The 57,671-nt window shown below is 39.8% G+C and carries 50 protein-coding genes (1 of these 50 running past the window's edge); 16 read left to right on the top strand and 34 right to left on the bottom strand.

The window, feature by feature from the left end; genetic code table 11:
- Positions 1-278: 278 nt before the first annotated feature.
- The 3 genes from J2746_RS11445 to J2746_RS11455 all read right to left on the bottom strand — a co-directional run bounded on the left by J2746_RS11445 (position 279) and on the right by J2746_RS11455 (position 2,129).
- Entirely contained in the window at positions 279-452 is a 174-nt protein-coding gene (locus J2746_RS11445) for a hypothetical protein (protein WP_209620883.1), read from the bottom strand.
- A gap of 132 nt (positions 453-584) precedes the next feature.
- Positions 585-821, bottom strand: coding sequence for a peptidyl-tRNA hydrolase (locus J2746_RS11450; protein WP_209621051.1), 237 nt, complete (start codon positions 819-821; stop codon positions 585-587).
- Positions 822-830: 9 nt separating this feature from the next.
- Positions 831-2,129, bottom strand: a complete 1,299-nt coding sequence (locus J2746_RS11455) for an ATP-binding protein (protein ID WP_209620886.1) — start codon at positions 2,127-2,129, stop codon at positions 831-833.
- Positions 2,130-2,201: 72 nt separating this feature from the next.
- On the opposite strand from J2746_RS11455, the gene J2746_RS11460 reads away from it, so the two are divergent.
- Positions 2,202-2,966, top strand: coding sequence for a hypothetical protein (locus tag J2746_RS11460; RefSeq protein WP_483414101.1), 765 nt, complete (start codon positions 2,202-2,204; stop codon positions 2,964-2,966).
- 525 nt (positions 2,967-3,491) lie between these two features.
- Positions 3,492-4,808, top strand: a complete 1,317-nt coding sequence (locus J2746_RS11465; protein WP_209620894.1) for a Fic family protein — start codon at positions 3,492-3,494, stop codon at positions 4,806-4,808.
- A gap of 212 nt (positions 4,809-5,020) precedes the next feature.
- On the opposite strand, the gene pth2 is transcribed toward J2746_RS11465, so the two are convergent.
- From pth2 to J2746_RS11500, 7 genes are all read right to left on the bottom strand, one after another.
- On the bottom strand, positions 5,021-5,398 hold the full coding sequence (gene pth2 / locus J2746_RS11470) for an aminoacyl-tRNA hydrolase (RefSeq protein ID WP_209620910.1): 378 nt from the start codon (positions 5,396-5,398) through the stop codon (positions 5,021-5,023).
- Between the two features lie 15 nt (positions 5,399-5,413).
- A complete protein-coding gene (locus J2746_RS11475) occupies positions 5,414-6,523 on the bottom strand; it encodes a DNA topoisomerase IV subunit A (protein WP_209620913.1) in 1,110 nt (369 codons plus the stop codon).
- Between the two features lie 5 nt (positions 6,524-6,528).
- On the bottom strand, positions 6,529-8,394 hold the full coding sequence (locus J2746_RS11480; RefSeq protein ID WP_209620916.1) for a DNA topoisomerase VI subunit B: 1,866 nt from the start codon (positions 8,392-8,394) through the stop codon (positions 6,529-6,531).
- Between the two features lie 637 nt (positions 8,395-9,031).
- Entirely contained in the window at positions 9,032-9,286 is a 255-nt protein-coding gene (locus J2746_RS11485; protein WP_425342652.1) for a zinc ribbon domain-containing protein, read from the bottom strand.
- Between the two features lie 105 nt (positions 9,287-9,391).
- On the bottom strand, positions 9,392-11,110 hold the full coding sequence (locus J2746_RS11490) for a thiamine pyrophosphate-binding protein (RefSeq protein ID WP_209620919.1): 1,719 nt from the start codon (positions 11,108-11,110) through the stop codon (positions 9,392-9,394).
- Between the two features lie 369 nt (positions 11,111-11,479).
- Positions 11,480-12,814 (bottom strand): RNA-guided endonuclease InsQ/TnpB family protein, encoded by a 1,335-nt coding sequence (locus tag J2746_RS11495; protein ID WP_209620922.1) that lies wholly within the window; start codon positions 12,812-12,814, stop codon positions 11,480-11,482.
- A gap of 316 nt (positions 12,815-13,130) precedes the next feature.
- On the bottom strand, positions 13,131-14,393 hold the full coding sequence (locus J2746_RS11500; protein ID WP_209620924.1) for an RNA-guided endonuclease TnpB family protein: 1,263 nt from the start codon (positions 14,391-14,393) through the stop codon (positions 13,131-13,133).
- A 139-nt stretch (positions 14,394-14,532) separates the two neighbouring features.
- Here J2746_RS11500 and J2746_RS15015 point away from each other — a divergent pair, with 139 nt between their 5' ends.
- The 3 genes from J2746_RS15015 to J2746_RS11510 all read left to right on the top strand — a co-directional run bounded on the left by J2746_RS15015 (position 14,533) and on the right by J2746_RS11510 (position 16,610).
- The gene (locus tag J2746_RS15015) at positions 14,533-14,691 is read left to right on the top strand and encodes a hypothetical protein (RefSeq protein WP_425342653.1); all 159 of its coding nucleotides are present in this window, start codon (positions 14,533-14,535) and stop codon (positions 14,689-14,691) included.
- A gap of 177 nt (positions 14,692-14,868) precedes the next feature.
- Complete coding sequence (locus J2746_RS11505) at positions 14,869-15,342, top strand: MarR family winged helix-turn-helix transcriptional regulator (RefSeq protein WP_209620927.1); 474 nt, start codon at positions 14,869-14,871, stop codon at positions 15,340-15,342.
- On the top strand, positions 15,312-16,610 hold the full coding sequence (locus J2746_RS11510; protein WP_209620930.1) for an MFS transporter: 1,299 nt from the start codon (positions 15,312-15,314) through the stop codon (positions 16,608-16,610). Before J2746_RS11505 ends, J2746_RS11510 begins: the two co-directional genes overlap by 31 nt.
- Positions 16,611-16,660: 50 nt before the next feature.
- Here J2746_RS11510 and J2746_RS11515 read toward each other — a convergent pair whose 3' ends face one another.
- Genes J2746_RS11515 through J2746_RS11525 form a run of 3 tightly spaced genes read right to left on the bottom strand, consistent with a single transcriptional unit; the run spans position 16,661 to position 19,801 of the window.
- Positions 16,661-17,347, bottom strand: coding sequence for an ABC transporter ATP-binding protein (locus J2746_RS11515; protein WP_209620933.1), 687 nt, complete (start codon positions 17,345-17,347; stop codon positions 16,661-16,663).
- A 1-nt stretch (position 17,348) separates the two neighbouring features.
- A complete protein-coding gene (locus J2746_RS11520; protein ID WP_209620936.1) occupies positions 17,349-18,560 on the bottom strand; it encodes an ABC transporter permease in 1,212 nt (403 codons plus the stop codon).
- A gap of 11 nt (positions 18,561-18,571) precedes the next feature.
- Positions 18,572-19,801 carry a COG1361 S-layer family protein gene (locus J2746_RS11525; protein ID WP_209620939.1) on the bottom strand — a complete coding sequence of 410 codons (1,230 nt, stop codon included), beginning with the start codon at positions 19,799-19,801 and terminating at the stop codon, positions 18,572-18,574.
- Between the two features lie 454 nt (positions 19,802-20,255).
- On the opposite strand from J2746_RS11525, the gene J2746_RS11530 reads away from it, so the two are divergent.
- Positions 20,256-21,254: an NAD(P)/FAD-dependent oxidoreductase gene (locus J2746_RS11530; protein WP_209620942.1), complete on the top strand. Its 999-nt coding sequence runs from the start codon at positions 20,256-20,258 to the stop codon at positions 21,252-21,254.
- Positions 21,255-21,258: 4 nt separating this feature from the next.
- Here the strand turns inward: J2746_RS11530 and J2746_RS11535 are convergent, their stop codons facing one another.
- The 5 genes from J2746_RS11535 to J2746_RS11555 all read right to left on the bottom strand — a co-directional run bounded on the left by J2746_RS11535 (position 21,259) and on the right by J2746_RS11555 (position 28,210).
- A complete protein-coding gene (locus tag J2746_RS11535) occupies positions 21,259-22,005 on the bottom strand; it encodes a formylglycine-generating enzyme family protein (protein WP_209620945.1) in 747 nt (248 codons plus the stop codon).
- 60 nt (positions 22,006-22,065) lie between these two features.
- Positions 22,066-24,546, bottom strand: a complete 2,481-nt coding sequence (locus J2746_RS11540; RefSeq protein ID WP_245250124.1) for a GAF domain-containing protein — start codon at positions 24,544-24,546, stop codon at positions 22,066-22,068.
- Positions 24,547-24,648: 102 nt separating this feature from the next.
- A complete protein-coding gene (locus tag J2746_RS11545) occupies positions 24,649-26,292 on the bottom strand; it encodes a methylamine methyltransferase corrinoid protein reductive activase (protein WP_209620948.1) in 1,644 nt (547 codons plus the stop codon).
- A gap of 676 nt (positions 26,293-26,968) precedes the next feature.
- Entirely contained in the window at positions 26,969-27,751 is a 783-nt protein-coding gene (locus tag J2746_RS11550) for a helix-turn-helix transcriptional regulator (RefSeq protein ID WP_209620956.1), read from the bottom strand.
- 117 nt (positions 27,752-27,868) lie between these two features.
- Positions 27,869-28,210, bottom strand: a complete 342-nt coding sequence (locus J2746_RS11555; protein ID WP_209620959.1) for a hypothetical protein — start codon at positions 28,208-28,210, stop codon at positions 27,869-27,871.
- 328 nt (positions 28,211-28,538) lie between these two features.
- On the opposite strand from J2746_RS11555, the gene J2746_RS11560 reads away from it, so the two are divergent.
- From J2746_RS11560 to J2746_RS11595, 8 genes are all read left to right on the top strand, one after another.
- Positions 28,539-30,692 carry an oxidoreductase gene (locus J2746_RS11560; RefSeq protein WP_245250125.1) on the top strand — a complete coding sequence of 718 codons (2,154 nt, stop codon included), beginning with the start codon at positions 28,539-28,541 and terminating at the stop codon, positions 30,690-30,692.
- Between the two features lie 348 nt (positions 30,693-31,040).
- Positions 31,041-31,706: a corrinoid protein gene (locus J2746_RS11565; RefSeq protein ID WP_209620962.1), complete on the top strand. Its 666-nt coding sequence runs from the start codon at positions 31,041-31,043 to the stop codon at positions 31,704-31,706.
- Between the two features lie 338 nt (positions 31,707-32,044).
- On the top strand, positions 32,045-33,064 hold the full coding sequence (mtbA, locus tag J2746_RS11570) for a methylcobamide:CoM methyltransferase MtbA (RefSeq protein WP_209620965.1): 1,020 nt from the start codon (positions 32,045-32,047) through the stop codon (positions 33,062-33,064).
- A gap of 244 nt (positions 33,065-33,308) precedes the next feature.
- Positions 33,309-34,169 (top strand): hypothetical protein, encoded by an 861-nt coding sequence (locus J2746_RS11575; RefSeq protein WP_245250126.1) that lies wholly within the window; start codon positions 33,309-33,311, stop codon positions 34,167-34,169.
- A gap of 21 nt (positions 34,170-34,190) precedes the next feature.
- Complete coding sequence (locus J2746_RS11580; protein WP_342451841.1) at positions 34,191-35,609, top strand: aldehyde dehydrogenase family protein; 1,419 nt, start codon at positions 34,191-34,193, stop codon at positions 35,607-35,609.
- A 2-nt stretch (positions 35,610-35,611) separates the two neighbouring features.
- Positions 35,612-36,502 (top strand): SDR family NAD(P)-dependent oxidoreductase, encoded by an 891-nt coding sequence (locus tag J2746_RS11585; protein ID WP_245250127.1) that lies wholly within the window; start codon positions 35,612-35,614, stop codon positions 36,500-36,502.
- Positions 36,503-36,521: 19 nt separating this feature from the next.
- Positions 36,522-37,319, top strand: coding sequence for a DUF5714 domain-containing protein (locus tag J2746_RS11590; RefSeq protein WP_245250128.1), 798 nt, complete (start codon positions 36,522-36,524; stop codon positions 37,317-37,319).
- 316 nt (positions 37,320-37,635) lie between these two features.
- On the top strand, positions 37,636-37,989 hold the full coding sequence (locus tag J2746_RS11595) for a hypothetical protein (RefSeq protein ID WP_209620971.1): 354 nt from the start codon (positions 37,636-37,638) through the stop codon (positions 37,987-37,989).
- 195 nt (positions 37,990-38,184) lie between these two features.
- Here J2746_RS11595 and J2746_RS11600 read toward each other — a convergent pair whose 3' ends face one another.
- The 5 genes from J2746_RS11600 to J2746_RS11620 all read right to left on the bottom strand — a co-directional run bounded on the left by J2746_RS11600 (position 38,185) and on the right by J2746_RS11620 (position 43,350).
- On the bottom strand, positions 38,185-39,069 hold the full coding sequence (locus tag J2746_RS11600) for a restriction endonuclease (protein ID WP_209620974.1): 885 nt from the start codon (positions 39,067-39,069) through the stop codon (positions 38,185-38,187).
- A 77-nt stretch (positions 39,070-39,146) separates the two neighbouring features.
- A complete protein-coding gene (locus J2746_RS11605; protein ID WP_209621070.1) occupies positions 39,147-39,479 on the bottom strand; it encodes a CRISPR-associated protein Cas1 in 333 nt (110 codons plus the stop codon).
- Positions 39,480-39,615: 136 nt separating this feature from the next.
- The gene (locus J2746_RS11610; RefSeq protein ID WP_209620977.1) at positions 39,616-40,479 is read right to left on the bottom strand and encodes an HD domain-containing protein; all 864 of its coding nucleotides are present in this window, start codon (positions 40,477-40,479) and stop codon (positions 39,616-39,618) included.
- 403 nt (positions 40,480-40,882) lie between these two features.
- On the bottom strand, positions 40,883-42,739 hold the full coding sequence (locus tag J2746_RS11615; RefSeq protein WP_209620994.1) for a monovalent cation:proton antiporter-2 (CPA2) family protein: 1,857 nt from the start codon (positions 42,737-42,739) through the stop codon (positions 40,883-40,885).
- 2 nt (positions 42,740-42,741) lie between these two features.
- Positions 42,742-43,350 carry an NAD(P)H-dependent oxidoreductase gene (locus J2746_RS11620; RefSeq protein ID WP_209620997.1) on the bottom strand — a complete coding sequence of 203 codons (609 nt, stop codon included), beginning with the start codon at positions 43,348-43,350 and terminating at the stop codon, positions 42,742-42,744.
- Positions 43,351-43,687: 337 nt separating this feature from the next.
- On the opposite strand from J2746_RS11620, the gene hcp reads away from it, so the two are divergent.
- Positions 43,688-45,307: a hydroxylamine reductase gene (gene hcp / locus J2746_RS11625; RefSeq protein WP_209621000.1), complete on the top strand. Its 1,620-nt coding sequence runs from the start codon at positions 43,688-43,690 to the stop codon at positions 45,305-45,307.
- A 142-nt stretch (positions 45,308-45,449) separates the two neighbouring features.
- Here the strand turns inward: hcp and J2746_RS11630 are convergent, their stop codons facing one another.
- The 11 genes from J2746_RS11630 to fen form a co-directional block, all read right to left on the bottom strand.
- Positions 45,450-46,214, bottom strand: a complete 765-nt coding sequence (locus J2746_RS11630) for an ABC transporter ATP-binding protein (protein WP_342451842.1) — start codon at positions 46,212-46,214, stop codon at positions 45,450-45,452.
- Positions 46,211-47,005 carry an ABC transporter permease gene (locus J2746_RS11635; RefSeq protein WP_209621003.1) on the bottom strand — a complete coding sequence of 265 codons (795 nt, stop codon included), beginning with the start codon at positions 47,003-47,005 and terminating at the stop codon, positions 46,211-46,213. Before J2746_RS11635 ends, J2746_RS11630 begins: the two co-directional genes overlap by 4 nt.
- Positions 46,998-47,978, bottom strand: coding sequence for an ABC transporter substrate-binding protein (locus J2746_RS11640; protein ID WP_209621006.1), 981 nt, complete (start codon positions 47,976-47,978; stop codon positions 46,998-47,000). The genes J2746_RS11635 and J2746_RS11640 overlap by 8 nt, the downstream gene beginning before the upstream one ends.
- Entirely contained in the window at positions 47,966-49,021 is a 1,056-nt protein-coding gene (locus J2746_RS11645; RefSeq protein ID WP_209621027.1) for a radical SAM protein, read from the bottom strand. The genes J2746_RS11640 and J2746_RS11645 overlap by 13 nt, the downstream gene beginning before the upstream one ends.
- Before the next feature lie 2 nt (positions 49,022-49,023).
- On the bottom strand, positions 49,024-50,160 hold the full coding sequence (locus J2746_RS11650) for a phenylacetate--CoA ligase family protein (RefSeq protein ID WP_209621030.1): 1,137 nt from the start codon (positions 50,158-50,160) through the stop codon (positions 49,024-49,026).
- Positions 50,161-50,258: 98 nt separating this feature from the next.
- Positions 50,259-51,722 carry a radical SAM protein gene (locus J2746_RS11655; RefSeq protein ID WP_209621033.1) on the bottom strand — a complete coding sequence of 488 codons (1,464 nt, stop codon included), beginning with the start codon at positions 51,720-51,722 and terminating at the stop codon, positions 50,259-50,261.
- 51 nt (positions 51,723-51,773) lie between these two features.
- The gene (locus J2746_RS11660) at positions 51,774-52,232 is read right to left on the bottom strand and encodes a DUF7479 domain-containing protein (RefSeq protein ID WP_209621035.1); all 459 of its coding nucleotides are present in this window, start codon (positions 52,230-52,232) and stop codon (positions 51,774-51,776) included.
- Between the two features lie 46 nt (positions 52,233-52,278).
- Positions 52,279-53,391, bottom strand: a complete 1,113-nt coding sequence (locus tag J2746_RS11665; RefSeq protein ID WP_209621038.1) for a uroporphyrinogen decarboxylase family protein — start codon at positions 53,389-53,391, stop codon at positions 52,279-52,281.
- A 367-nt stretch (positions 53,392-53,758) separates the two neighbouring features.
- Entirely contained in the window at positions 53,759-55,021 is a 1,263-nt protein-coding gene (locus tag J2746_RS11670) for an RNA-guided endonuclease TnpB family protein (RefSeq protein WP_209621041.1), read from the bottom strand.
- Positions 55,022-55,228: 207 nt separating this feature from the next.
- Positions 55,229-56,011 carry a helix-turn-helix transcriptional regulator gene (locus J2746_RS11675; protein WP_209621043.1) on the bottom strand — a complete coding sequence of 261 codons (783 nt, stop codon included), beginning with the start codon at positions 56,009-56,011 and terminating at the stop codon, positions 55,229-55,231.
- Between the two features lie 443 nt (positions 56,012-56,454).
- Entirely contained in the window at positions 56,455-57,480 is a 1,026-nt protein-coding gene (gene fen / locus J2746_RS11680) for a flap endonuclease-1 (RefSeq protein ID WP_209621046.1), read from the bottom strand.
- 184 nt (positions 57,481-57,664) lie between these two features.
- Between fen and ppsA the strand changes: the two genes are divergently transcribed.
- On the top strand, positions 57,665-57,671 hold the start of the coding sequence (gene ppsA / locus J2746_RS11685; protein WP_209621049.1) for a phosphoenolpyruvate synthase. Its footprint extends 2,402 nt past the window's final position; 7 of the gene's 2,409 nt are visible here — the first part of the coding sequence; the start codon lies at positions 57,665-57,667; its stop codon lies beyond the right edge, outside the window.

Consider the following 57,671-nt stretch of genomic DNA (forward strand, 5'->3'; position numbering starts at 1 on the left):
AATCATTCCCAACAGAATGATAACGAAATGAGACTTACACTCGTAGGAAGCTCCTTCCTCGACAGCCGAAGGCTGGCAGGGAGGAGGAGTTCACCATATTCCATAGTGAAAGAATGAGATAGAAAAACAAGCATTGTTAGAGATTAGAAAATCATTTCCATATTGCACAAGTGTTGCATTATACATTTCAACGCCTCCAATAAGAACGGATCTTTGAGATCATTCCGGAGAAATGAAAAAACAGGAGATTCCAAAGGCCCTAGTAAAACATTAAGCGTTCATTCATCCAGGATCAGCTCTGGAGATGAGAACTTATTTTTTATTTTGCTGATAGTGTTTTGTAAGAATGATCTTTCAGGTTTGCAATCGTTTGGATCCACACCGAGTTTATCAGCCCAGTTCAGTATTTCAGGGAACATAAGACTCTTCTTTTCTAAAGAAGTGTGTGTCATAGGCATTGCCAACCCTTTTAGAGAAAAAAGTATGATAAGAATCAATAGTCTCTTCTGCATAACTAAAACAACACAACTATCCTGCCAAAGGCGGCACATCCCATAACAATTACCGCAAACAGAATTAACTGCTCATGAGAATAAACTCAGTTTCTTTGTTAATTTATCGATGTCTTCACTTTTCATAGGAAAGAAACCCAATGCTGTAATTGTCCCTGGTTCGACTTCTGTCCTTCCAGCATCGCGTATAAGTTCACAGATATATCCTTCATCAATGGCTTTGTCTCTGAAATTCAATAATTTGGTTCGATTCTTGATCTTCAGAACAACTTTCTTTTGTTGTTTTCCATCATCGAACCATTCTTTAATATCATCATTTCAAAGACTGGAAGTCTCTTCTTCAAGTAACCATTTCCATACAGGTTTGATCAAAATCTTCCTTCCATCTATCTCAATCATATCTGAAATATCCCTTGTGAGTATGAGTCCTTCCTGCAGGTCATGAGCTTTCATTGCTTCAAGTAATCCTTCAAGCTCACGTTTTCTGTTATCAGGGTTCAACTCTTTTGTAACCTGGATGGCACCGGTTATCCTTTGCTTCGTCTTTATCAGGAAATCACATTCATACGTTCCTTTGTGATAATATACTTCACTCTGTCTTCTCACAAGTTCTATGAACACCAGGTTCTCAAGCAGCCTGCCATAGTTCTCTGAGAACCTGAATGATACAGCATTTATCATACCTGTATCAAGGCAGTAGATCTTCTTTGGGTTTGCAAGTTGTTTCCTGAGAGAATAATCGAACTTATTGATGGAATATAAAAGATATGAGTCCTCTGCATAACCCAGGTACTCTTTAACAGTGTCTGCCGATATTTCAAGGGCATTTGCCATGCTGTTATAGGAAAAAGGTTTTCCTACATTTGAGATGATGAAATACAGCAGGTTAATTACATCCCTGTTGTTCCTCAGCTTATGAGGAAAGATGATGTCCTTCAGGTATATGGTCTCATAATAGTTCTTCAGAAGCTCTTCTTTTATGTCTGTATCCTCTTCCAGAGATATCCTGGGGAAAGAGCCATGCCTGAGATATTCCTCAAACTCAAGTCTTTTCTCTGCAGATGTCGGCCTTTTGAGCCCCTTGAAATCCAGTTGCTCCCTAAAGGTTAATGGATAGACCGTTAATGCAAGGTATCTTCCTGAGAGGCGTGTGATGGTCTTCTTTTCAAGCAGGGATGATGTGGAACCTGTCAATATAAACTTCAGGCGCTTGTCAGTATCATACAACGTTTTAAGTGTCTGGGTCCAGTACTTGAAGTTCTGGACCTCATCAAGGAAGATGAAGTATCTTTCTTTTTTCGTAGCTGCAATGTGGTCTTCAATAATGCCTGAAAGCAGATCTGCACGTTCTGCCTGGCTCTGGAAAACAGGCTCATCAAGGTTCATGTACAGTACCGATTCCATTTCATCTTCAGGCAGTTCAAGACTGCGTATGAGCTGGTATATGAGAGTCGATTTGCCGGTTCTTCTTGCACCGAGTATGAGTAATATCTCTTCCGTATTCAAATATTTGGATAAGCGTGGATAGTACTGAAGGCGGGGTATACCTGTACTGTAAGTTTTTCCGAACCACCATGGATTCTGCTTTTCCAGTACGTCTTCTATCAGCTGTTCCATGATTACATACTTGCTTTCAAATTAAATAAAATTACCGATTATAATCGACAATTCTACTTAATATCCTCTATTATACTCGATGATCTTGAGTACAATGGCACTCTTTCACAAGTCACTAAAGGGAACATTTCATCGGCTTACGACTACGACCAGCGCTATAGGGTTCTGAGTGAAACGGTGATATTTGGTACAACCGACTACACAACGTCCTACGAGTACGACAGCAAGGACAGGCCGACAGGTATCACCTATCCCGATGGCAACAGTGCCAACCTGAGCTACAATACCCAGACCCTGCTGGAGAGTGTTGAGGGCGTAGTGGACAACCTTGACTACAATGCAAGGAACCAGATCACCACAAAGGAGCTTTCAAATGGAGTGAACACCAGCTATAGCTATGATTCTGAAAAGCTTTTGCTGAACAGGATATACACTGCAACCCTGCAGGACCTTAACTATGATTTCGACAATGTAGGAAACATCCTTGAGATCGAAGATAATGTGCTCAATTCCGTGAAGACATACGGATACGATGACCTTGACAGGTTGACCAGCGCGGATGTATCGATCAACAGCACCCCGACATACCAAAGAGACTTTATCTATGACCAGTATGGTTCGATAAGGCAAGTTAACGGGAACTATGTCACGATCTCTTCATACAGCTATAACCTGACACCTTTCCATGCCCCTGACACGTATAACGGAAACATTCTGGATTACGATGCCAACGGGAATTTGGTTGAGGATGAAGATTTCATTTACACTTACAACGATGCTAACCAACTATCTGAGGTTCGCTATTCTGGAAATAATTCTCTTGTAGAGAAATACTGATACGATACCAACGGCCAGAGAGTCAAGAAACAGAACTCTAATGGTGAGTTTAGCTACTATGTAAATCATTTCTATGAGATTGAGAAGGGCACTGCCACCAGTTACTTCTTCCGCGACGACGAGCGCATAGCCAAGCAGACGGATGAAGGCATGGAGTGGTATCTGTCAGATCATCTGGGTAGTACAACTCTCCTGATTAACGAAAGTGGTCTTCAGGTTGAAAGTGCTCTGTTTTCAACCTTATTTCTAATTTGTATTTTGAAATTATTCTGACATAAAATGTGGAATACAGAAGAAAACAAAAGGTCTATAGAATAATCAAAAGAAAAACAATAAGATAAAACAGTAATAGCTTCGACATCTACTAAGCAAATATTAATTATTGGTATCTGTTAATATCTATCAAATTAATAGTTTTTTCACATACATACTGAACTATTGGTATCTGTTAAAAACTATCAAATTAATAGATATCATTATTAAGTATTAAGTCATAGAATATGAAAAAATATAAATATTGATAATATGAAGAAAATCTCTGATGTGCCCATACTAGGTTCTGAAGAAAGAAATGAAGCTATGAAGTATTTCCACGATTCCGAAGTAATAAAATTCGTTGTTGACTATAACAGACGTTATCTTCATTGGGAAGAGGTTAAAAATAGAAAAAAAAAGATTCCAATAAAACCACTTTATTTATGGTATTTAATGAAGTTTTTTAGAACTATAGAAAGCCCTTTAATTGTTAATTTTGGCCCATATTCTTTTTCTTATACAATACTTGAAGATTTTCAAGAGAAATTACATATCCTTGACAAAGGTGCAGCAGGAAATCTTTCAAGCACCATAGATGCCATATCCGACACTCGTGATAAATATATACTGAATTCCCTTATGGAAGAAGCCATTGCGTCCAGTCAAATAGAAGGAGCAACTCCCTCACGTAGAGTTGCCAAAGAAATGTTAAGGCAAAAAAGAAAGCCAACAAATAAAGATGAAAAGATGATCCTCAATAATTATAACACTATGAGATACGTGTTAGAAATAAAAAATGAGGAAATGACACCTGAACTCCTTCTCAAAATTCAAAAGATGATGACTGAAGACACCCTCGAAAATCCTGATGATGAAGGGGTTTATAGGGACAATGATGATATTAGAGTTTTCGATAATGATGGCGAAGTATTGCATATTCCGCCAAAGAAAGAAGAAATATCTGCACTAATAAACGAATTATGTAACTTTGCAAATGAAGACAGCAAAACATTTATCCATCCTGTAATTAAAGGAATTTTCCTTCACTATTTACTGAATTACATTCACCCATTTAATGATGGAAATGGAAGGACAGGTAGAAGTCTTTTTTATTGGTATGTACTAAAGAACGATTATTGGCTTTTTGAATATATGTCAGTGTCACGCCTTATTTACAAAAAGAGAAGACAATACAAATTGGCTTATCAATACTCTGAATCTGATTTTTTTTGGGATAAAGAAAAAGAGATTGGCGACTTGACATATTTTATCAAATTCAACTTAACTGCTATAATAGAATCATTACATGAAATTCAAAACTATCTTGATAAGAAACAAAAAGAGCAGTATCAAGCATTGAAAGGCATAAAAGAGTCAGATAAACTGAACATCAGGCAACGCGATATAATGAAACAATTTATCAAGTACCCACAAAAAACTCTGACAATAAAAGAGGTAATGAACACACAAGGTGTATCTTATGCTACTGCACGGAGCGATTTATTTAATTTAGAAGAAATTGGTCACCTTCAAAAACAAAAACTTGGGAAAGAGTTTGTCTTCATTTTAATGCACAATGATGTCTAAAGCTGACACAGGTAAATATAACGAAGCAATATATCTTACTCTTTTATTATGTGTCTTTATTTCCAGTCGAGCATTGTAAGTTTAGTAGTTTTTTGTTTTTATTGGAAACCTATAAAGCTCTTTGCTAATTAAAACAGTACAGCCACCCGCCGCAGGCGGCACTATCCATAATAATTACCGCAAACAGAACTGACTACTTTCAAGTAGAATTTTCATGAGAATAAACTCAGTTTCTTTGTTAATTTATCGATATCTTCACTTTTCATAGGGAAAAAACCCAATGCTGTAATTGTCCCGGGTTCCACTTCCGTCCTTCCAGCATCGCGTATAAGTTCACAGATATATCCTTCATCAATGGCTTTGTCTCTGAAGTTCAATAATTTGTTTCGGTTCTTGATCTTCAGAACAACTTTCTTTTGTTGTTTTCCATCATCGAACCATTCTTTAATATCATCAAGAAGGTCCAGATTTTTGAGGATCGGAGTTATGGATGCATGAGCAACCTGAACTCCAAGCTTTCCTGGAGACATTTCAACATCTTCAGGTATTACTATTACTTGTTTATATTCCCACATATTCTCAACTTTCATTTCTAAATAGAGTAATTATATTACTCCCAATTCTGTCAGTCTATCAGGCAAATATACATCTGTCACATAATCCAAACCTTTTCCTGCAAAAGCCTGTTGTTCTGCTTTTTTATTAATCTCAAGCTGCAATCTTATTTGTTTTTCCCAGTAATTGCTTTGAAACCGGGGATCTATTAGTTCACTTCTCAAAGCTTCTATGTCTTTTTCTTTTAACTTATCAGTAGAAAGATCATAATCTACAATATCCGATGGTTGAACACCAACAAACTTGCTACCCGGAATTGCTAGATCTTCTGACAAATGAGCAGTTTTAATCGCTCCATAAGCAATCGTGGAAAAAATACGATAAGACCATGGATCGGCATCTGTAAAAACGGCAATCGGCAGATCAAACCTCTCGTTCATCTTTTTCATAAGGACACGTGTTGAACGTGAAGGTTGACCTTTGAGATGTACAAGAACGGCATCATATTTTTGGTCAAAACCATTCTCTATGAGTCTGGCATACATGCCACCAGTTTCAACAGCTAGTATAAACTTTGCATCGGACTCTAATAACTCGAGATTCTCCACATTAAAAGGTATTGTATAACCACTTTGTCCGATATCTTCCTGACAATGAACTATATGATCTCCTCGCCTTGTTGTTTCTCGTAAACGAATCGGTCCTAACATGGTAGCACCATCTTCCTCTGGACGTACATGGAAATATTCTCTTTGCAAACCACATATTATCTCAAAATCCTCTATCGCACGGTCACTTTCATGTTGATCCTTGAATTTTGCTATATCCCATCCCTCTGAGATATAATATAATTCCCTCAAAGTCGAACCTTTGTTTTGTTTCAAATGATTATTTTGGAGAAAATTCGCAAGCTCAGATCTCTGCAGCAACTTTAAAGCACCCTTTTTAGATTTTGCACTGGTTTTAGTTTTTCTGTCACCGTAAGTCCAAACGTCGGTGTCCTCATTGTGTATTATATTATTCCTAGAGCGACTTGGGAGTGTTAAACTTGGCTCATATCCATTTTCCATCTGTTCATAGAGTTTATTTGCAAAATCTAACAGGCGGTCTGTTGCAACTTTATCGTCCTCTTTTCTATAATTATTAAATTTATTGTTCATGAATTTCACCCGTGTATAGCTATTGCTCCATTAAAAAAACTTTCATCAAGACCTTCTACAATTATTTCTGGTAATGATTCAATCTCTACTTCGTCTAAAGTTTCAACAAAATAGCTAATGACTTTCGACGAGCCTGCTGAAACACTTATGTCCCATGTATAGTCATATTCTAGTCCAATATCTTTAACCAGAGGCTCTGGATCAGCATTTAATATCTCAAAAGGAACTACATCATGTATGCTAAATTGTTGCTTTTTATGTGAAAAATTACTGATATTGATAGAAATATTAGCAAAACCATTTTCCTTCAATTCCACAACTCTCTCAAACAACAAGTTTTCCATGACTCTTGCAACTACAGGAGTTATATTGGGAACTTCTTTATCGACCATCTGTGACACATTCTTTGCTATTCGAGGAAGAATTTTAGAGACTATAATCTTCTTCTCATTTTTTGTTTTTATTTTATCTAGAGTTTTTTTATGATCAGCCACTTTCTTCGCAACCTCTTTTATTGCCCTTTGAATCTCGGCCCTAATTTCAGGAATATCCGCGATAGCATCTTTTGATTCTGAAGTGAAGGGTATATTCGTTGAAGCAACATGCACTAGTATCACTAGTGGACCGGTTGGTAGATATCCAATACGATGACTGATACCATAATATGTCCAGTTGACAGACTTTATTGCTTCTGTTATCAAACATCCACCCTGTTGATACAAAAGAGGGACTTTGTTCGCAAAGCGCATGACACTGATTGTGTCATCATTTTTCAAATCACCACCATATCCAATACCAACCTCAATAAGGAAAGTATTCCCAGAATGTACTTGAGGGGGCCTGGTGGTGGTAGCTATGTGATCAACATTAAACTCCTTTTTGAGACCTTCTTTCATAAGGTCTTGACCAATAGGGGACAAGCAATAAGTCGGTGCGGACATCAGTTTTACTTTTGAAAAGGCATCGAGAAGTCTATTTGTTTGATCCCTGTCAATTATATGGGGATCCAGTTCAGGATTGACATCAGCTTTTTCACAAATCTCTTCAGCAGCAAGACGTCCAATCTTTGCAAAAGAATCAATCAGAAATGTTAATATTTTTTGTCTGCAGGTACTTTTAGCCATTTTCATGAGAGTACCAATTTCGATTCCATGGGGATGAGGTAATACCTCTTTTGCAGGAATTGGAAGTATTTCAGTTGCTCTTTCGAATACGACTGTTTCACCACTTGGTTCAGTGAGTGATATTCGAGCATGGGGATTAACAATTGCAGACGCTTTTAGATATTCATAGACGGACTGTTTTCTACCACTTACGTAGGAGGCTTTCATTTCCATTTCGATACCTGTTCCATGTGGACGATACCAATCAATTTCTTCGTGCTTGAGAATTTCTGGTTCGTTTGTGTTGGTATTTATCATCAATTCAAAATAGTGTGCAGGTTTTCCAGGGCCGGTTTTTGATATTATTTTCGTACTGGCACCAGAGCTAAGCTGCGAATAGAGAACAGCTGCAGATATCCCAATTCCTTGTTGTCCACGACTCTGTTTTAAATGATGGAACTTTGAACCATACAATAATATAGCAAATACTTTAGGAATTTGTTCTTTGGTAATACCTGGTCCATTATCCTCAATAGTAATGATGACATTATATTTACTAGACTTTTTAACCATTATACTTATTTCAGGAAGTATCCCTGCATCTTCACAAGCATCAAGCGAGTTATCCACGCCTTCTTTAATGGTTGTGTTCAAACATCTTGGTTTAGAGTCAAAACCTAATATATGTCTGTTTTTTTCAAAGAACTCTGCTACACTTATTGCCTTTTGTTCTTTGGCAAGTTCTTCTGCGATTTCGTTTTGTTTCATGTTTTCACTTAGGTGTTTTATTTATAATGATTCCATTGATGGTACTTTTCTCTGCAATATTTTACAGTAGAATTTGCCACGCCCAACTACTATATAATATTATTGTATATTATGCACAAAATATTTTATATTCAATGAGAAGCTTCTCATTGAAAAACTAAAATAATTCTCTTGAATGTGATATTGCATCATTTACTAAGTTTGTTAAAAAATATATTAAGTTGTAAAAAATCAATAAAATAACATAATACTTTGTCCATTTGACATAATTAAGCGGGCAAGTGTAGTTAGAAAACTAGGCATTTTATCACATTTACTGAAAGAATTCATACACCTTTTCCAGTTCGAAGAACTAGAACTCCCATTAAATCTTTGATTTAATATGAGTTTGAAAACGGCGGTCTTCTTACTCCAACGCAATAAAGGCTATGTGATGCACCAAAAACATAACTATTGTATACTTACTATGCAGTAAGTTACTGTATGGTAACATTTTATGGCCGCGTCAACTACCACCCTATTTATAGGTTGGTAGTTGACTAGAATTAGTTCATTAATGATTAAAGTCGATTGTTCATAGAGCATACAAAAGCGTACACTTTTTTCGTGTATATATCTCCTAGTGAACTACCACTGGTTAAAACCAGTGGCTTCTTGCTTCATTCCTCTGACCAACGCCAGTAAGTCCACAAGCTCTTTCCATAGTTCCTACGGTGTTTAAGTTATTCAAAGCAATTATTTTAATGTTGATAGCAGCATTTAAATCCCTATCATGTAATGTCTTGCATGTTGGACATTCCCATTCTCTTGTCTTAAGAGTTAAATGGTTTTGTAGAAATCCTATTGAAATCAATAGCAATAGGTTGAAATTAGGAAATATATTCAATAGCATATAGTACTTTATGAATTATTGTTAATTTCGACTTCCATTAGAATACCAAGGATTTCTACAGAGCCGGGGTTTTAAAGTTTCTGTCTGCACATTCCGGTTTCAATATTATGCTGAACTTCCTTTTATATAAGGCCCGAGAATCATATCCTTGTAAGCCCCACCTGCCGGAACCTTTGGATAAAGAACTTCTTCCCTGTCAGTGCAAATCTCAAGGAAACATGGTCCTTCTGAGTGCAGGAAAGCCTCCATTCCGTCTTTCAAATCTGCTCTTTTAATAATTCTTTCTGCAAAAGCAAAACCGAAGGACTCTGCAATTTCTGCAAAATGAACATCCTTTGGCCTCTGAGTTCCTGTTCTGATACCTTCATATGCAACATCCTGCAGGTTCATGACCATTCCATCACTCCTGTTATTCAGCATGAGTATCTTGATCGGCAGGTTGAAAGATGCGATTGTATGCAGTTCTCCAAGGTTCATCCGCAGACTACCGTCTCCGTCTATGGCTATAACTCTTGCATCGGGATTTGCAAAGTGAACGCCAATAGATGTTGGCACAGAAAAACCCATTGTGCCAAAGGAACCTGATGTCATGAAGGATTTTGGCTTTTGCATTGGCATATATTGCGCTGCAAGCATCTGATGGTTGCCGACACCTGTGGTTATTCTGGTATTGCTATCAACATAGTTTGACAACAGGGACATAACCTCAGCAGACTGGATATGTTTGGACTGCCGGTTATAATCCAGTGGCCAGGACCTCTTCAGGAATCTGGCACGTTCCTGCCATTCATGGATATTCAATTCGATGTTGTGCTTTTTAGCATAGTTCAGCAGGTCCATAATAGCCGTTGCAGCATCTCCTATAAAGGAGAATTTAGGTCCTCTTTCGATCTTTATCTGGTGCATTTTCTCGGGATTGATATCAATATAGGCAATATCTGTGCCTATGGCAAACCCGACCTTCTCCGCAACCCTGTCATCCCAGCGAACACCGATAGCAAAGAAAAAATCATTTTCCTGTATCAGCATGTTGGCATAGGGTGTACCGAACATCCCCAGCATTCCGAGGTTGAGGTCATCTCGGCTGTCCAGAACACCTTTTGCCATGAGAGTGTTGACCGAGGGTATCCTGAAGTAGTTATTGAACTCCCTGATAGCATGACTTCCGGCTTCAGAATTGAGACCGCCTCCAAGATAAAGAAGTGGTCTTTTTGAGTTAAGGAACAGTCGGAAGAATTCCTCGCATTGTTCCTCACAGAGATGCCTGTCGTCGTGGTAACTTTCCTCGAATCTCATTACATTCATGCCCTGGTATTCATGCATCTTCTGCTGTTTATCCAGCGGGATATCTATGACAACAGGCCCGGGTTTTCCGGATTTTGCAAAGTAGTAGGCATCCTTGATCATTGCTTCAAGGTCATCATCGTTTGAAACCAGCATGACCTTCTTGGCAGCTTCCCCGAAGATGCCCTGTACATTGACATGCTGGAATGAGTCGGTACCTATCTTATGCTCAGGGACCTGCCCTGCAAAGACAAGCAGAGGAATGCTGTCACCATAGGCATCCGCGACACTTGTGAGTGTGTTGGTTATCGCAGGTCCAGATGTGACTATGGCAACACCGACCTCGCCTGATGACCGGGAATAACCGGCGGCACTGAAGGCTGCCGACTGCTCGTTGGAGTTGATGACTATCTCGATATCACTCTTTTCGAGGGCATGGAATACCGGGAGTATTGCAGCTCCTGTGTAACCGAATATTTGTTTGACCCCGAGGTCTTCCAGACTTTTAACTAATATTTCTGCTCCATTCATTTCTTCCATTGTAATTCTCCGTGAAAGAAACGATTCCGGCACAGGATACACTAATCAGTAAAGTAACCAAAAAACAGCGCACTTGAGCCAGAAAAGTTTCAATTGTCATGCTCAAGCGTTTAGCACTACCACTACTACAGACACGGATACTAAGCTCACAGTCTGAATTGTGGTAGGATTTTGCATTAAATTAGGATTGGATTAGGTGATATTTAAGAGTATTGTTTAAGTTGATCAACAGCATCAATAATAGAAATATCCATGCAGACAAGGTTAAGTTCCAGCAAATCCTGTATAACCTTCTTAGCAATGCTAGTGAACTACCCCTCCCTGCCAGCCTTCGGCTGTCGAGGAAGGAGCTTCCTACGAGTGTAAGTCTCATTTCGTAATCATTCTGTTGGGAATGATTCCGATCAACAAACCTGTTTGTCGTAGATTATCAATCATTGATTGATAGCTTGTCCACAAAGCATTATGTTTGAAATACCTTAAGAGAATGTTCACGCTACTATTCATATCTCTGTCAAGAATATTACCACAATAATCACATTCATAAGTTCTGTCATTAAGTGACATATTCTTGATAGCTCCACAAATACAACATTTCTTCGAGGTATAAGATTCATCAATTCTTATTACTCTCTTACCTAAACTTTCAGCTTTGTAGGTTAAGAATTGAGCAAATCGTCCTATATATCCTGAATTATGAGTACCACGATTGGTACTCCTATCTTTTTTACTTGCTTTAGGCTTCTTTGAAGCCATTTGTTTGACATCAAGTTTACCAATAATGATGGTATTGGCATTCGTACTATCAACTATATTTCGAGTAATTTTATGCTGGTTATCTTTCAACTGATTAGATGATTTCCTTTTCATTCTGACTAAATTCTTATTCAGTTGTTTCCATTTCCTGCTTTTATTCTTACAATGATCTCTTCGAGATTGGATTGACTGGATCTTAGGTTCCCAATACTTTTCTGGTCTTCTATTCTTCAATTCCTTGAATTTGCCATCAGAATCAACCATTGTTTGTTTTGAACTACCAATATCAATCGCAAGATAACTATTATTATCATAATGTTTTACTGCAGGAACTTCATAAGTAATTGAGATGTAAAATTCTTTGTCTTTCTGATAGATATTTACCTGATCAATATCAGTAGCTTTACTAAATATTTGTTTTTCAAGCAGAATAGCTGGAAGTTCAAATCTCAAAGGTATTCCAGAAGGATGTTTGTGTGAGAGATCAATGTAGATTTTGTCTTGTTGCGAATACTTAATTTCTGGTTTATGAATTCGAGTATCCATTGATTTACTTACAAGAACATTATCATTGGAAGCAGTGATACTAAATCCGGATTGATTGTAGATCATCGTAGTGAAATACTTTTTACCTTTGAATCCAGGAGGTCTTGCGTTAATATCTTTGTTCTTTCTCAAGTTGAAAAAAGACTTATAATCGTTGTCAAGACATTTCAAACATCCTTGTAGTACTTTGGAATATACTATATTATAATCAGGAAACCTTTGCTTAATTTCAGGCAACTTATTTTGTTGCATGATATAATTGATTTTAGTTTTATTTCGATATGCATCCTGACGTTCTTTCAAACTAAAATTGTAAATAAGCCTACATTTCTCCGATAGATCCCATAGAACAGATTCCTGTTCTGGAGTAGACTGTATTTTAATTGGTAATGTCAATTGCATAAAAAATACCTGATTTATATTATGATTTAAGATTATTTAATTGTTAGTGTTTGATACTGTTTTTTGATTGGTTTATGACGCTTTCATCCCCTACCTGTCGCTACGTTCCGAGGAAGGGGACTTCTCGCTTTTGAGTTAAAATTTTCCAAATTGTTGATCAAATTATCTAATTCTGGATTTCAGGTCAGCGATATTTGAGTGATTTGGTTAAAAAAAGCTATTAATACTTTGAAATTAGAATTTTATATGATGCATAGATGGCATTCTTTATGCATCTTACTTATTAAGTGGGGGTAAGTAAATGGTGAACTACCACTCAATAAATTGAGTGGCTTCTTGCTTCATACCTCTGACTAATGTCAGTAAGTCCACAAGCTCTTTCCGTAGTTCCTACGGTGTTTAAGTTATTCAAAGCAATGTTTTTGATGTTGATAGCTGCATTAACATCCCTGTCATGAAATGTTTTGCATGAAGGACATTCCCATTCTCTTGTCTTAAGAGTAAGATCATCTTTTTTATATCCACAAACATTACACAACTTTGATGACGCAGCAAATCTACCAATTCTTAGAATGGTTTTTCCATACCATTCTGCTTTATAAGTTAATTTCCTGATGAATTCAGACCATCCAACATCACTGATGGCTTGAGCAAGTTTATGATTCTTGATCATTCCAGATACATTAAGGTCTTCAAGACAAATTGCTTGGCTTTCACTGATTATCTTTATGGAAACCTTATGCTGAAAATCATTTCTTTGATTAGCTACTAACTGATGTTGTTTTGCTAATTTTAATATTGCTTTTTTCCGATTTTTAGAACCTTTTTGTTTTTTGCTAACTGCTCTTTGTAGTTTCTTCAATTTCTTAAGAGATTTTAGCAAATATTTAGGATTATCAATGACCTCTCCAGATGAAAGAATAGCAAATGACTTTATTCCTACATCAATTCCTATTGTTGTTGTTTCATGGAATTCAACTGATATTGGTTCAGGAACATGATCATTAATAAGTATGCTTACATGATATCTTCCAGCTGATGTCCTGGAAACAGTCAGAGTTTTAAGGATATCAAATTCCTTGTTAAGTTTCTGATCAAGAATAAGTTCACCATTAACTTGTTTTATAAGAAGTTTGTTCTCAATGAATTCTTTATCAAGAAAATCTCTATGAAGAACTATCTTAATCCACCCTACTTTTGGCAAATATATCTTTGATGTGGTTAGATTTATTTGATAATTTTGAGGAACCTGAAACGAGAAATTATTGTCTCTCTTACTCTTTCTTGTAGGATAATCCCCATTTCCTTCAAAGAAATTCTTAAATCCAGTTAACAAGTTCCTGTTGGCCTGTTGTAAGGATTGTGAATTTAGATCTTTCAACCATGGATGAAATTCTTTGAGAGAAGTTAGATTGTTATTCAAATCAATTTCAGTAACATTGATCTTGAACTTGGAATACATAGTATTCTTTATGAAAAGTGACCGGTTGTAAACGAATCGAATACTACCAAAATGTTGTTCTAACAAAATTCTTTGTTCTTTGTTAGGGTATATTCGATATTGATAACCTCGTTTCATCTAAACCACTCAATGTAAAAAAGCAAACATTTTATACAAATATCCATACATTAAAGTAATATTTAATTGTTTGCTATATTTGACGCAATTTATCCACCATTTGAAAATGGTGGTCTTCTTGCTCTAAACTGATAAAGCCATCAAGAAACTGGAAGATTTCATCAGTTTTGTCAATAAGATGGAAATGGCAGGAAAACTGAGTTCTTCCCAGGCTGATGATCTGAGAGATGAAGCTGAGATTATAATCCAGTTAATACAGAATTCAGAAGGGGATATGCCCTTCTGCAGTATTTTTTGATATATTTTCAACTATAACATGCATAATATCAAAATCCTGAATCTTTTTTCATGTGAGGATTTTTATAAACTATCTGTTTAGCTTTAATTTGCTTTGAACAATATATTTAAATATCTGACAAGTCATTATTGTTGTCATAACAACAGTTGTACAGACAACTGAAAATATGGTGTAAAAGTGGACGACATACCCCTCGGAGCTTTCATTTCAATGACTTATCGAAGTCATTTCGTGAAGATAAATCACAGAATGAAAGAACTTGGCCTATCAGCTGGTCAGTTCTTCGTACTCATGACACTTTCAATCGAACAGGGAATTACACAGGATTCACTTGCTGGAAAGTTGCTGATAGATAAAGGAAGCATAGCCCGGGCGATCAATGTGCTTGAAGAAAAAGGTTTTGTCAAACGCACAATTGATGAGAATAATCGCCGGGCTGTACGGCTTTATTTTACTGAGACCGGTGAAGAACTAATTCCTGATGTCCTACAAATAGACAGAGAATGGGAAAAAGCCGCATTCTTAGGATTTACAGAAGAAGAAAAAATACAGGCAAAGACGTTGCTTCGTAAAATAGCAAAGAACAGTTATGAAAACGCTTACGAAAAAGGTGACAGAAAATGGAAGGAATTTCCCCTGAAAGACCAGTAACAGGTCAAAATTCAAAGCAAAAAAATGAGACTTTAAAGCTCATAGTCATCCTCAGTGCATCCATGCTCACAATCATGGGTTCAGCCGCTGTTGCACCAGCACTTCCGGAGATGTTGGAATTCTTTGCTAACGTACCTGACGCAGGTCTTCTGGTTTCCATGGTAGTAACCCTTCCAGCACTGGGAATTATTATCAGTTCACCTTTCATAGGAATACTTGCTGACAAATACAGCAGAAAGAATCTGCTCATGATAGGTCTTGCAATATTTGCACTTGTAGGTTCTACCGGTGCAGTTCTAAATTCACTCTACCTGATTCTTGCCTTCAGAGTCTTGCTCGGGATTGGCATTGCTGGAATGACCATCTGTGCCACCGCCCTTTTAGCAGACAACTATTCCGGCGCTGAGCTTAAGAAAAAAATAGGGCTCCAATCCGCATGTATGGGTTTTGGAGCCGTGGTACTTGAAGTTGCAGGCGGTGCTCTTGCAGATATAAGCTGGCACGCTCCATTTTACATTTATCTCATAGCACTCCTGGTAATTCCTGGAGCTATGATATCACTCAGCGGATCAAAAAACAGCAATGAAAATAGTCAAAATGGTGAAAATAAACATCACAATGTAAGCAATAATGTTGAGAAGCATTTTAAAGAAAAGAAACTGCCACTCAAAAGTATTGCTCTTATCTACGTTGCTACATTCACACTAATGGTTCTGTTCTTCTCAGTACCGACAAAGCTTCCCTTCGTACTGGATGAGAGAGGCATCACATCAGCATTACTCATTGGTGTTCTAATATCAATACCAGGTCTCTTAGGTACTGTCGGAGCACTTGGACAGGTAAAGGTATCCGGATACCTTACAGAAATGAAGACGAATCTCTTCTTCTTTATCATGCTAGGAGTCGGAGTTTTCATCCTTTCAATTGCACCTGACATGATCTCACTCATAGGTGGACTAATAATCACAGGAATTGCTTTTGGTATCATCAATGCTACAAATCTCAGCTGGCTTGGAAGGATCGCACCGGAAGAATCCCGTGGAAAGATATTTTCAGGGTTTACAACAGTGCTTTTCCTGGGACAACTGGTCAGTCCGATAATAATTCAGCCAATCCTGAAGACCGGAACACTCTACGATGCCTATGCCTTCCTTGGAATCGGAGGCATAACTCTTGGAATTGTGTTTGGAATTGTAAATACAATGGGAGTTATCGAACAACCTTCACTGGTGACTGAGCACCCCATCGGAACAGAATCAAGAGAATAAAGTATTCTAGTGCCATCGAGGAAATATGAGACTGAGGATCGGATCATGAACTAACGATCCTCTATCCACTCATCACTGACCAGAACACCATCCTGGAATGTGATGACACGGTCCACATACCTGACATGCCATGGTTCGTGTGTTACCATCACAATAGTCTGACCATAATTGTCGTTCAGGTCTTTGAACACATCCAGCACCTGTTCTGAGTTTCTGGTATCCAGGTTTGCACAGGGCTCATCGGCAAACATAATGTCAGGTTTTTTGGCTATGGCCCTTGCAATGGCTACCCTTTGTTTTTCTCCTCCTGATAACTCATCGGGGACCCTGTCATGTTTATCTTTCAGGCCAACCTTGTCCAGTGCTTCAAGGGCAACCTTATAGGATTCCTTCTTAGACTTACCTTCCATCATGGAAAGAATGTACACATTCTCGGCGGCAGTCATTTCGTTGATAAGGGCATAGTCCTGGAACACATAACCCACCTGGGTCAGTCGATAGTAACTCCTCTCTGCTTCAGGGAGACTGGAAACCTTCAGGCCCCGGATGGTGTATTTTCCTTCTGTGGCGTCATCAAGTAATGCAAGAATCCTCAAAAGAGTTGTTTTCCCACTTCCTGAAGCTCCCATTATAGCTACAAACTCCCCTTTTTTTATCTCAAAGGAAACACCATCAAGAGCCTTCACTGTTGTGCTACCTGAACCATAATACCTTTTTAGATCCTGTATCAGTATCATTTCAACGTCCCCATATGGCTTTGAGTATACTTTCCTTTGATACACTCCATGCAGGAAGTGTTCCGGCTATAACTGATAATGTAAGCATGGTGAATACACTTTGAATGAGCAACATTGGGTCAATCACCGGTCTTATTTTCATGGTCTCATAGAATACAACCGGATTTGCCTGGAAATAGAGCATAAGTGACAGGTATAGTATCAATCCCGCAAAAATTCCAAGGGATACATAGAACATACTGAGGAATGCATAGGACAATACTATTGACCTTGGAGTGATGCCCACAGCTTTCAATATTCCTATCTCCTTTTTCCTGTTTAATATATTGATGTAGATTATTATCAGTATTAATGCTGCACCCACGATGAGACCTACAAATTTTGACATGACATCTATTGCACCCAGACTCTGCATTGCTTGCCTGATAAGAGTCTCAGATTTGTCAGCCCATGAAAATATCTGCTCGTTCACACCGGCTTCCCTGATCTTATCCTTCATCTGCTCTTCAGTTCCTGCTTCATCGATCCTGACCACAACACTGGTGGCTTTACCATTATCAAGTCCATATACATCCTCTATTTCCTTATAGTGAACCAGAGCATTCAGGTCTACAAGTTCGAAGTTCCCCTCCATGATCCCCTTTACCTTGTAGGTCCTTTTCACACCATTACTATATGTCACTTCAACAAGTGATCCAACTCTGGTTTCACCAAGATCATCATATATTTCACCAAATGTAGTGCTTGTGCCTGAAATAATAGAGCCGATTATGATTTCATCTCTGGAAAGTTCTCCCAGAAAATCTCCTTCTTTGATAATGTGCGGATATTGCGATATATCATATTCTTCTGTAGGAACAACACCCGTCACGGTCACCCCCACAATATTCTGTTTATGCTCGATGGATGCCCCCACATCCAATCGCTTTGTTGCTGCTCTGACGCCTTCAACGGCTCGTACCTTCTGCAGCACATTATCGGCATTGTTGATGTATGTGTTATCCCCTGTCGGTTCGATCACAATATCCCCATAAGGATAATCCTGCATGAAACCGGTAAACAGGACTGTCATTCCTCCTATCATTGATGGAAGGAAGACCAGGTTCATGAAAATAAGGGAAAGGACAAATACGATGAACACAAGTGTTTTTTTGTTCCCTCGTTTTATGCTGCTTCCTGCAATGAGAGCTCCAACCCTGATATCATCTATCATAACGAAGACCTCTATTCTTCCTTTTCCTCAACCGGAGCACTACCACCTTCCATTAACTGCTTTATGATCTTATCCTTTGACTTTTTAGTCCTGTAATTATTGTAGACAAGTCCACCGATAATCGCCAGGAACAGCGCTACAAGCAATATTGTTCCTGCTCCTCCATTTTGTTTCATTACAATAACATTGATCTTTGTTTCGATCTGCTCCTCTCCGAAATCATCAATGTATGTAATGGTGACAGGAATCTCGAACTCCCCTGCCTGATCTGCCACAAAAGTGATAACTGCAGGACCATCCTCATCCGGATCAAGGGTTCCGATAAAGGATTCTTTAAGTCCCTGGAAAGGGTGATCTGCGTAGACACGTATAGAATTAATTGTCCTGTCACCGGAGTTCTCGATCCTCATTGTCAGTTCAACTGTATCGTCCACTTGAGGAAGGACCGGATCAACTTTTACGGATGCAAGGTTCAGGCTGCCTTTACTATCAAGAATAGTTATCTGAATATCATATTCATCCTTCTGGACGCCATAGTCATCTTCATATTCGATGATAACAGGAATTTCAAATGTTCCTGAACTGTTAGCCTTGAACTTGAAGGATGCTATTTGAGTGTCACCTGAAGCAAGTGCACCGATGGTAGAACCTGTAATACCTTTAAAATCATGTTCCAGGTAAACCTCTACGGATTTTGCTATTGAATCCCCGAAATTTTCTATCTCCAGATCAAGGTCAACCGTATCACCTGAATTAATGTACTTCGGATTGGTATTGACAGAAGATATACGTGGCTCGGCGTGTTCACCTGTAACTATAACTTCGACTTCATAATATGTTGTCCTTTGTACATTTCCGGTCCCATATGTTAGTTTCATTTTAATAATATGAGGACCAGGAGTGGCATCGGGAGTTGTTCGCATATGGTATCTCAACTGCCTCTCACTATCCTTGTATACAAATTGTGGAATGTAGGCAACAAGGTCTTCTGTAATTATGATATCAGGTGGAACACTGATTATCTCAAACGTGATATCCTCAGGAACCTGAGTACCACAGTTCTCAAGACTTATACCCAGTGTGAATTCCTCATCCCTACCGACCGAACTGGGACTAATATCCTCTACCACTGCCCTTAAACATTCATCTCCGGAAGATTCTGCCTGAACGACAGTAACTCCTGCAAATATAATTAACAGTGTTAACAAAAAAGAACACATTGACCTGGAATTTAATATCATAATTTGCTCATCTCCCTTTGAACCTTCTCTGTAAATTCAATAAAAATTTTTGAAGATATTATTCAATTCAAATATTTGCTGAGAATACTGCGCGATGATCCAGAGCGTTGTTACGGAATTCTCATACTTACTGCTTTTACATTTTTCAATCTTTACAGGAAGACTTTTCAGTGCAAAAAGAAAGCTCCTCTGGTCATTAGCATCTGATTTCCTGATATGCAAAATCATCAAATTCTTTCCTGACAGTTTCCATATTGAAACCTCATTTATACAATTTACAGTTATTAATGGAAGTTCTATTAATTATTATATGTATACTTATCGTCCTGATGGAACAGAAAGAAGAGACTAAAAAACAATCCAGAAAAGTACAAAATCCTTTTAAATACCCATGTTATTATATGCACAGAATCTTCCATAAAGTGTACTTAGACCACTTTGATCAGGTGCTAAAATGAATAAGGAAATAAACATTCTCGGTGGAGGAATAAGCGGTCTGACCTGTGCCATCATCCTTCTAAAAAATGGTTATAATGTCAATATCTATGAAAAAAGAAAGGCAACGGGTACCAGATTTAACAGCGACTGGCAGGGAATAGAGAACTGGTCTGAAGAAACTGATGTACTTAGTGAGCTCAGATCCTTTGGAATTGACCTGTCCTTTGATTACGTTCCTGTCTGCGAACTTAACCTTCACTATTCTGATAAGATACGCACCCTCAGAGGTGATAAAGCTTGTTATCTGGTAAAACGCGGCACTGCTATTGATTGTCTTGATACATGCCTTTTAGAACAGGCAAAAGAACTTGGAGTAAACATATATTGCGGAACAAAACCTGATAACAACAAACAGATTCATGTGATTGCAACAGGTCCCGAAAAAGGGAATATCCTTGCCAAAGGAATCAAATTCAACACAAAAAGACCTGATAGCTATCACATGGCTTTTGGCGATGATATCGCAAAAGGATTCTACTCATATCTGCTGATCAAAAATGGTGAAGCCACCATTGCAACGGTCTTTGACAACAGGAATGTCCGTGATTCCGAAAACTACCTGCAGAACACCATAGGCTATTTCTCAGAATACTTTGACCCGGAAGAGGTTGAAGCCGGTAATAAATTTGGAGGGTACGGGTATTTTGAGATCAGAAAAACCCTTTACAACGATGACGGTGCAATGCTCATAGGCGAGGCAGGAGGACTTCAGGACTATCTCTGGGGATTTGGGATGAGATATGCATTCCAGAGCGCAAATTTCGCTGCACGGAGTATTATGACCGGAGAGTCCTATGATAAATTGATAAAAGAGAATCTGCACAAGAAGCTCAAACACTCAAAGAGAAACAGGAAGCTCTTTGAGATATTGGGACCACTTGCATATCCGCTGGCATATCGTTTGTTTAAGAAAAGTAAGGACCCTCTGAAGCTTTTGAATGTTGTGTATAGATAAACATTCATATTTCCCTGAGAACACGTAAACCAATGCGACTGCTATTGCGCTTTACAACCTGAGGATAATAATAACGACTTGTAGAACGGCATCCTGCAGCAGATGTCTGCCAGCTTCCTCCACGCAGTACTCTCATAACCCAGGAAGAGATATCAGCAATATCAGTAGTTTCCCGGGCACTACCATCTGCAGGAGCACCTTCATAACTATCAAAATACATATCCTGTACCCATTCCCACGAATTTCCGTGCATGTCATACAATCCGAAAGGATTGGGTTTTTTCTGACCAACAGGATGGGAGCCAATATCCAAATTACCGTAATAACAATATTCATTCAGTTCCGACTCATCATCACCAAATGAATATCTTGTAGCCGTTCCAGCTCTGCAGGCATATTCCCATTCCGCTTCAGATGGCAGACGGTACTTTTCAGTATCCTCATTCTCATTCAGTCTATTAATGAATTCCTGTGCATTATTCCATGAAACTCTGTCAACAGGTCTGCTTTCCCTTACAAACTTGGAAGGATTGCTGCCCATTATTTCCAGCCATTGTTCCTGCGTAACTAAAAATTTACCAAGATAGAATGGATTTTCTATGCTAACCTTATGAACTGGTTTTTCGTTATTATACCAGTTCCTTTCCTTTGCATCAGAACCCATTTCGAATTCGCCTGATGGAATTAGAATGAATTCTATACCAATAGAATTCATGTAAGTATCCTGGAACTCTGACACCTCTGATCCCATATAATATCCTTCAGCCTGGATGATTCCTGCTTTTTCAAGATGAATTACACAGGCTTGGCTTTAGTTCCCTTCTACCCATTTAGGGATTTTCACGTGGAATGAACTACCAAGTCCTTTCTCACTCTCTATCCATATATTTCCATTATGAGCTGCCACAGTATCCTTGCAAATATAAAGACTGGATTCAAAACCCTGGAACATCCTTGCTATAGAATCATCTGCCTGATACATCTTGTAGAACAAACGCGGGATAAGGCTCTTGTCTATACCTTCACCTGTATCAGTTATGGTCACATGCAAATAACTGCTTTCATCGGAAACGTCAACTCCTATGCTGTTTCCTTTAGGTGTGAGATTAATTGCATTGTGGATAAGGTAGACAAACATTTCCTTCAGTTTTTCCTTATCAGCTTTCACTGGCGGAAGGCCATTAGGAATCTCTTTTTCAAGTAAAAGTCCTTTTTCGTCTATAAGCAATATCTGGTTTAGCAGTACATCAGAGAGAACATTCTCGATACTTACCGGTTCAAATGAATAAGTAATCCGGCCTGACTGCTGCAGATCACTATATAGAACCGCATCTATCAACAGCTTTAACCTCTCAGAGTTATTCAGCATTATGGAAATAGCCTCTTTCTGAGAGTCATCCAGAAGGTTCAGTGTTTCATCATCCAATATATCGAAGCTATGCAAAAGTTCATGTCCGTTGTTCATGTATTCTTCGATGAATTCAGCTTTTATCATATTAACAGATCGAAGCTTAGTATTGGCTTTAAGCAATTCCTCGGAGTACTTGCTCAATGCACCTATTAACTGCTTTCTCTGAATAAGTTTCCACATACCCTGCATAAGAAGAGTTAGCTGGCGAACATCGGATTCATCGTAGTCTTCTTCCTTGTTTGCAACACCTACGACAGCAACAATATGCTCTCCATCAAATATGGGGACATTCATATGCCTTGTCAATTTAACATGTCCTTCAGGATAACCTTTTTTCAGTGGACTCGAAGCTTCATAATCATTTGTTATGATAGATTTTCTTTGTCGTATGGCTTCTCCCCACAACCCGGTATCCTTTACGGGATAAATAAACTCTTTATCTTTTATGGCACATTCACCCATTGCTGTCTTAGACCAGGAATGCATTATCAGGTCTGTCTCATCAGCATTCATGAATGCAAGATAGCCAAGTTTGCTGTCTGTAAGTCGAACAGCTTCTTCTTTGACGAATTCTGCTATTTCATCCAGGGAAGCACCTGTCATCTCATTGAGCTTTATCAATGCTTCAAGACGCGATTCATTGAGCTCCTTTGCTTTTTCAGCCTTTTTACGTTCTGTAATGTCACGTGCAACAGACAGGATGGTCTTCTTTCCATTATAGTTTATCATCCTTGCATTTATTTCCAGAGGGATAATACTTCCATCCCTGCATATGGCTGCAGCTTCATACATTGCCTTATGATCCCTTTCTATAATTTTGATGAGCTCAGAAGCACGCTGCACGTACCATGAAGGAACAATATCCATAGGAGATGACTTTAAAATTAATTCTTTTGAATAACCAAGATCATCAACAACAACCTTATTAACATCTATCAGATTGCCATTCAATTCACTGACATAGATCTGATCATTAATATTATTGAAAATTGTCTTGAATTTATGATCGGATTCCCTGAAAGTCTCATTGACTACACGGTGCTCTATCTCTATTGCTGCCAGATCAGCATTTGCCTTGAGATATTCGTAACATGTTTTCTTAGGTGCATTTGGAAAATTAAAGTACATTAAGAAAACACCAAGTATCTCACCTGTAGATGATTTTATCAGTTCTGCCCAGCTGGCTTTGAGGCCTGCTTTTTTAGCAATATCCCTGTGCAGTGCCCAGTATGGATGGACCTCTATATTTTCAACAATAACACGCTCACCCATATAGAGTGCAGTACCACCTGAACAAACACCGTATCCAATATCAAGACCTTCCATTGCTTCTTTGTAAAAGGCAGGAAGATTCGGTGAAATAACACGACAAATATGTTTTTTCTCTTTATCAAGAAGCATAACAGCACATGTAAGACCGTCACGTATCCGTTCAGCATTGGTAACAAGCAGTCCCAGAACATCATCAAGTGATATTTCCGTATAAGGTTTCCCATTGTGTTTTTTTTGTTGATGAGTTATCATTTCATTGTGCTTTCGCTCTGTAATGTCAATGATCGTACCTTCAAGGTGTAAATCGTCATCATCATACCTCTTTATACGAACCCTGTCCTCAACATATCGAACCTCTCCAAAACGGCTGACTATTCTGTACTCCTGAATGAATTCTGGCAGTTGTCTGTTCAGGTACTTTAAAGCTTTTAAAACGACTTTTCTGTCATCCGGATGAACAAGATCAGCATATTTGATCTCACCCGAATAGAAATCCTCTGGAGTATATCCGAATTGCCTTATGTTATTCGAGATGTACTTTACAGGAAAATCTTTCTCTATCCTTCTGGAAATCACAATAATAGGACTATTATTGATTATTGATTCCATACTAATTTTCATATCTGCTTGTCCAATCATGTTTTGACCGGTGATACTTTACATTCTTTAATTGTTCGTACAACTAACCCATATTCAATAAAATTGAAGAGATCATACTGCAGTAAGGTCACCAGGAGATATTGCTTTTATTTCCCTGTAATTGATGGCTTTTACAGGACAAACCCCTATACACCTTTTACAACTCATACCAAGACACAGATGTGCAGTATAATCCACATACACATGTCCATCCTTTGGAACAACATGTATGGCCTTTTCAGGACATTCGCGCTCACACATCCTGCACTGCATACATCCGCTGGATTCCTCTTCAATAAGCATGTCAAGATCCCTGATGATCTTGAGTCCCTGATAACCTGAGTCTTCAATATCCCTGTTAACTCTCTTTTCTACCGTTGGAATCATGTTAATATCCGGAAGAGCAGGCATACCATAGGATTCAAGGAACATGTTGTACATTTCATAGGGCATTCCTTCTGTCCAGTAAGCCAGTTCACATGCGTAGATGTTCTTAAAAACATCATTAGAAGCCAGCATAATGTGGTCCGCCTTGATCCTGTCAGCAAGACTTACTATCTCGTCCAGTTCATAATTACCAAGAATGACATCCTTTGCAAGTTCAAGTGAGGTGTTGCCGAATTGTACTATATTATTACAGAAAGCAGGTGCCAAGCCTATCTTACGTCCTTTCTCAGCATCAACGTAAGTTCCAGATGCACCTGACATATACATGTACTTAAGATCCTCATACTTCACCCCGGATTCAATAAGTAATGTCAGATGAGCTGCCCTGATAGCCCCTATTGCTTTTCCTGCCTCTGCAAAATCCTCATCTGTAAGTGTAACTCTTTCACCAAGAATAAGTCTTCCTTTTGGCAACTCAGGTAATTTGGCTACCATACCGGAATTAATTGCCAGTGAAATTGCAGAAATTACGCCAGTGCCGGTGATTCCTTTTGACTGTAGTTCACCATCCTCTACGATAACTCCTGTCTCAGGATCTATAAGATCACCTTTTCCTGGTTGCATATTTTCATCCAGTACGGTTATTCTCCAGAACCCGTTCTCTTCATTCACATCAGAAATGGCACCTGGACTGGCAAGCATTCCACATTTAATTCCCTGTCCTTCTATGGAAGGACCTGCTGCAGCACTACAGGTGATTATACGGTCACCTACTTTAAGTGCCATCTCTGCATTGGTACCATAATCAGTAACAATAGCTACTTCATCCTGTTCAACAAAATCGGTCTTTACCATCATTGCAAGGGCATCAGCCCCGATCTCATGTTCTATTGAAGGTAAAACAATTATCTCACATTCATCCAGACCTGAATCGGGACCAAAGATATCCCTGCCGGTGTATATTTTCAGACCTCTCTCCACAGTTTCGATACCCAGTCTTCTTTGCATGTTCTTTCCGGCATATGCAAGATCCCTTATTTCGATGTTCTGGAAAAGTGAGAGTTGTATAGGATTGCCACAGACAGCTATTTTTGTTATTGCATCAAAGGGAATGTGTAATTCATTGAACATTTTGAGAATAGTATGGACCATTATCTTGTTTGCATTTTTTTCTCCAACCTGAATAGCAAAACCCAGATGATCAATTACATTTCCTCCTGGCAAGGGATGTCGCATTGTCATTACTGTTTTGATAGCATTTTTGTTTATCAGGTTTATGAGCTGTAATCTAAATCCACTTGTTCCAAGATCTAATGCAATTCCATACAAACAAAATCCTCCTTTTTATTTTAAGCGTGAAAGCCTGGCATGCAATTCAATTGTATATGCAATTGGTTTATCAGAGAACTATAAATAACGAATTCGAGGAAAAAATAAGAGGCTGCGATATTATCGATGCTTAAGGTAAGAATAATATTGTTGATAAAAAAAATACCGGAATTAAAAATAACATGATTGATTTTATCAAAACCATATTTTTACTAAAATAGCAGAAACATTAAACCCGATTTTAAATTTCAGTATGAAATTGATAATTGTTTGCAGGGCCATTTTAGGATGTGGAGAGACCCTGCAAAATAAGTGGATATACAATATGCACAGTCTTCAAGAAATAATATAACTTAATTTTTGAATTGTATTTCAGCAGATCGGAAGTAGAATTACAGACCCTTGAAATGTGCATTTATGTTCTTTATCCACTCACGGACAATTCATGCTATCCGGTAATAGCATATATAATAACTTGAAGTAATTAATCAATTGATAGAATATTATCAATACCGTGTTTTCAATTCAAACAATGAATTTTACGACTTGTTAATTCAGAATTAGAATATTCAAAATAACAGGAATATGAGGACAATTAAAGCCTTTGACAATATCAAAAGCATGAATGCTTATTTGAGAAAAGAACTAAAATAAAGATAATATATTGTTTTATATTTCATATAACACGTTCTGCAATTTCTCTGTAATGCAAAAAGAAATCCTGTCCCCATTCCCTTGCACTATCCTCAAAGCTTATGACTTTTTTATGATCGAAGAATCCCTTCTTATTGAAGAATGATAACAGAAGAAGATTATCAGTAACAGATATTGCACCTGGTTTCATTATGTTCTCTTCACACACATAAAGATGTGAAGTGGGAGATTCAATAATTGCATTATATTGTTCTGTATATTCATCCCGTAGTCTTTCATATACAGGCCTTGTAAGAATAAGATTATAATTCACTTCTTTTTTTGCCAGCTCTGCATAGTTATTGGGACATGTGGGACAGAAATATGAGTAGAATGTACAGACATTCTTTGTCTGCTTAAGACTCACAAGCAGTTCCCGGGGGGGTTCGAATAGATGGTTAAGATCAGGCTCATGTATCAGAACATCTCCCAGGTCACCAATCCTGTCAAGCAAAGGGTCCGGTACTGCACCAAGGTCCCTGCTTGCCCAAAACTCCTTATTCCCTTCAACAACATTGAGAGCCTCTATTAGCGGTTTTATTTTTTTAAGGATTATGTGACCAACATGTGTCAATCTGTATTCATCATTCTCCTGTTCTATTAGACCCTGCTCCAGAAGAATTTTGATCTGAGCCATGATCGCACTGGTTGTACCATTTATGGATTTCTTTATCTCATCAATAGTAGCTGGTCCATCCATTAACATTAGCAAAGTGTTTTTTCTTTTTTCCGATAGAAACACCGTACTTATCAATTCAGTTTTCATGGTCTATCACTCGCCTTTTCCTGAAAGAAGTAATTTAATTGTGAAACACTGTCAATTTCTAAACAGTATAATAATGACATTTTTGCCCCCGACTTTCACTTAATCAGGCTGAACGTATTATTGCCCTGGTCTTTCTCCAAAAGTATGATGATATCGTTTTATTACTGATTCAATGTAGTTAGCTGTCATTCTTGTGGATCTTTTGGACATGAAGTTCCTTAACGGAAATTCTGTATGACAGTGTGTACATCTGGCAAGTTCACAACCCCTGACAAGGCTTGGACATCCTGTACATAATTTTGCTCTTGAGTAGAACAGATTGAATGATCTGCCACATTCAGGACAAAGAAGCATTCTGTTGGCATCATAGAAGTTCTTGTTAACCCCTTTTCTCTGCAGCTCAAAAGAATACCGTTCATCGCGTCTCAGATCATCAATATATTTTTTCTCATCAGACATTATTTCACCTTTTTGACAGTTATACATGATTTTCATTTCATACCTATATATAACGAATTATAGTTTCAAATCAAAAAGTCATAAGAAATCTTTAATCAACAAAATAACAACGATGTCGATAAAATCAAAGGCTTGAATTTAGCATTTACATAAGATATAATAGACAGGTAGAGATATATTTTTACACAACAAGGCACATATCATTTGCCTGTTATTGATAATTATGTATTATCCGGATACCTCTTTTATCAAATCAAAGGAAGATAAAAAAATGTTTTTATGTAGCTAATATCAGAGATGATGTGAGGGATATATTATATTTCAAAAATTGTTCGAGCCGGAATACATTGGTAAGTGCAAACTTAAGAACAGGATAATAATGTCTCCCATTGGCAACATCAATATGGCAGATCCTGTCGGCCGCCCCCTCAATAAAATGATCCAATATTTTATTGAAAGGGCAAAAGGAGGGACCGGTCTGCTAATCACCGGTCTCGTACCTGTGTCATATGGGATTGACCCAACTCTTTCTGAAGAGAATAATACTACTTATTTTCCGCGTATCGATGGTTCTTCACGAACACGACTTAGTGGCTGGAGAGACCTGACTGCCGGTGTAAAACCTTACGGAGCAAAGATATTCATACAATTATCCGCAGGCCTTGGAAGAGTCGGCTCACCTGAACCTGCACTAAGCGGAAAGATACTGAAGTCTGCTTCATGGAACAAAAACTATTACATTCCCCAGGTTCCTCATCTGCCACTCTCGGACCGCAAGATCAAAAAAATTGTAAAAATGATGGGACAGAGTGCAGCCAATGCGAAAATGTCCGGATTTGACGGTGTGCACCTTCATGGTCACGAAGGTTACCTGATGGACCAGTTGACATCTGCACCATGGAACCGGCGGAAACTTGGCAGGTACAGGAACAAATTCCAGTTCGGCATTGATGTTGTGAGAGAAATTAAGAACCGTTGTGGAGAGGATTTCCCGATAATTTATAGAATAGACCTGACACAGGCATTACAGGAAAGTTATGGTGACGAGATCTTCAGGAAGCGCTTTCATGGGAAAGAAAGGACAATAGATGAAGGATTACAATTCTGCAAGGCTCTTTATGAAGCCGGAGTGAATGCATTTGATGTTGACAAAGGTTGCTATGATAACTGGTTCTGGCCTCATCCGCCATCCTATTTCGGCGATGCAATCTATGTTGAGGAAATGGCTGGCAGGCTTAAAGATTTCTTTAGAGAAGAAAGTATAGATGCAAAGGTCATAGCCGTGGGCAAGCTTGGAAAACCTGAAGTTGCAGAGACTGTATTATCAGACCAGCAGGCTGATTTTGTAATGCTTGGACGACCTCTGCTGGCAGACCCGTACTGGCCGATCAAGGTTAAAGAGAACAGGACTAAAGAGATAATACACTGCATAGGTGATCATGAAGGATGTATTGAATCATTCAAAAAAGGAGGACATCCCTGCTGTTCAGTGAACCCGTACACCGGATTTGAGGATACGAAGAGACTTGCTAAAACAGAAAAGAGAAAGAAGGTCGCCATAATAGGTGCCGGTCCTGCTGGCTGTGAAGCAGCAATTACATCTCATATAAGAGGACATGAGGTGATACTTTTTGAAAAGACCGGACGTATTGGAGGACAATTGCTCACAGCCAGTAAAATGCTGATAAAACATGATATCAGGCGATATCTTGAGAATCTTGAATACCGGATAGAACTGCTCAAAAAAGACGGGCTTTCCATCAAGTTCAACACAGAGGTCAACGCATCCGATATTACTGATGATTTTGATGTCATTATTTGTTGCAGTGGACTTAAAACCACTTTACCTGCAATTGAAGGTATGGAAGATATAGTATCTTTAGAGGGCAGAGATCTTCTGAACAGGAATATGGAACTTCCCGAAAATGTGGAGAATATACTGGTTGTTGGTGGTGGCGTACTTGGATGTGAAATAGCTTATTCCCTTTCCTATGAAAAAGGAAAGAATGTGACCCTTGTAGGCAGGAACAAGGAATTGATGCCTGAAACAGTACAGGCCAACAGGGCTCAGATGTTATGGATGATGATGGGGAAAGGTTCCCCCTCCGGAAAGAAAGAGGAAAACTTAAAACAACCTGTTAAAGTCTGTAATGCTTCTGAGGTTGTCAGATTCTCAAATGGTAAAGCCTATGTTAAAGCGAACAGAGGCAGAAAAGACCCTTACACTCCCTGGAAAGCTTTGATACCTGAGAATGTCAGAAATCCCTTTGAAAAGAAAACTGACCCTGATAATGTGGAAGAAATTATCATTGATACTGATCTGGTTATTTTTGCCACCGGCGGGAAAGCTGATGACAGTCTTTACTATGAACTGCTGAAAAGAAAAACTGACACAGAAGTCTATTCAGCAGGCGATTCAACAAAGCCCGGAAGAGTCTGGGAAGCAATCACAGGTGCAAATGAAATAGCCAGGAATATCTGAGCTTTTTTAGCTTACTAAAAAATTTCCTATTTGATAGTGATTATATTCATGCTATTGATATAATCAAAGTCATTCTTTTTTTTCTTATTGATGTTTTCCTGAAAGCTGTAAATCCGGAATACTGTATTTGCAAAATCCATATTTTGAATATAGAATGCTGTATTGATAATAATATATTCATTGATTAATTACTATAAGTTATTATTTATATCTATTATTGGATATGGTAAATTGTCAGCAATTGCAGGTTCTGACCTTTTGCTGTCATGAGAAATTATTCGTGGAACAAATGATCAGAAATGTAAAAAAACTCCATTTCTGGAATTTAATAAGATCAGGAGGTATCCTATGGAAGAAAATGAGATTATTAATGGACTTACAGATGCCGTTGTCAACGGAAAGAAAGATCAGGCAGTTGAATTAGCACAAAAAGCACTGGACGAGGGTATTGACCCATATATTGCAGTGATCAATGGTCTTGCAAAGGGTATGGAGATAATGAGTGAAAAGTACGAGAACAAGCAGGCTTTCATGCCACATCTGCTCATGGCCTCAAATGCAATGTACGGAGGTATGGACGTTCTTATACCTCATATCAAGTCAGAAGGAGATGGTGCAAGAAAGGTCCTTGTCATTGGCAGTGTAGAAGGAGATGTTCACGACATTGGAAAGAACCTTGTTAAAACAATGATGAGTGCTGTAGGCTTTGAAGCAATAGATCTTGGAAAAGACGTACCAGTGGAACAATTTGCAGAGGCTGCTGCTGAACATAAAGCAGACATCGTATCAATGAGCACACTCATGACCTCAACAATGGACAATATGCAGAGGGTCATGGACAGCATCCAGAGCAAAGGAATCAGAGATAACCTTAAGGTGATCATTGGCGGTGCACCCATAACCGCAGACTTTGCTGATGAAATCGGAGCAGATGCTACAAAGACCGATGCCATGGAAGCTGCAAGATGGGCACAGGAAGCAGCTGCTTCGCTTGCACCTGAAAGATGGGGTTAGAGATTAAACAACTGCAAAAAAACCGAAGCATAAACCTGTTTGAAATATCATCCGGGAATGTAAACAAAGTCTAAGTTCATTAAGCGGATGATCAGCATGAATCAACCAACTTTCCACCCTGGCTGTTTAAATATAAACCATATGACTCGCCTGACAGTCAGATCAAAAGCAGAACATTAGGTTTCTTTGCAGGTTGATGACGGGGTTCACAGAATGCACAGAAGGATATTTTCAGTATCTGTGACCCCGCATTCTATTTAAAAAAATTATCAAACAATAATATTAGATTCATAATAATTTCAGTTCATAATTTCAAATAATTACAGGAGATCATCACAATGGATGAGTATACACCTAAAGAGAGGCTGGCCCGTGCATTAAGAGGAGAATCTGTTGACAGGATGCCAGCGATATCCGTTACACAAACAGGAACTGTAGAACAAATGGAAGCCTGTGGCTCATTCTGGCCTGAAGCTAATGAGGATGCAGGAAAAATGGCTGCTCTTGCAGAAGCCGGTCACACTGTCATTGGATTTGAGGCTGTACGTGTCCCTTTCGACATCACTGCAGAAGCTGAGTTCTTTGGATGTGACATCAAAGCAGGCACAAAGGAGCAGCAACCATCTGTTGTAGGACATGTTGTAAGATCAAGCGATGACATTGACAAACTCAAAGATTATGATATCAGCCAAGGACGTGTTGGTGTTGTCTGTGAAGCTATCAGAATACTCACAGAGAAATATGGTGATGAACTGCCAATAATGGGCAGTATGCTGGGTCCTTTCTCACTGGCACAGCATATGAATGGCGACGACTGGTTCATGGCCATCATGACAGATGAGGAATTTGGCCATGCACTCATGGAGCTCACAACAGAGTTCAATATCGCTTATGCAAAGAAAATGGTAGATAACGGAGCAGATACAATGGTCATCATTGACCCTACTGCAAGTGCTATGCTTATCGGTGACGAATTCTACCAGAAGTTTGTGGTGCCTGCTCACAAAAAGATCGTTGACGCAATGCATGAACTGAATGTTGCCACTGTACTCCACATCTGTGGCGATACCACACCAAGTCTGGGTCTTATGGAATCATCAGGAGTAGATGCCATCAGCGTGGATCAGAATGTGGATGTTGAAACTGCCTGTAAAATGGTCAATAATGCAGTGATCATAGGAAATCTTGACCCTGTGAGTGCCCTGTGGAAAAAGAAACCTGAAGAGATCCAGAAAATATCAAAGGATGTGCTGGATGCAGGTGCTGGTTTGCTTGCCCCAGGATGTGGTATTGTCAGCAAGACTCCGAACGCAAACCTTCAGGCAATGGTCGAGGCGGCAAAGAACCATAAATATTAAGATAAAAGATAATTTCTCCGGCTCCCGTCTTTCATGTTCGTCTGACCTTCCATCCGGAGAAATTATTCCTTTGTTACGGTGAAAACTGGAACATAAAGAACATAAAATCAGGTTTTATCCTGAAATCTACCTCCAAACTTCCCTGGCCAGTGTTCATTCACTGGCATCTTTTATTTTTTAGGGAATTTCCCCATTCCAAAACACTACAAAAACTTTGCATCAAATGTAAAAAATAGTGATGAAAATGATATCCCAATTAAGCGCATTTATTAGCAAGCGGAGTCGTCAGGATACTCTTTCATACGATGAACCAAAAGCTGTACTAAAAAAGTTACTGGATACAAAAAGCAGTGTTCTTCTCAACACCCCACATTATTTCTTCATTTTCATGCTTTCTGTGATATTCGGAGTTCTCGTTTACTACACAAATACTGTTGATGAGATAATACCAACGATGGTGCTCTCAGTCCTGTGGATTTTCTTCTGGAAGAACAGTGACAGCCAGGGCAGGATATTCCTTATCATTGCATCCGTTTTCGGATACATACATGAACTTCTTGGTGTCAGATACGGATATTTTACTTACCTGGGAGGATTCATAGGCGGGTCTCCCATCTGGCTGATACCGGGCTATGGAACCATATTCTGGTCATCCCATAACCTGTGGAAGATATTTGAGGATAAGTATTCAGACAGGAAATGGTTCGGTTTTACAGGAGCTGTTGTTGTCCTTAGTTTTGTTGTATTGGCAACTGCTGATTACATTTTGTTCGACCTTTCTGAGAACATGGTTGGAATACTGGTCAAATTTGCCCTTGCGTTCATGCTTTTCAGCACGATACAGAATATGAGACTCGCATATTTCGTGGCATTCTTCACAGTGCTCACGGAATTCACAGGGGAGATGCTTGGAACATGGTATCATCCGGATTTCTCATTGCTTTCCCTGATGGCAGGGTATGTATTCATGTTGTGGCTATGCCTTGCACTGAATAGTCTTTCAAAAGGCACATATTTTAAGAACCTAAAGGGAACAGAATCCATTGCTGCTGTTGTTCTAACTGCTTTCTACTTACTATCATTATCAGGAATTGTATCTGTATAAAAAAATAGATCAAAAGAAGTGATGCTATCAATGGAACAGGATATTCAAATAATATTCAGATCACAGAAGGAAAATTCATCCAAAATTACACAAATGAGTGTAAAGGAAAGAATGGAACGTGTGATGCGAATTGATAGTTACCTCAAGAACGAAAAGAATCTATCAAGATTACATGAAGCACTTTACAATGATCTGCGAAAGCCAGAGGTCGAGGTTATAGCAACAGAAGTGGGCATTGTTCAGGCCCAGATAAACCACCTCAAGAAAAATCTACACAAATGGAACCGGGATCACAGAGTTGCTACTCCGCTACCATTACTTGGTACCCGTTCCTATATTCGCTATGAACCAAAGGGAGTGGTTCTAATTCTTTCACCCTGGAATTTCCCTCTGAACCTCTCCCTTGTACCTCTGGTATATGCACTTGCTGCAGGTAATACTATCATACTAAAACCTAGTGAGATATCATCACACACCTCAGCCTATCTGAAAAAGATGATCAGCGAGCTTTTCAGATGGGACGAGGTGGCTGTTGTTGAAGGCGATGTATCGGTGGCAACCAGACTTCTTGAGATGCCATTCGATCATATATTTTTTACAGGCAGTCCCCGTGTTGGAAAGATAGTCATGGGAAAAGCTGCGGATCATCTTAGCAGTGTGACCCTGGAGCTAGGAGGAAAGTCACCTGCTATCATAGATGAGACAGCAAATATTCCGCAAATAACAAGACGACTGGCATGGGCAAAATCGGTCAACTGTGGTCAGACATGTGTAACTCCTGACTATGTTATAATCCATGAATCGAAAAAAAGAGAGTTCATTGAAGAGTTCAGGTCAGCTATCACAGAACTATACAACAGATACGGCAGTGGTACAGAAAACTCACCGGATTACTGCAGGATCATCAGCAAATATCACTTCATGAGACTCAATTCCCTGTATAAGGATGCACTCGAAAAAGGCGCTTCTTTGATTACAGGAGGGAATTTTGAAGAAGAGGACCTTTTCATTTCTCCCACTTTACTGGACGGTATATCTGAAGAGATGGATATTATGCAGGAGGAGATATTCGGTCCATTGCTTCCGGTAATTACCTACAATGAGCGCTTAGAGGTCAGTGATATAATTAGCAAAAATCCGAATCCTCTGATGTTATACATTGCCAGTAGTAAAAAGAAGAACATCAAGTTTTTCATGGATGGAAATCCGGCAGGTGGTACAGTGATCAACGACTACATGCTCGGTTATAGTAATCCCAATCTTCCCTTTGGAGGTGTCAGCAATAGTGGTATTGGTAAGTCACTTGGTTTCCATTGTTTTATGGAATTCTCCAACAAACGGAGTGTAATTCATCGAAGGTGGGGATCACTGGGCATGATCTATCCTCCCTATAACAGCCATGTACTATGGCTGGTAAAAACACTATATAAGTGGATGTGATCATGATGAAGTCAAATGACATTACAAGTTTAGACATCGATGGTCGCAGAAAGACTGTCCTGATTACCGGTGGAGCAGGTGGTATTGGTAAGGAACTTGCAAAATTGTTCGCCCGGGATGGTTATGACCTGCTGCTTGTGGATAGGACTAAAGAAGAACTGAAGCAGGCAAAAGATACGTTGCAGGTCATAAACCTGAATATGCAGGTATGGCTGCTGGCACAGGACCTTACAGAACATGATGCATTCAGGAAAATATCTGAATTTACACGTAATCATTGTTTGAATATCGATGTGCTGGTGAACTGTGCAGGTTTTGGAAGCTACGGTTTTGTCAATGAGGTTGACGATGAAAAGGAACTGGATATGCTTCAACTGCATATTATTACGCTCTATAAATTGACACGGCTCTACCTGAAGGAAATGGTGGAACGCAATGAAGGAAGGATCATAAATATTTCATCGATATCGGCATTCCAGCCAAGTCCTTTTTTTGCTACGTATGGCGCCAGCAAAAGTTTTGTGCTGAACTTCAGCAGGGCACTGAATTACGAATTGAAGGAGAAGGGACTGAATGTTAAGGTGCTGGCTGTGTGTCCAACTGCTGTGAAAGATACGGGATTTAAGACAGCTGCAGGGATGGAGCATACAAGAGCTTTCCATTCATGGATGTCTGTGAATTCGAAAGTTGTAGCACGTGACACGTACAATGCACTTTGGTCAGACAAGGATGTGGTCATACCTGGCAGATATCTTGGTCTGCTGCATCATGTAGTCAGCCTTCTGCCAGTTAAATGGCTGATGAGGATATCACGTTCGGAATTGAGGGACAACGGTAGTATCCGTTCAAAAGAGACGTTCATCTGCTCTCATGAAAAAGGAGCTGATCAATGATGAGTCAGAGGTGATTAAAATGGAGATTGGATATAAGGAAAATACAAAGAATGAGGTTTGCGGAATTAAGGATGAGCATATTTCCATGATCCCGGTTTTGAGTGCCAGTACCAGGAACATCTGCAAGACAGATTGTCTTGTTTGTGGCACAGAGGTAGATTATCTGAGCGAACCGGTGAATGCAACATGTCACTACTGCGGAGTTGAGGAGAGAACGTACTTCGTGTGCAAGGATGGTCATTACGTGTGCAACAGTTGTCATTCCAAAGATGCCATCGCTGTCATTGAGAATATCTGCAAGAATACGGATATTGCAGACCCACTGTCCATTGCAGAGAACATCATGAAACATCCCGGCATTCATATGCATGGACCTGAACATCATGCTCTTGTCCCTGCAGTTCTTGTTGCCGCCTATCAGAACTACGTTGGCAATACGGATAAGGGACCAATCCTTGAAGCTCTCAAAAGGGGCAGCCTGGTTCCTGGTGGCTATTGTGGTCTTTACGGAGCATGCGGGGCAGGAGTAGGTGTAGGTATTGCAATGTGCGTTCTGCTGGAAGCCACTCCCCTGACACCAGAAGAAAGAGCACATGCCAACTGGGCTACTGCCTGTACCCTGAGGTCCATAGCAGATGCCGGAGGAGCCAGATGCTGTAAGAAAGCAACCCGCATCTCACTTGAAGAAGGAATGAAGTACCTGTCCGATATGTTTGACCTCTGCTGGCACGAAAAAGCAGACTTCAATGTTAAGTGTGAATATACGCAGTATAACAAGGAATGTGATGAGAGTTGCAGATACAGGAGCGATTCCTGAATCCTGTTTTGTTTTCTTTAATTCATTTTTGTGATTTTAGCTTTTTTAGAAACTTTTATCAGATTATAGCAGTTTTTTGGTTTGGATTTAGTCTTTAGAAAAGTCGTTTTGGGTAATAGGTAACTCAGAAAAACCAAATTTCTGTTTTAATTTAAATAATTAATAAGAACTAGATTTAAGTATAATTAAACTAAAACAAAAAAATTTAAGTAGTTTTAACATTTATAGTTAGTAGTCTATCTTAGATGGAAATGAGAAATAAATTTATTGAAACGTAACGATTTCAAAAATTTTTATGCATTATAGGAGTTTTAGAATGAACGATTCAATAAAGATATACAAAAACCATTCTGAAATATTGTTTTCAGACGAACAGACAAAGAAAAAAGTAGGGCGCGCAATGCATGACCTTTTTGAAAACACTCTAAATGGGTTTCTGTTTGGGGCAATCCAAGCAACAACAGTATACTATCATGATGGATGTTATCCAGTTGAAGAATGCGGCGGGCTAGAATATGATATGGAGCTTATGGAAGCGATTCGCATAAGCGAAAGACACCCTGAATCCCTTAAAATTAATTTCAAAGGGCTTCCTGACTACGTTGTTGACGAGTTTGAAATAAAAGCAGAAGAGACTCTTGATCAACTGAAAAAGGAAGGTGTATTTTAATAAATTTATCTCTCATTTCCATCAATTTAGATATTAATGCTTTTATATTTTTGGCATTTTTCTAGTTTTAGATTGTTATATTTTATCTGGATATATCAAAGAAATAATGTGCGATATAGCAAGCACAAAAAACCAAAATTTGAAATTTAATTATCTATGTTTGTGTAATTATTAAAATAAAAATTGTTGCTTAAATCATTCTGTAATGAAGTAGTCACTATCGATTCTTTTAACAATATATGCTTTTGATTTACTGACACCAATATCATGATCAATCATCAATTGTGCAAGTTTAAATCCATCAATAAGGCTAATGTGTTTTGGGGTTCTTTTAAGAATATCAACAGTATCCCTTGGAAAATGAGATGTTGTTATAAAAACACCTTTATTAACTCCATGCAAATCCAATGTGCCAACAAAATCTCTTATATCTCTCGCAGTAACAGGGTTTCCGTCAGCATACCTCTTAGCTTGGAAAAATATCTTATCTAATCCTAATTTATCCTGATATACAATTCCATCAATACCCTCATCTCCAGAACCAGGTGTTGGTTTAAATTTGCCATAATTCATTGAGATTAGTAATTCACCAACTATTTGTTCAAAGAAATATGGATCAACTGTTCTTAATTTATCAAGTAAATCCTGTGCCAAACTATCAATAATTAAGTTAAAACCTTTTTCCATTAATTCATCAGGTGTTATATCTTCATCTTCTGAATCTTCATCTTCTCTCCGCAGATTCTTAAATTCAATAAACTCAGGAAATTGTTCTAAATATTTAACATCTATCTTTTCAGGTTTGGTTTTAAGTACATCTAATCCTTTATCAGTTATTTTTACATAACCTCTACTTGGAGAGAATAATAATCCTGATTTTACTAGGTAAGTTTTTGCCCATCCAACTCTATTATTGATAACCGATTGATTTCCAGAAGGCAATAATTTTTTTATCTCATCTTCAGTTAAATTAAATTCACTAGATAAATGTTCATAGCAGTCTTTAGTACTGTGTTCTTGAGAATCAGAACAAAATGTTAACAAAGGAAGCATTAAGGTTTGATAATCTGGGATTGACATAGTAATAAAATTACATAAAACCTATTTAGTTGTTTTCTTATGATTTAAATAAAAAATAAGCTTTGGTTTTATATTTATTACAAATTCTCCAACCTTTCCCTAACATGAGAATTCAAAGTAAATGACTTATCATTTTTAGTATTCTTCTTCATGTAATGCAATGTTCCCTTGGAAAATCCCATTTTCTTCCATTCAGAATAAGATATGCTGAGTATCTTTTGCTTTATATCCTCTGAATCCTGCCTCTCAACAGCATAAGCAGGCTTACTGAAATCAAGAGTCTTCCTTTTTCCAATAAGATACTGAGCAAGCTCCCTAGTTTTTAGTAACAAATCATAACTCCACATAACCGACTGCTTCTCATAAGGAACTTTCTTGTTCATCCATTTATTGAACTCTTGAGCCTTCATCACATCAAGAGCCTTCTCATCAATATTGTTAGCTTCCTTGCCTATGTAAATTACAGAATCAGCATGAACATGCTTTCTTTCCGGTATTCCAATATCACCCTCAAATCTACACTCCAGATGATGAACATATTACAACTCAGAATAGCTCTTCAACACATTCCTTAAGATCATGGTAGGCGCGGGTTTCTTCTATGTTCTGCGGACCCGTAGCGAAAGCTTCTAGCATTGAGCGGTAGTACCATTCCTGTTCTTCCTTTGGTGCGTTGAAATTGTCCCAGAATCCTTCTCCCTGCATTCTTAATTCGCTGATGAGATCCCTGATATTTGCAAGCTTGTCCGCACATGAGAGAAGTTTGATATCCCGCTCAGCACTTTTTATCTCTCTTATGGTGTGTTCCTTGCGCTGCTTCCATGTCTGTGCCTTGTCACCGGTGGCAGGTTGCCTGAGCTCTTCCGGTTCGGTAACAGCGTTCACGTAATCAGCAACTTGCTGACCGTATTTATTTGATATTGTTTCAATGTCAACATCGGTATCTTCAACAACGTCATGGAGCAATCCTGCCATAACAAGCTCAAGAGGCGCATTCTCTTTAAGAAGAATGGACGCTACATCCATTGGATGCGAGATATATAGAGTACCGGACTTTCTGGTAGCGTTATTGTGTGCACCAACAGCAAATGCAAACGCATCAGCAAGTTCTGTCAGGTCTGCCTCCTTATGTACCTCATATTTTTCCTGAAGGCCATCCAACTGTATCCTGTAGTTTGCCATCCTCACGTGTTCGTAAACAGTTAGTTTGCCATCTATCTTAGTTGCTATCATTCTATAAGCATCGCTGGCCCAGATCTTTCTGAAAGGTTCCTCGGACAGGAAATCCAGATAACTGAAATGTTCGGGTGTCTCTATGGATTCAGGAACATCGAGCGTATAGATAGTGATACCGTTCCCTTTTTTCTCAGTACTGCTGCAATACTGGCTGATAAGCTCGCGTATTTTCATGATGATAACTCCCAGATCAATTAGATGATCTTAATACTGACTTTGAAGGTCTCTGCCCATATGCTTTAAAGTTAATGGTATCCCATCCCTGACAATGGAATATAGTAGAAAATAGTAATGAATGAAGCATTATCTACAAAAGATGATGAACAAACAGAGAAGATGAACTGTCCGGTAGCTTGCGATAATGCTCGTTAAAAATAAATAGCATATTCGTCGAGCCCCAACTCCAAAGTGTCACAAAGGTTTTTGTCTCATTTAAAAGACCCATTGAATTCCTGAGCTTTTTAATGTCTTTAGCAATGTATAGGCCATTTTTTGAGACCGTATGAAAATGCTGGCTCTGTAGAAATGGCTGGTAATCAGATTCTACAGAGCTCATGCTGGATTTCCCTATGTCGCATTATTTTTCCGGGTTTGAGGCAGTCCAGGCTTTGTCAATCTCTTCCATGTTCAGGTTCAGATCGAGTGCCATTAATTTCTCAAGGTCTTCACTATGCTTCTGGTACATTGATATGTAACTGTCCTCACTTTTATGACGCATTTTGTTTAATTCCGGCATCATCTCTTCATCCTTTTTACGGAAAATACGCATCAATTTGTGTGCTTCATAAGGGTCGAACCCAAGAAGTTTCAAGGAATCCTGTCCCAGTGCCAGAGCACTTCCGAAGGTTTCCCTGCGTATATTGGTGACTCCCATATCCATGAGCTCATGAGCAGATGTACGATCTGAAGCATTTACGGCAATTTTTAGATGCGGATAGTGCTTACCTGCTAATTCGATCAACTTTCTCGATTTATCTATATCACCTATGGTGATTATTAAGAGTTCAGCTTCAGCAGCTCCGGCAGCTTCAAGAAGGTCAAGTCGTGTAATATCACCATAATACACCTCAAATCCGAATTTTCTCAGTACATCCACATTGTCTGCATCATGGTCGATGATGACCGGTTTGACACCGGCAGAAATGAGGAAACGACCAAGGTCGGTTCCCAGACGACCAAATCCGGCAAGGATGACCTTGTGTCCGGTATGATCGATGGTGTCAGAATCGCGTCTGTCTTCTTCATCCCCCTGAGCACTTGAACTGAACTTCTCATGTGCCAGGAAAAGGAGTGGAGTAAGGAACATAGATATTGCAACTGCGGAAATAAGGGGTTCTATGGTTTGATTTGGCAATACGCCATTGATCCTGGAAAACTGGAAGAGGACAAATGCGAATTCTCCTCCCTGGGCAAGAGCAACAGCAAAGAATGAACGGTCTTTTTTCTCCATTCCAAAGATGAGGCTGGTACCTACAAGAATCAGCCATTTGAAAGCGATCAGAGCTGCAGTAAGTCCTGCGATCAGCATGATCTCCTCCCCAATCAATGTGAAATTGAGACTGGCACCAATGGAGATGAAGAAAATACCCAGTAGCAGGCCCTTAAATGGCTCTATATCACTTTCAAGCTCGTGGCGGTATTCGCTACCTGCCAGGACAACACCAGCAAGGAAGGTTCCAAGAGCAGGGGACAAACCAACTGCGGTCATAAGTATCGAGATCCCAACTACAAGGGCCAGGGCAGCAGCAACAAAGATCTCCCTGACCCTTGTAGCTGCAATGGTCCTGAATATAGGTCTGCTTGCATATTTACCGATGAAGAAGATAGATAGGATCGCAAGCAGCGTGATAATGATCTGCATGTACTCAGGTAGTACGCTGATATCAAAGAGAGCTGCTTCATGCTGACCGCCGTCATGCATAGCGATGGTTGCCAGGAATGGTAGAACTGCAAGTATGGGAATGACTGCCAGATCCTGGAAAAGAAGAACCGAGAAAATAGACCTTCCTGAAGAGGTATTCATAAGTCCCTTTTCCCGTAGTGTCTGCAGAACTATGGCCGTAGAGGAGAGGGAAAGAGTAAGACCAACGGCTACTGCCTGTTGCCAGGGCAGGAACATGAGAGCTATACCAGAAATGATGATACTCGACAGAACAACCTGCATTCCACCCATTCCCAATATGGGAGTACGCATCTGCCAGAGCAGTGATGGTTTGAGTTCAAGTCCGACAAGGAAAAGCATCATCACTACGCCAAACTCCGTGAAATGCATGACCTCTTCAATGTCAGCAATGAGAGAGAGACCGAAGGGTCCGATGATGATACCTGCCATAAGATATCCGAGCACTGAACCAAGACCCAGTTTCTTGGCAATAGGAACGGCAATGGCTGCTGCAGCCAGGAAAATAAAGAGCTGAAGCAGGAAACTTTCCACTTTTAAGACCTCCTGATAATTGAATCCAGATCACTGTTTAGATATTGACCATGCTTTGCTTTCTCAATATCCAGCGTATCATCTCGCAAAGCAATGACTGTACGGCGATATTCTTCTGCATGAAACTTGACTTCCTCATCAGAAAGGCCCTGGTGAATACCAAGAACTGCGAATGGAGGCAGCCAGTTCATGTTACATAGATTTGCCATAGCACAATAAGGAGAGGTAAGTTCTCTGATCGTAAAAATGTTACAACCATCTTTCTTATATGTACAGTCGTCGCCGCCTGCCGTGATAGCCTGGAGGAAGATCTTTCCTTCGAGGGCCTTGCCCTTTGAACCATATGCCCAGTCATGCTCAAGTACCAGATCAAGCCATTCCTTTATAATTGAAGGTGTTGAGTACCAATAGAAAGGGTGCTGGAAAATAATAACATCATGTTCTTCACACAGACTTTGCTCCCTTTTAACATCTATCAGAAAATCCGGATAGTTTGCATAGAGGTCATTGATGGTTACGTTTTCAAGATCCTCAACAGCAGCACGAAGAGCACTATTCATTTTTGAGCGTGTTCTGGCCGGATGGGCAAAGATAATAAGGATTTTTTTCATATTCTTCTCTCCTGAGCGGGCTCTATTATAACGATTTAGACCTGTTCTAAAACTTTAATATATTTTTTACTTTAATCTGATATCAGAAGATGGTCTGAAAAGCAGAACCACATAATTTCTACCCTCTTCTATCAAAATATGCCCGGTAGTACTTATAGTCCATGCAAGCATTCTTAGCTGTCACCAATAAAAAGCATACCGGTCTAGGACTATGGAAAACTACGGAGTAGTTTTTGTCTGATATATTCTGAATAAGTCTCCTTTCAAGTACTTCCATTTCCCCATCAACCAAAGTATATAGATAGACCTGTAAAACATACATATCAATGGTGACAAAATGTTCTGCTACCAGTGTGAAGAAACAATGAATGGGGAAGGCTGCACAAAGAATGGTATGTGCGGTAAGAAAGGGGAAGTTGCAGACCTTCAGGACGATCTAATCTATGTGCTTAAAAGCATTGCATTCTACAACCAGAAAGCAAGAAAGGCAAACCTGGCTGAAAATAATACTGATGAATTCATGCTTGATGCGCTCTTTTCAACCATAACGAATACTGACTTCAGAGCTAGCGGAATTCAGGACCGCATTGAAAGAGGATTCTGGGTTCAGAATGAGATCAAGCAGAAACTTCTGGACAACAATTTACTGGATGAGAACGATTTGCCCGAAGTAGCAACTTTAACACCGGATAACCTCAAAGACAGGAATACAGGAATACTTGCAACAGAGGATGAAGATATCAGGTCATTGAGAGAATTATTGATCTATGGGATAAAAGGAATTTCAGCATATGCACACCATGCCATGATGCTTGGAAATCGAAATAAGAAGGTCAATTCATTTATAGAAGAAGGTCTGGTGGCAAGCACGGATGACAGTCTTACTGATAAAGACCTCATTGCACTGGTTCTGAAATGCGGGGAAAAGGGTTTTGATGTGATGGCAGACCTTGACAGGGTAAATACTGCTGAATTTGGAAACCCAGAACCTACACACGTCAACATCGGAACAAGAGGTAATCCTGGAATTCTGGTAAGCGGTCATGATCTGAAGGACCTGAAACAGCTATTGGACCAGACTGAAGGGACCGGTGTGGATGTTTATACTCATGGAGAGATGCTGCCTGCAAATTCATATCCGGAATTTAAGAAATACGAACATCTGGTAGGCAACTATGGCGGTTCATGGTGGCAGCAGAAACAGGAATTCGAGAGTTTCAACGGACCAATATTGCTTACAAGCAACTGTATAGTTCCCCCACGGGAAAGCTACATTGACAGATTATACACAACAGGCTCCGTAGGTTATGACGGTGCCACACATATCATAGCTAAAGAAGGTAAGAAAGACTTCTCTGCCCTCATCAAACAGGCAAAGACATGCGAAGCTCCTGTACAACTTGAAGAAGGTACCATTATGGGCGGTTTTGCATACACATCCGTGTTATCCAATGCTGATAAGATCGTTGATGCCGTTAAAACAGGAAAGATAAAAAAGTTCATTGTCATGGCAGGTTGTGACGGACGTCATAAGAACAGGCAGTACTACACGGATTTTGCAGAAGCATTGCCCGAAGATACTGTGATTCTTACCGCCGGATGTGCAAAATATCGCTACAACAAACTAAAGCTCGGGGAGATTGATGGGATACCAAGGGTACTGGATGCGGGACAGTGCAATGATTCATTCTCACTCATCGTTATTGCACAGGGACTCATGGCAAGACTTGGATTTACAGACGTTAACGAAGCACCTATCTCATACAACATAGCATGGTACGAACAAAAGGCAGTCCTTGTGCTGCTTACTCTTCTGAGACTTGAGATACAGAATATTACACTTGGTCCTACACTTCCGGCTTTCGTCTCAGCGAATGTTCTCAAAGTATTGGAGGAGAAGTTCAATATTAAACCGAACACAACAGTGGAAGAAGATATGGTAAAACTCGTGGAATGAAATGTTACTGTTCTGGAACAGGAGACATTAAGAAGTTGAGGTTTGTTCTGTTGAAACTAACCTCATCAATGCCAGAGTAATCAAAATATACATTTTTAGGATTTCTACAGAGTCCATTTTTACTCATCTTTATAAAAGAGAATCAGTCCAGCAATATGCTAAGTATGTGACTTTTGAGCTGAGAGAAATCGCCTGATCCTGTAAGTGATATTGGACGGGGCCACTCAAAAGGAACGGAAATCTCTTCGATGATTCTGCCTGGCCTTTTACTCATGATGCATATGCGATCGGACAACAGAAGTGCCTCTTCCACGTCATGTGTTATAAAAACAATCGTCTGCCTGTTGCTTTCCCAGAGTCTGAGCAAGAGTTGTTGCATGCTGTAACGGGTCTGTGCATCCAATGCTGCGAAGGGCTCGTCCATCAGGAGTACCTTCGGGTTCAGTATAAGTGAGCGGGCAAGGGCAACTCTCTGTTGCATGCCTCCTGATAACTGGCAAGGGTAATAATTCTCGAAACCCTCAAGCCCGACGGCACTGATATATTCAGCAGTGATCTTCTGTGCTTCCCCCTTCTTTTTTCCTACCTGCTTCAACCCATACATGATATTGCTCTTCACATCCATCCATGGAAAAAGGACCGGAGACTGGAACACTACTGCCCGCTCGGGGGAAGGACCTTTAATAGGTTCACCACAGCAAAACGTTTGGCCTTGGTTTGCAGTCTCGAATCCTGCAAGGATATTTAGAAATGTAGATTTCCCACATCCACTTGGCCCCAGGATAGTGACAAACTCACCCTCCTTAATCTCAAAATCCATATCTTCCAGTACGTACAGAAGCCTGTCTTCACCGGGTTGTAAAAAACACTTACTGATATTATTTGCTGAAAGGTCTGTTCTTTTCACTCTTCATAGCCCCTTTTGAGTAAATTCAGTTTTCTGAAAGAGCCTACAAGTATCAAATCACTGATGCGGCCAAAAAGTCCTATGAAAATCATGGCCACGAGGATCATCTCAACATTCCCAAGCATACGGGCATCCATCATAACAGCACCAAGTCCGTGTGTGACCCCTGTCAGCTCACCTAATACAAGATATGCCCATGAAAGTCCAAGACCTAGCCGTAGCCCGGCTACAGTGGATGGCATAGCTGCGGGTATGATGACAGTTGTGAATATCGTCAGATTATTCGCTCCCAGCATTCTTCCAGCACGAATCAACAAAGGTGACACGGATGCGGCTCCTTGGGCCGCATTTACGTATATCGGAAAAAAAGCTGCCAGGGAAATAAGAAATACTGTGGTCTTCTCTCCAACACCGAACCATACCATTGCAAGGGGAAGCCAACCTATTCCGGGAACTATACGTATCAAATGTACAGTTGGATCCAGCGAACTCTTTGCCAGAGCCAGTCGTCCTGTAAGGAAACCAAGTGGAAGCCCTATAGCTGCAGCCAACCCAAACCCTGTGAAAACCCTCTGTACGCTGGCTATTGTGTGCACAAGTAGCGTTCCTGAGTAAGGGCCAAGTCTCTCACTGCCTGCGGTAAAATCAATTACAGCGAGTGCAAGGGCCAATGGGGAAGGAAGCAGGTATGCAGGCACACCGCCATCAAGTGTTGCAATATACCAGATGGTGAATAATGCAACAGGCAGTATGAGGCCTGTAAACCCCAATCTTCCGTTATTTTCATGCATTCTTGCTGTCATCCAGATCTTTACGTGCCTGTTCCACGAAACTCAGGTCAAATAAAGTATCCATATCCGGTATTTCTTCTATCATTCCCAGATCCTTCATTCTCTCTCCGAGATTCTCAGCCTGCCGGACATAGTTCTCGTCCATGTCCCATGCAAGTTCCATATTACTTGCAGCTATCTCCAGAACCACAGAATCTGTTCCGAAATCAGAAGACATGTTGATCCATTCTTCCTGGTTGGCTTTCAGGTATTCGGTTGACCTGGCATGGGCTGTCACGAGTCTCTGTATACCTTCTCTGTTATTCTCGATCTTATCCCTTGTTGTAAGCATGCCTGCATTGATTGTACCAACTCCTTCCCCGTAATACGGATAACTGAGCACGCGTCCGTAACCATCTGCTACGGCAAGAGATGGATAAGGCTCACCACTGCAGAAAGCATCAACGTTGCCCTGCGAAAGAGCCTGCCCCATATCGAAGAAGTCTATCCTCTGTAGTGTCACATCCTTTTCAGGATCAAGGCCTGCCTGTTTCAGTGTTTCCAGAAGCAGGACATGATGCATGGTCCCGGGTACATAGGCTATTGTCTTGCCTTTCAGGTCTGCAGGTGTCATGATATCCGAGTCATTCATGACAACGATTGCCGAACATTTATTGCACAGGCTGCTTACAACAACAACAGGCTCGCCTCTTGAGGCAGCGGTTATTGCAAGGGCAATCGTTGTACCTGTTATATCAAGATCGCCAGCAAGCAGAGCAGCTTTCTGATCGCCAGGATTGGTGAAGGGGAGTACATCTATAATGTAATCTTCTTCAACGAAGTCCTGATAGAGGAAGGGCTGTATGGTCTGTGCCGTTTTCCAGGTACCTACAGTTGCAACTTTGCTGTCCTGATCGGCACTACCGGTGCATCCTGAAATGGACAAAGCAATAAGAACAATGATCATCATCAGAACAGAGACTACTTTTCGCATTCATTCTCATCTCCTGAATAGAAGGCATAGCCTGCATTCTTAAAGTAGTCCCTTGCAGTGGCCATATCAAAACCGTTCCATTCACACTCGCAGTTCCCGGTATCCCTGGGAACAGCACCTGTCTCGACAACTACCACGTTGGCACCCCATTCCATTGCAACGCGGGAAGGAGGATGTACACAGATGTCAGGTGCATGATGACCGGCTGCCAGACGTGTGACCGCTACTATCTGTGCATGCCTTCTCTCGGATAACTGACCACTGCCTGAAAAAGGAGTGCCTGGAAGTGGCACCCTTGCCATTGCTCCTGAAAGGATGGCACCATACTCCATACCTTTCAGGAAGATGTCAGCAATCTCCTCATTGCTGTGTTCCATACCTACGGGTTCCACAAGATAGGCAAGGTTGAGCGGTGACTCCCTGACGGACCTCAGGGTGTCAATTCTGTCCTCGGGTCTGAACCTTGTATCCTTACCTTCACGCAGGCGAAGAGTATGATAAACCACCTGTGCTCCCGCATTTGCAAGTCTCCTTGCTTTTTCATCATCAAATTCACCGGTGTTCACAACTATTTCATAATTGCCGGGAACCGCCAGGCGAATTTCCTTTATGAGCCGAATGAGCCTGTCGAACCCGTAGAACTGTGTCGTGCGCAAGGTGACCCATCTCGCACCCTGGGAAACGAACCTGTCTATCAGTCCGATGATCTCTTCAGTGCTCCTTTCACTTTCCTGTTCTATAAGCCCCCATTTCTTGCCGAATGAACAGAAATCGCAATTCATGGCACAATTTTTGTAATCCACCCCAATGGATGCCCACACACTTGCCATGTTTCCGGTGACCACTTCGGCAACTTCCCTTGCGGCAATCCCGAGCATATCAGCATTAATGGAATCCGAGTCAATCTCAAGCAGGGCTATGATACTCTCCCGGTCCAGTTTTTCACCATTCAGTGCCTTTTCTTTTGCAGCAAGAATAAGATTCGTATATGAGAATTCACTTATTGGTCTCTCTTCTCTGACATCAACGGATACACCACTCATGCTTACTTCACCATCCTTTCTATATCGCTTATCCTCTGGTCCAGACAGGCACCACACATACACGGCTCATCGATAATAGATGTGATATCACGAGTCCTGTATCGGATAAGTGGCATGCATCTCCTTCTCAGGGTAGTGACAACAAGCTCACCTTTCTCACCTGCTGGCAATACCTTCCCAGTCTTCGGGTCGATGACCTCAACAAGGAAATCAGGATTGTTCAGGTGGAAACCGTTCTGATGCTCGCACTCAATTGCGTTTGCAAGACCAAGTTCTGTCATTCCCCACTGGCGCAGGGTCTTACAACCCCAAACATTTTCGATTATTTCTCGCATGGTCTCTGTAAGAGGTTCGGATGAACAGATTATCATTTTAATCCCAAGTTCACCTGGTTTCATAAGTCCGCGTGCCTGCATTGAAAACTTATAGAGGAAAGATGATGTCCCAATCATAAAGGTTGTACCATTCTCTTTCATTGTCTTTATCTGTTGTTTGGCATCAAGAGAATCCTCGATAACGGAGTTAAAACCTCCGAGAGTGCATGCTTTACTCAGGACAAGTCCGGGATCCCATGTTGCTGTGATGGTGGGGTACATTATCTGTAAAACATCATCCTTTGAATCCATACCTGCCATTTTCAGACCTGATATTACTGAATCCACGATCTCCAGCAGTTCATCCTGGGTGTATGCCATCCTTTTCAGCATATTTGTCGTACCGGAACTTGTAAACTCACGGATTATGTTTTTTCTCGGAACACAAAGGAAGTGATAAGGTTTGTTTGCAAGGTCTGACTGTTCTGTGAGTGGCAGTTTTTCAAGGTCCTCATAACTCTTGAACGTGGAAATATCGATGCCTGCATTTGCATAAAGGTCCTGATAATAGGGACTGTTATCCAGCACGTAGCCAAGAATTTCCCTGAACTTGAAGAGCTTATATTCCTTAATAGCATCCCTGTCAAGTTCAACGCCGCCAAAATGATGACTCAGTACCTTGTTATTCTTTATGTCGTTCCTTATTTTTGTGAGACCCCACTGTTCAAGCGGGTTTCCATGATGGCTTTTTATCTTTCTGGAATCAAGTTTCCTTTTCGCCACGTTCATGCGAACAGATGTTTTTATTTTTGCCTGAAGACTCATAATCTTCCTCCTGTACATGTACAACTTAAGACCATGCGGTCATTTGCCCGAAATAAAATAACCGGATAAAATGAAGTTTTAAAAATAAAATATTAGAATTATATAGCATTCCTGTAAAGGAAATTACCGTTGCAATCGGTCATATTGTAATTACAGAACGGTACAAAATGCCCGTCACGTGTAACAACATGTATGCAACAGTTCTCCACACGGTCCTGCTCGTATGACCAGGCGTCCTGGAATGCCATTGTTGAAATGGTAAGATAATTGTTCTTGCTCATTTCAATGAAATCAGCCCAGCCTCCATTCTTATCCTTACCTGAACCTGAGTTCTTTGAAACGACATCTATAAGTGGTTTCTCGCAGCATGAACCCTTCACGGTTATGTCACTGAGAGGCTTTTCACAGCATGAACTCTTTATCAGCAGATCACCACAGGAAGAACTAGAAGTTGAAGTTGAATCCTTTTCAAGACCTTTCCATCTGCCCATGATTGACTTCTTGGTCTTGCTGGCAACGTCTGATGCTGATTTGACAGCACCCATGGAGACGTTTGTAAGTGGCAGGTATCCACCATTATCTATCAATGTGAGACATGTTGCACCGCAATGAGCATGCGGCATCAGGGCCGGTGTAAAATTGCTGACCTTGAGCTGTCCATTGGTCTGCTTTTCAATCTCCTGTAACAGTTTCAGTATGGTGACCTTATCCTTCATGTCTGAAGGTGACCTTCCCGAATGGAACACGGGCTGGAAATGCACACCTCTAACCGCCGGGACCCTGCTTGCTGCGAAGTCAATGATCTTCCCAACTTCTTGCAGGTTGTAACCATTTGCAACCAGAGGTACCAGCACAACACCGATACCTGCTTTCTCACACCTGTTTATGACCTCGGTCTTTACGTCAAGCATCTTCCTTCCGGTTCTCTGCATGTATATGTCATCTGACACTCCATCGAATCCGAGGTAGACAGCATCCACTCCTGCGGCTGCTATTTTATCAAAATAATTCTGGTCGCTGGCTATCCTTATTCCGTTGGTGTTGAGCTCAATGTGATTGATACCTATTTCCTTACCCACCCTGATAATTTCCGGAAGGTCATTCCTTATGGTAGGTTCACCTCCGGATATCTGTATACATGTGGGTTCATTCTGGCATTTCTTTACTGTTTCGAACATCAGCCTGATGGTATCCATATCAGGATCAAGACTCTCATCCATTGATGAGTTAGCAAAACAATATGTACATTTCATGTTGCACCTGTCAGTGACCTCGACCACTGCCAGGCACGTATCCTGTTTATGAGAGGGACACAGGCCACAATCAAAAGGACAGCCCCTTTTTGTATCTGTCAAAGGTGCCCTGGCCTTCGCCCTGTCCACATCAAAACATTCCTCCATCTGACGATAATGGTTCACATCTTCAGATACAAGGTTAATGAAATTGCCATGGTCAGCACAGTTCTTCATTATGTAGACCTTACCGTCCTCTACATACTTTATGCCTTCAATTTTGGCAAGGCACTGCGGACACAGACTCCGGACCTTTCCTATTTGTTCCATGATATCCCTCTCCAGGTGGTATATTTAAATCTCAGTGATTCTGAGATTTATTTAAGCTCTCTTCTCTTCCAGAATTGCTTCTGCGGTCTTCAGTGTCTTTGCGACACCATCTGAAACGTAGTATTCATTACATTTCGGACATACAAGTCCTGGTCCGGGTCGTGTAACACCCATGTATGTCATGTCTACGTTCCTTTCCAGTGCTATCTCACCGCATTTTGCACATGCCCATTCACTTGCATCATCATAGTCGATCTCGTTGAGTTCGCCTCCTGTAAGACCCAGAATGCTCATCTTGTGGGTATAAACATCTAAAAGCTCGGAAGGTGAGTATACAGCATAGACTGTCAGGTTTTCTGCTCCACCCTTTGCAATGGATATATCTCCATCTCTGGCTTTGAGCTTCTGACCACTGGACTCTGCATTGGCTATAATTTCCTTGATCTCTTCCTCTTTGAAGCCGTTGTCCTTCAGTGTATTGTTAAGTTCTTCAGTTATTTTGATATCCATGTGAAACACTCCTTGAATTTTATTTATGTTGTTGTCTCTCCTTTCCTTAGAACTTCTCATACTTACCGTGGTCTTTTGCAGCCTTTACCAGTGCGTGGACATTCACAGGCGGTGCGTTGGTCGGACATTCACAGGCAGTTCCCAGGATGAATCCTCTCGGACTGTCCTTTCCGGCAATGACCTGCTCTTTTGCCTGCTCATAGACCTGTGCAGGTGTTCCACGGTCTATCAGCTTAGTATCAACTGTACCAAAACAGGTGCATCTGTCACCGAAGTGTTCCACAAGCTTGGATGTCGGGAAGATGTTCTGTCCGTCATATCCTATCTGTACAATAGTGAAAGGACTCATTGGAGCGTTCTTCCACATCTGGAAGTCATCAGTATGGTTTCCACAAAGATGGTAGTAAATACCCGGACCTGCTCCTGCATTCAGGACCTTTCTCACAGCACGGGAAACAGGCTGGAAACTGAACCTCTTGATCTGTTCAGTGTCCATGAGATCACCGCTGGCGATAACTGAACCGGTGATCATTACGTTTGCACCGTATCTCTCAGCAGTGGCTTTACATGCACTAACCATGTGGTCTCCTGCCTTCTGGCAGAGTTTATCGACGACCTCTGGTTCTGTTATCATCCACATGAATACATCTTCAATTGCAGCCCAGTTAGTTGCAACTTCCATTGTTCCTCCCAGCTGAGTGATAGGAGCGAACATGTTGGGGAATTCCTCTTTACATGTGTCCAGTGCCTTGTAGTGTGTTGTAAGGGTTGGACCTTTAGCAAGTTCATCACTATCCATTACTTCGAAGTTGTCAACATCTTCAGCGGTCTTTATTGGACGCTTGGTAATACCTGGCGGGGAATTTGTCTGTATCTTGATCTCTGCTCCATAGTCCTGTCCCCAATAATCGGCATACAGGTAGTGTCCTACCGGAGTGACGTCATAGAGTTCACAGGCATGGCATACCATCCTTATCGCTTCATCGGGATTCTGGTAAAAATATCCTGCATTTTTCCTAAACAGACTTGCAGCATGGGACAAAATAATAGGGTCAACAATAACTCTTTCAGATGGCTTGTCAACCCAAGGTGTTGTCCATAAACTTCCTGCATTTTCTAGCCAATTTTCATCTATTGGTGCATAGTCTTTTGCTGGCATGATTTGATCACCTATGTTCTTATCATATCTAGCAGAAATGGAGTAGTTATACTCTCCAGTTCCTGCTATCTATGTGGTAAGTAATTATTTCAGGTCGGGAAGACTAATTCAAGTCGTAATTCCTGACCATAAACAAATAGCAGTCTGGAAATATTTATAATAACTCTTAGTAATTAATCAATACATATATTATTATCAATGCAGCATCAAATGTTCAAAGAATGGTTTTAATATAAGGTGTAATCCTGAATGACAGCATGCAGGAAAACTGCAATGAAGAAAAAAAGAATGCCTTTGATAATATCAAGACCATGAATCAAATCATCTGTCAGGAAGGATTGGAGTTGCCTGAAAAGTGAACTACCACTCAATAAATTGAGTGGCTTCTTGCTTCATACCTCTGACCAATGCCAGTAAGTCCACAAGCTCTTTCCGTAGTTCCTACGGTGTTTAAGTTATTCAATGCAATATTTTTGATATTGATAGCAGCATTAACATCCCTGTCATGGAATGTCTTACATGAAGGACATTCCCATTTTCTTGTCTTAAGAGTAAGATCATCCTTCCTGTATCCACAAACATTACACAACTTTGATGAAGCATCAAATCTACCAATTCTTAGAATGTTTTTTCCATACCATTCTGCTTTGTAAATTAATTTTCTGATGAACTCAGACCATCCAACATCACTGATGGCTTGAGCAAGTTTATGATTTTTGATCATTCCAGATACATTAAGGTCTTCCAAACAAACGGCTTGGCTTTCACTGATTATCTTTATGGAAACCTTATGCTGAAAATCATTTCTTTGATTTGCTATTAACTGATGATGCTTTGCCAATTTTAATACGGCTTTTTTCCTATTCTTAGAACTAATCTTTTTCCTGCTAACTGCTCGTTGTAATTTTTTCAATTTCTTTAGAGATTTTTTCAGGAATTTAGGATTATCAATGACTTCTCCGGATGAAAGGATAGCAAATGACTTAATTCCTATATCAATTCCTATTGTTGTAGTTTCATGGAATTCAACTGGTATTGGTTCAGGAATATGATCATCAATCAGAATGCTCACATGATATCTTCCAGTTGATGTCCTGGAAACAGTCAATGTTTTAAGGATATCAAACTCCTTGTTAAGTTTTTGGTCAAGAATAAGTTCACCATTAACTTGTTTTGTAACAAGTTCATTTTTGATGAATTCTTTGTCAAGAAAATCTCTATGAAGAACTATCTTTATCCAACCTATTTTTGGCAAATATATCTTTGATGTGGTTAGATTAATCTGATAATTTTGAGGAACCTGAAACGAGAAATTATTGTCTCTTTTACTCTTTCTTGTAGGATAATCTCCATTTCCTTCAAAAAAATTTTTAAATCCAGTCAACATGTTCCTGTTGGCCTGTTGTAAGGATTGTGAATTTAAGTCTTTCAACCACAAATATTGTTCCTTTAAAGAAGTTAGATTGTTGTTCAGATCAACTTCAGTAACATTGATCTTGAACTTAGAATACATAGTATTCTTTATGAAAAGTGACCGGTTGTAAATGAATCGAACACTACCGAAATGTTGTTCTAACAAATTTATTTGTTCTTTGTTAGGGTATATTCGATATCTATAACCACGTTTCATCTAAAACACTCACTGTAAAAAAAGCAAACTCTTTATACAAATTTTTGTATGTTTCGATAATATTTAAATGTTTACTACGTTTGACGCAATTCATCCACCATTTGAAAATGGTGGTCTTCTTGCTCTATGGTGATAAATCATAAAATGAAATAATCCTGATTATAGAACTATGAAAAATCCTGAATAAAAAAGTTATGACTTAAGGAATCATTTTATCTTTTCAGATATATCCTTGTAATAATGGAAGAGGTCAACGCCCCATCCACGTGCACTTTCTTCAAAACTGATAACTTTTTTGTGATCAAAGATTCCATCATTATTGAAAAAAGCAATTAGCATTATGTCATCTGTAACAGAGAGTGCTCCTAGTTTCAGAGAATCGTCATCACATATATACATACTTGAATTCTTTGAATTCATCATTGCATCATGCTGTTCTTTATATTCATCCCTTAGTCTTTCATAGACTGGCCTTGTGAGAATTAGATTGTAGTTCACTTCCTTTTTTGCCAGTTCTGAATAATTGTTGGGACAGCTAGGACAGAAATATGAATAAAAGGTACAGACATTCTCAGTCTGCTTGAGACTTGTGAGTAACGCTTTTGGTGGCTCGAATAGATGATTCAGGTCCGGTTCGTGTATCATTACCTCTCCGAGATCACCAATTCTGTCCAGTAAAAATTCAGGGATAGCACTTAGATTTCTGCTGTCCCAGTAATCCTTGTTATCCTCAAGGACATTCAGGGTTTCTATCAGAGGCTTTATTTTTTTCATTACTATTTTTCCAATAGAGGTCAACCTGTATTTGTCCTCATTTTGCTCAATAAGTCCCTGTTCATAAAGGATCTTTACCTGAGCCATAATAGCACTGGTTGTTCCTGTAAGAGAATCTTTTATCTCATCGACGGTAGCTGAACCGTCCATTAACATCAGTAGAGTTTTCTTTCTCTTTTCTGATAGAAACACCGTACTTATCAATTCGGCTTTCATTGTAACTTACCTTGTAGTTTTTTGCTTTGCTAGTATAAAATTTTGGTCCTTAATTGACTTATAGAGAGTGTTTTTTCTATTTGGGAACAACATACATATTAGATTATAATGAGATGTTCACGCCGTTAACATTCAATTGCCAAATTTCATTGTTAATATAACAAACATGACTCCATATTAACTGGAATATTCGGTTGTTTATAAGATTTGTTCTGTGAAGAAAAATACATATTGAACTTTTTAATAAAAAATTCTATTTTTATTATCAGTCAAAAATCAGTTCCGAAAATTGCAGTGCTTTAGAGATAATTATAAATAGGGTAAACTTAACTACGCATTTAATCTTACACACTAAAGCAACAGATTTAGGTTTAACTATTATTAGATTGAAGACTTTTGAAATACCGGTGATTTCAATACAATTAACTTTTGATTTCTTTTCTTTACCAGTCGTCCAAACATGACTGGCATTCAAAAGTGGTCCTCTCTTCCAATACCTGAATATTCCTCAAAACCTGCTTTTCAGAAAAATCCCTGTCACTTACAAGGTAATCGAATAACTTGCCATAATCAGGTTTTTTCCATTTGAAACTGTAATCATCTGTAACCGGTGGGTTCAGGAAGAAGTCTTTTATCTCTTCAACCGGAGCACATGCACGGATATCTTTCTTCTCTTCTTGAATAATAGTGGCAATGTCACCATGTTTCCTAATGAGCTTTAAGGCTGTCTTTGCACCTACACGGTGAATTCCCTCGTTGAAATCAGTACCTATGCAGATGGCAATATCAATCAACTGCTCACGGCTTAGCTCCAGTTCACCAAGACATGAGGAAAGTGAGATATGCTCGGGATTTTTCTTAACGTACTTTTTCTGTCCCGGAACTTTTCTTTTTCCATTACTTCCAAGATTGCGAACGACATTCTCAGCTCCAAAAAGGAAGACATCATAATCCTGTGAACCTGCAAAATCCACATCTCCACGTGAAACCATGTAGGATGCCTGTGCCTCTGCTTCTGACTCTGCCTGCATCCAGGGAATTCCCATGAGTTCAAGTAATCTTTTTGATTCATCCAGTATCTGCGGGGTTATTCTGGAAGTTGCCTGGGCGTATTTTTTCATATCCTCAATGTTGCCTTCGTCCTTTGCGATCTCAAGCTTAAAAGCTGCGTTTTCCTTGCATTCCTTACGTTTTTCAAGGGTATTCTTTTTCATCTCCGGTGGTTTGCCGTCAAAGATGAAAAAAGGTTTTATATTTGCATCCCTGAGCCTGCTTGTCCTTGAAAAGATACCTGTCAGGTGAGATACGGGATTACCTGAGGAATCTGTGAGCATTGAGCCATCACGCTGGCGAATGGCACTGAGAAACTGATAGATCGTGTTGTATGCATCTATTGCTATTACCTTGCCTGAGAGTTCCTCGTAATTTATTGGATTTTTAGTGAGTAGGGTGCCTATTTGTGTGCCCATGGTGTGCTCCAGAATATGATATTAGTTATATGTTTTTTACAGTTCCAATTGACACTCTGGTTTATAGTATTGTTGTATAACCAGCACGAATATGGTTTTGACCATCACCTCCCACAAACCATAATAGTATTCAAAGACAATAATACTTACACCTAAAGAAAATTAGGAATAGAGTGGGAATATAATGAAAG

The organism is Methanolobus bombayensis, assembly GCF_017873415.1.
In the GTDB taxonomy this organism is placed as follows: Archaea; Halobacteriota; Methanosarcinia; order Methanosarcinales; family Methanosarcinaceae; genus Methanolobus; species Methanolobus bombayensis.

Excerpts from the sequence above, each read along its gene's own strand:
- J2746_RS11510 (WP_209620930.1), top strand. The coding sequence starts at position 15,312 with ATGGAAGGAATTTCCCCTGAAAGACCAGTAACAGGTCAAAATTCAAAG.
- J2746_RS11495 (WP_209620922.1), bottom strand. The coding sequence starts at position 12,814 with ATGCAATTGACATTACCAATTAAAATACAGTCTACTCCAGAACAGGAA.
- J2746_RS11485 (WP_425342652.1), bottom strand. The coding sequence starts at position 9,286 with ATGCTATTGAATATATTTCCTAATTTCAACCTATTGCTATTGATTTCA.
- J2746_RS11500 (WP_209620924.1), bottom strand. The coding sequence starts at position 14,393 with ATGAAACGAGGTTATCAATATCGAATATACCCTAACAAAGAACAAAGA.
- J2746_RS11665 (WP_209621038.1), bottom strand. The coding sequence starts at position 53,391 with ATGCCAGCAAAAGACTATGCACCAATAGATGAAAATTGGCTAGAAAAT.
- J2746_RS11580 (WP_342451841.1), top strand. The coding sequence starts at position 34,191 with ATGCTATCAATGGAACAGGATATTCAAATAATATTCAGATCACAGAAG.
- pth2 (WP_209620910.1), bottom strand. The coding sequence starts at position 5,398 with ATGAAAGTTGAGAATATGTGGGAATATAAACAAGTAATAGTAATACCT.
- J2746_RS11645 (WP_209621027.1), bottom strand. The coding sequence starts at position 49,021 with ATGAGTGGTGTATCCGTTGATGTCAGAGAAGAGAGACCAATAAGTGAA.
- J2746_RS11675 (WP_209621043.1), bottom strand. The coding sequence starts at position 56,011 with ATGAAAGCCGAATTGATAAGTACGGTGTTTCTATCAGAAAAGAGAAAG.
- J2746_RS11520 (WP_209620936.1), bottom strand. The coding sequence starts at position 18,560 with ATGATAGATGATATCAGGGTTGGAGCTCTCATTGCAGGAAGCAGCATA.
- J2746_RS11535 (WP_209620945.1), bottom strand. The coding sequence starts at position 22,005 with ATGGGATCAGAGGTGTCAGAGTTCCAGGATACTTACATGAATTCTATT.
- J2746_RS11475 (WP_209620913.1), bottom strand. The coding sequence starts at position 6,523 with ATGAACAATAAATTTAATAATTATAGAAAAGAGGACGATAAAGTTGCA.
- J2746_RS11555 (WP_209620959.1), bottom strand. The coding sequence starts at position 28,210 with ATGTCTGATGAGAAAAAATATATTGATGATCTGAGACGCGATGAACGG.
- J2746_RS11445 (WP_209620883.1), bottom strand. The coding sequence starts at position 452 with ATGACACACACTTCTTTAGAAAAGAAGAGTCTTATGTTCCCTGAAATA.
- J2746_RS11525 (WP_209620939.1), bottom strand. The coding sequence starts at position 19,801 with ATGATATTAAATTCCAGGTCAATGTGTTCTTTTTTGTTAACACTGTTA.
- mtbA (WP_209620965.1), top strand. The coding sequence starts at position 32,045 with ATGGATGAGTATACACCTAAAGAGAGGCTGGCCCGTGCATTAAGAGGA.
- J2746_RS11515 (WP_209620933.1), bottom strand. The coding sequence starts at position 17,347 with ATGATACTGATACAGGATCTAAAAAGGTATTATGGTTCAGGTAGCACA.
- J2746_RS11650 (WP_209621030.1), bottom strand. The coding sequence starts at position 50,160 with ATGAGTCTTCAGGCAAAAATAAAAACATCTGTTCGCATGAACGTGGCG.
- J2746_RS11600 (WP_209620974.1), bottom strand. The coding sequence starts at position 39,069 with ATGTCAATCCCAGATTATCAAACCTTAATGCTTCCTTTGTTAACATTT.
- J2746_RS11605 (WP_209621070.1), bottom strand. The coding sequence starts at position 39,479 with ATGAAGGCTCAAGAGTTCAATAAATGGATGAACAAGAAAGTTCCTTAT.
- J2746_RS11465 (WP_209620894.1), top strand. The coding sequence starts at position 3,492 with ATGAAGAAAATCTCTGATGTGCCCATACTAGGTTCTGAAGAAAGAAAT.
- J2746_RS11530 (WP_209620942.1), top strand. The coding sequence starts at position 20,256 with ATGAATAAGGAAATAAACATTCTCGGTGGAGGAATAAGCGGTCTGACC.
- J2746_RS11480 (WP_209620916.1), bottom strand. The coding sequence starts at position 8,394 with ATGAAACAAAACGAAATCGCAGAAGAACTTGCCAAAGAACAAAAGGCA.
- J2746_RS11670 (WP_209621041.1), bottom strand. The coding sequence starts at position 55,021 with ATGAAACGTGGTTATAGATATCGAATATACCCTAACAAAGAACAAATA.
- J2746_RS11640 (WP_209621006.1), bottom strand. The coding sequence starts at position 47,978 with ATGCGAAAAGTAGTCTCTGTTCTGATGATGATCATTGTTCTTATTGCT.
- hcp (WP_209621000.1), top strand. The coding sequence starts at position 43,688 with ATGTTCTGCTACCAGTGTGAAGAAACAATGAATGGGGAAGGCTGCACA.
- J2746_RS11655 (WP_209621033.1), bottom strand. The coding sequence starts at position 51,722 with ATGGAACAAATAGGAAAGGTCCGGAGTCTGTGTCCGCAGTGCCTTGCC.
- J2746_RS11585 (WP_245250127.1), top strand. The coding sequence starts at position 35,612 with ATGATGAAGTCAAATGACATTACAAGTTTAGACATCGATGGTCGCAGA.
- J2746_RS11550 (WP_209620956.1), bottom strand. The coding sequence starts at position 27,751 with ATGAAAACTGAATTGATAAGTACGGTGTTTCTATCGGAAAAAAGAAAA.
- J2746_RS11635 (WP_209621003.1), bottom strand. The coding sequence starts at position 47,005 with ATGCATGAAAATAACGGAAGATTGGGGTTTACAGGCCTCATACTGCCT.
- J2746_RS11610 (WP_209620977.1), bottom strand. The coding sequence starts at position 40,479 with ATGAAAATACGCGAGCTTATCAGCCAGTATTGCAGCAGTACTGAGAAA.
- J2746_RS11660 (WP_209621035.1), bottom strand. The coding sequence starts at position 52,232 with ATGGATATCAAAATAACTGAAGAACTTAACAATACACTGAAGGACAAC.
- J2746_RS11455 (WP_209620886.1), bottom strand. The coding sequence starts at position 2,129 with ATGGAACAGCTGATAGAAGACGTACTGGAAAAGCAGAATCCATGGTGG.
- J2746_RS11590 (WP_245250128.1), top strand. The coding sequence starts at position 36,522 with ATGGAGATTGGATATAAGGAAAATACAAAGAATGAGGTTTGCGGAATT.
- J2746_RS11490 (WP_209620919.1), bottom strand. The coding sequence starts at position 11,110 with ATGGAAGAAATGAATGGAGCAGAAATATTAGTTAAAAGTCTGGAAGAC.
- J2746_RS11575 (WP_245250126.1), top strand. The coding sequence starts at position 33,309 with ATGATATCCCAATTAAGCGCATTTATTAGCAAGCGGAGTCGTCAGGAT.
- J2746_RS11565 (WP_209620962.1), top strand. The coding sequence starts at position 31,041 with ATGGAAGAAAATGAGATTATTAATGGACTTACAGATGCCGTTGTCAAC.
- J2746_RS11595 (WP_209620971.1), top strand. The coding sequence starts at position 37,636 with ATGAACGATTCAATAAAGATATACAAAAACCATTCTGAAATATTGTTT.
- J2746_RS11540 (WP_245250124.1), bottom strand. The coding sequence starts at position 24,546 with ATGGAATCAATAATCAATAATAGTCCTATTATTGTGATTTCCAGAAGG.
- fen (WP_209621046.1), bottom strand. The coding sequence starts at position 57,480 with ATGGGCACACAAATAGGCACCCTACTCACTAAAAATCCAATAAATTAC.
- J2746_RS11620 (WP_209620997.1), bottom strand. The coding sequence starts at position 43,350 with ATGAAAAAAATCCTTATTATCTTTGCCCATCCGGCCAGAACACGCTCA.